This window comes from Candidatus Thermodiscus eudorianus, from assembly GCA_015521085.1.
Classification (GTDB): Archaea; Thermoproteota; Thermoprotei_A; order Sulfolobales; family Acidilobaceae; genus Thermodiscus; species Thermodiscus eudorianus.
In genome coordinates, this window is the sequence record WAOW01000006.1 from 115,344 (window position 1) to 173,014 (window position 57,671).

62 protein-coding genes and 1 tRNA gene (2 of these 63 cut by a window edge) are annotated in these 57,671 nt (G+C 55.4%); 29 read left to right on the forward strand and 34 right to left on the reverse strand.

All coding sequences use genetic code 11. The features are described 5' to 3' along the window. The 6 genes from F7C38_05990 to F7C38_06015 all read right to left on the reverse strand — a co-directional run. Positions 1–61 carry the start of a hypothetical protein gene (locus F7C38_05990; protein MCE4601099.1) on the reverse strand. 77 nt of this gene lie to the left of the window's left edge, so the window shows 61 of its 138 coding nt (coding positions 1–61); it begins with the start codon at positions 59–61; its stop codon lies off the left edge, out of view. A gap of 340 nt (positions 62–401) precedes the next feature. After that, positions 402–830 (reverse strand): PIN domain-containing protein, encoded by a 429-nt coding sequence (locus F7C38_05995; protein ID MCE4601100.1) that lies wholly within the window; start codon positions 828–830, stop codon positions 402–404. Positions 831–844: 14 nt separating this feature from the next. Next, entirely contained in the window at positions 845–1,045 is a 201-nt protein-coding gene (locus F7C38_06000) for a hypothetical protein (protein MCE4601101.1), read from the reverse strand. A gap of 36 nt (positions 1,046–1,081) precedes the next feature. Beyond that, on the reverse strand, positions 1,082–1,540 hold the full coding sequence (locus F7C38_06005) for a PIN domain-containing protein (GenBank protein MCE4601102.1): 459 nt from the start codon (positions 1,538–1,540) through the stop codon (positions 1,082–1,084). Then, positions 1,507–1,710 (reverse strand): hypothetical protein, encoded by a 204-nt coding sequence (locus F7C38_06010; GenBank protein ID MCE4601103.1) that lies wholly within the window; start codon positions 1,708–1,710, stop codon positions 1,507–1,509. Before F7C38_06010 ends, F7C38_06005 begins: the two co-directional genes overlap by 34 nt. A gap of 194 nt (positions 1,711–1,904) precedes the next feature. Beyond that, positions 1,905–1,983 (reverse strand) — tRNA-Gly (locus tag F7C38_06015). Between the two features lie 77 nt (positions 1,984–2,060). Here F7C38_06015 and F7C38_06020 point away from each other — a divergent pair. The 5 genes from F7C38_06020 (at position 2,061) to F7C38_06040 (ending at position 8,151) form a co-directional block, all read left to right on the forward strand. After that, on the forward strand, positions 2,061–4,046 hold the full coding sequence (locus F7C38_06020) for a hypothetical protein (GenBank protein ID MCE4601104.1): 1,986 nt from the start codon (positions 2,061–2,063) through the stop codon (positions 4,044–4,046). Positions 4,047–4,085: 39 nt separating this feature from the next. Beyond that, complete coding sequence (locus F7C38_06025; protein ID MCE4601105.1) at positions 4,086–5,375, forward strand: permease; 1,290 nt, start codon at positions 4,086–4,088, stop codon at positions 5,373–5,375. A 59-nt stretch (positions 5,376–5,434) separates the two neighbouring features. After that, positions 5,435–6,211, forward strand: coding sequence for a hypothetical protein (locus F7C38_06030; GenBank protein ID MCE4601106.1), 777 nt, complete (start codon positions 5,435–5,437; stop codon positions 6,209–6,211). 61 nt (positions 6,212–6,272) lie between these two features. Next, positions 6,273–6,482: a hypothetical protein gene (locus F7C38_06035; protein MCE4601107.1), complete on the forward strand. Its 210-nt coding sequence runs from the start codon at positions 6,273–6,275 to the stop codon at positions 6,480–6,482. A 73-nt stretch (positions 6,483–6,555) separates the two neighbouring features. Beyond that, the gene (locus F7C38_06040; GenBank protein ID MCE4601108.1) at positions 6,556–8,151 is read left to right on the forward strand and encodes an amino acid permease; all 1,596 of its coding nucleotides are present in this window, start codon (positions 6,556–6,558) and stop codon (positions 8,149–8,151) included. A gap of 55 nt (positions 8,152–8,206) precedes the next feature. On the opposite strand, the gene F7C38_06045 is transcribed toward F7C38_06040, so the two are convergent. The 6 genes from F7C38_06045 to F7C38_06070 all read right to left on the reverse strand — a co-directional run bounded on the left by F7C38_06045 (position 8,207) and on the right by F7C38_06070 (position 14,710). Then, on the reverse strand, positions 8,207–8,746 hold the full coding sequence (locus F7C38_06045; protein ID MCE4601109.1) for a TetR/AcrR family transcriptional regulator: 540 nt from the start codon (positions 8,744–8,746) through the stop codon (positions 8,207–8,209). A gap of 38 nt (positions 8,747–8,784) precedes the next feature. Further along, positions 8,785–9,048 carry a hypothetical protein gene (locus F7C38_06050; protein ID MCE4601110.1) on the reverse strand — a complete coding sequence of 88 codons (264 nt, stop codon included), beginning with the start codon at positions 9,046–9,048 and terminating at the stop codon, positions 8,785–8,787. Positions 9,049–9,062: 14 nt separating this feature from the next. Beyond that, on the reverse strand, positions 9,063–9,902 hold the full coding sequence (locus F7C38_06055) for a bile acid:sodium symporter (GenBank protein MCE4601111.1): 840 nt from the start codon (positions 9,900–9,902) through the stop codon (positions 9,063–9,065). A 106-nt stretch (positions 9,903–10,008) separates the two neighbouring features. Continuing rightward, entirely contained in the window at positions 10,009–11,598 is a 1,590-nt protein-coding gene (locus F7C38_06060; GenBank protein ID MCE4601112.1) for an ABC transporter permease subunit, read from the reverse strand. A 26-nt stretch (positions 11,599–11,624) separates the two neighbouring features. Further along, positions 11,625–12,752, reverse strand: a complete 1,128-nt coding sequence (locus F7C38_06065; GenBank protein MCE4601113.1) for a thiamine ABC transporter substrate-binding protein — start codon at positions 12,750–12,752, stop codon at positions 11,625–11,627. A gap of 83 nt (positions 12,753–12,835) precedes the next feature. Then, positions 12,836–14,710, reverse strand: a complete 1,875-nt coding sequence (locus F7C38_06070; protein ID MCE4601114.1) for an aldehyde ferredoxin oxidoreductase family protein — start codon at positions 14,708–14,710, stop codon at positions 12,836–12,838. Positions 14,711–14,841: 131 nt separating this feature from the next. Between F7C38_06070 and F7C38_06075 the strand changes: the two genes are divergently transcribed. Further along, complete coding sequence (locus F7C38_06075; protein ID MCE4601115.1) at positions 14,842–15,852, forward strand: ABC transporter ATP-binding protein; 1,011 nt, start codon at positions 14,842–14,844, stop codon at positions 15,850–15,852. A 39-nt stretch (positions 15,853–15,891) separates the two neighbouring features. Here F7C38_06075 and F7C38_06080 read toward each other — a convergent pair whose 3' ends face one another. The 3 genes from F7C38_06080 to F7C38_06090 form a co-directional block, all read right to left on the reverse strand. Next, complete coding sequence (locus tag F7C38_06080) at positions 15,892–17,193, reverse strand: ABC transporter permease (GenBank protein MCE4601116.1); 1,302 nt, start codon at positions 17,191–17,193, stop codon at positions 15,892–15,894. After that, the gene (locus F7C38_06085; GenBank protein MCE4601117.1) at positions 17,190–17,927 is read right to left on the reverse strand and encodes an ABC transporter ATP-binding protein; all 738 of its coding nucleotides are present in this window, start codon (positions 17,925–17,927) and stop codon (positions 17,190–17,192) included. The genes F7C38_06080 and F7C38_06085 overlap by 4 nt, the downstream gene beginning before the upstream one ends. Positions 17,928–17,996: 69 nt before the next feature. Then, positions 17,997–18,890 (reverse strand): potassium channel family protein, encoded by an 894-nt coding sequence (locus F7C38_06090; GenBank protein MCE4601118.1) that lies wholly within the window; start codon positions 18,888–18,890, stop codon positions 17,997–17,999. Positions 18,891–19,019: 129 nt separating this feature from the next. Between F7C38_06090 and F7C38_06095 the strand changes: the two genes are divergently transcribed. Both F7C38_06095 and F7C38_06100 read left to right on the forward strand, forming a co-directional pair. Next, on the forward strand, positions 19,020–19,745 hold the full coding sequence (locus F7C38_06095) for an alanyl-tRNA editing protein (GenBank protein ID MCE4601119.1): 726 nt from the start codon (positions 19,020–19,022) through the stop codon (positions 19,743–19,745). A 99-nt stretch (positions 19,746–19,844) separates the two neighbouring features. Then, on the forward strand, positions 19,845–20,117 hold the full coding sequence (locus F7C38_06100) for a MoaD family protein (protein MCE4601120.1): 273 nt from the start codon (positions 19,845–19,847) through the stop codon (positions 20,115–20,117). On the opposite strand, the gene F7C38_06105 is transcribed toward F7C38_06100, so the two are convergent. Further along, the gene (locus F7C38_06105; protein MCE4601121.1) at positions 20,114–20,560 is read right to left on the reverse strand and encodes a phosphate-starvation-inducible PsiE family protein; all 447 of its coding nucleotides are present in this window, start codon (positions 20,558–20,560) and stop codon (positions 20,114–20,116) included. The two genes, F7C38_06100 and F7C38_06105, sit on opposite strands and share 4 nt — an antisense overlap. A 142-nt stretch (positions 20,561–20,702) precedes the next feature. On the opposite strand from F7C38_06105, the gene F7C38_06110 reads away from it, so the two are divergent. Next, positions 20,703–21,089: a ferrous iron transport protein A gene (locus F7C38_06110; protein MCE4601122.1), complete on the forward strand. Its 387-nt coding sequence runs from the start codon at positions 20,703–20,705 to the stop codon at positions 21,087–21,089. Positions 21,090–21,114: 25 nt separating this feature from the next. On the opposite strand, the gene F7C38_06115 is transcribed toward F7C38_06110, so the two are convergent. From F7C38_06115 to F7C38_06125, 3 genes are all read right to left on the reverse strand, one after another. Further along, complete coding sequence (locus tag F7C38_06115) at positions 21,115–22,572, reverse strand: short-chain fatty acid transporter (protein MCE4601123.1); 1,458 nt, start codon at positions 22,570–22,572, stop codon at positions 21,115–21,117. Positions 22,573–22,665: 93 nt separating this feature from the next. After that, positions 22,666–24,009 carry an amidase gene (locus F7C38_06120; GenBank protein MCE4601124.1) on the reverse strand — a complete coding sequence of 448 codons (1,344 nt, stop codon included), beginning with the start codon at positions 24,007–24,009 and terminating at the stop codon, positions 22,666–22,668. Positions 24,010–24,072: 63 nt separating this feature from the next. Then, positions 24,073–26,031: an AMP-binding protein gene (locus F7C38_06125; GenBank protein MCE4601125.1), complete on the reverse strand. Its 1,959-nt coding sequence runs from the start codon at positions 26,029–26,031 to the stop codon at positions 24,073–24,075. An 83-nt stretch (positions 26,032–26,114) separates the two neighbouring features. Here F7C38_06125 and F7C38_06130 point away from each other — a divergent pair, with 83 nt between their 5' ends. From F7C38_06130 to F7C38_06145, 4 genes are read left to right on the forward strand one after another with little or no spacing between them, the layout of a single operon-like run. Then, positions 26,115–27,284 (forward strand): thiolase domain-containing protein, encoded by a 1,170-nt coding sequence (locus F7C38_06130; protein MCE4601126.1) that lies wholly within the window; start codon positions 26,115–26,117, stop codon positions 27,282–27,284. Between the two features lie 16 nt (positions 27,285–27,300). After that, positions 27,301–28,479, forward strand: coding sequence for a thiolase domain-containing protein (locus F7C38_06135; GenBank protein MCE4601127.1), 1,179 nt, complete (start codon positions 27,301–27,303; stop codon positions 28,477–28,479). Between the two features lie 19 nt (positions 28,480–28,498). Then, positions 28,499–29,059: a Zn-ribbon domain-containing OB-fold protein gene (locus F7C38_06140; GenBank protein ID MCE4601128.1), complete on the forward strand. Its 561-nt coding sequence runs from the start codon at positions 28,499–28,501 to the stop codon at positions 29,057–29,059. A gap of 6 nt (positions 29,060–29,065) precedes the next feature. After that, entirely contained in the window at positions 29,066–29,533 is a 468-nt protein-coding gene (locus F7C38_06145) for a Zn-ribbon domain-containing OB-fold protein (protein ID MCE4601129.1), read from the forward strand. Here F7C38_06145 and F7C38_06150 read toward each other — a convergent pair. Together F7C38_06150 and F7C38_06155 are read right to left on the reverse strand one after the other, a co-directional pair. Beyond that, on the reverse strand, positions 29,530–30,321 hold the full coding sequence (locus tag F7C38_06150; protein ID MCE4601130.1) for an SDR family oxidoreductase: 792 nt from the start codon (positions 30,319–30,321) through the stop codon (positions 29,530–29,532). The two genes, F7C38_06145 and F7C38_06150, sit on opposite strands and share 4 nt — an antisense overlap. A gap of 75 nt (positions 30,322–30,396) precedes the next feature. Next, positions 30,397–31,869: an amidohydrolase gene (locus F7C38_06155; protein MCE4601131.1), complete on the reverse strand. Its 1,473-nt coding sequence runs from the start codon at positions 31,867–31,869 to the stop codon at positions 30,397–30,399. A gap of 119 nt (positions 31,870–31,988) precedes the next feature. Here F7C38_06155 and F7C38_06160 point away from each other — a divergent pair, with 119 nt between their 5' ends. From F7C38_06160 to F7C38_06175, 4 genes are all read left to right on the forward strand, one after another. Continuing rightward, positions 31,989–32,729: a DUF432 domain-containing protein gene (locus tag F7C38_06160; GenBank protein ID MCE4601132.1), complete on the forward strand. Its 741-nt coding sequence runs from the start codon at positions 31,989–31,991 to the stop codon at positions 32,727–32,729. 14 nt (positions 32,730–32,743) lie between these two features. After that, entirely contained in the window at positions 32,744–33,601 is an 858-nt protein-coding gene (locus tag F7C38_06165; GenBank protein ID MCE4601133.1) for a mechanosensitive ion channel family protein, read from the forward strand. Between the two features lie 80 nt (positions 33,602–33,681). After that, entirely contained in the window at positions 33,682–35,856 is a 2,175-nt protein-coding gene (gene feoB, locus F7C38_06170) for a ferrous iron transport protein B (protein MCE4601134.1), read from the forward strand. Then, on the forward strand, positions 35,849–36,091 hold the full coding sequence (locus F7C38_06175) for a helix-turn-helix domain-containing protein (GenBank protein MCE4601135.1): 243 nt from the start codon (positions 35,849–35,851) through the stop codon (positions 36,089–36,091). Before feoB ends, F7C38_06175 begins: the two co-directional genes overlap by 8 nt. On the opposite strand, the gene F7C38_06180 is transcribed toward F7C38_06175, so the two are convergent. The 3 genes from F7C38_06180 to F7C38_06190 all read right to left on the reverse strand — a co-directional run bounded on the left by F7C38_06180 (position 36,060) and on the right by F7C38_06190 (position 38,904). Continuing rightward, positions 36,060–36,479 (reverse strand): SCP2 sterol-binding domain-containing protein, encoded by a 420-nt coding sequence (locus tag F7C38_06180; protein ID MCE4601136.1) that lies wholly within the window; start codon positions 36,477–36,479, stop codon positions 36,060–36,062. The genes F7C38_06175 and F7C38_06180 overlap by 32 nt on opposite strands. Before the next feature lie 71 nt (positions 36,480–36,550). Then, a complete protein-coding gene (locus F7C38_06185; GenBank protein MCE4601137.1) occupies positions 36,551–37,711 on the reverse strand; it encodes an iron-containing alcohol dehydrogenase in 1,161 nt (386 codons plus the stop codon). A gap of 32 nt (positions 37,712–37,743) precedes the next feature. Continuing rightward, entirely contained in the window at positions 37,744–38,904 is a 1,161-nt protein-coding gene (locus F7C38_06190) for an acyl-CoA dehydrogenase family protein (protein MCE4601138.1), read from the reverse strand. Between the two features lie 205 nt (positions 38,905–39,109). On the opposite strand from F7C38_06190, the gene F7C38_06195 reads away from it, so the two are divergent. Then, entirely contained in the window at positions 39,110–39,520 is a 411-nt protein-coding gene (locus F7C38_06195) for a translation initiation factor IF-5A (GenBank protein ID MCE4601139.1), read from the forward strand. Here the strand turns inward: F7C38_06195 and F7C38_06200 are convergent. After that, a complete protein-coding gene (locus F7C38_06200) occupies positions 39,517–40,020 on the reverse strand; it encodes a hypothetical protein (protein MCE4601140.1) in 504 nt (167 codons plus the stop codon). The genes F7C38_06195 and F7C38_06200 overlap by 4 nt on opposite strands. After that, a complete protein-coding gene (locus tag F7C38_06205; GenBank protein ID MCE4601141.1) occupies positions 40,017–41,342 on the reverse strand; it encodes a signal recognition particle protein Srp54 in 1,326 nt (441 codons plus the stop codon). Before F7C38_06205 ends, F7C38_06200 begins: the two co-directional genes overlap by 4 nt. A gap of 128 nt (positions 41,343–41,470) precedes the next feature. On the opposite strand from F7C38_06205, the gene F7C38_06210 reads away from it, so the two are divergent. Together F7C38_06210 and F7C38_06215 are read left to right on the forward strand one after the other, a co-directional pair. Continuing rightward, complete coding sequence (locus F7C38_06210) at positions 41,471–41,749, forward strand: hypothetical protein (GenBank protein ID MCE4601142.1); 279 nt, start codon at positions 41,471–41,473, stop codon at positions 41,747–41,749. Further along, positions 41,740–42,345 (forward strand): lysine exporter LysO family protein, encoded by a 606-nt coding sequence (locus F7C38_06215; GenBank protein ID MCE4601143.1) that lies wholly within the window; start codon positions 41,740–41,742, stop codon positions 42,343–42,345. The genes F7C38_06210 and F7C38_06215 overlap by 10 nt, the downstream gene beginning before the upstream one ends. Positions 42,346–42,379: 34 nt before the next feature. Here F7C38_06215 and F7C38_06220 read toward each other — a convergent pair whose 3' ends face one another. Genes F7C38_06220 through F7C38_06235 form a run of 4 tightly spaced genes read right to left on the reverse strand, consistent with a single transcriptional unit; the run spans position 42,380 to position 47,312 of the window. Continuing rightward, positions 42,380–43,690, reverse strand: a complete 1,311-nt coding sequence (locus F7C38_06220) for a TldD/PmbA family protein (protein MCE4601144.1) — start codon at positions 43,688–43,690, stop codon at positions 42,380–42,382. Next, positions 43,687–45,132: a TldD/PmbA family protein gene (locus F7C38_06225; protein ID MCE4601145.1), complete on the reverse strand. Its 1,446-nt coding sequence runs from the start codon at positions 45,130–45,132 to the stop codon at positions 43,687–43,689. The genes F7C38_06220 and F7C38_06225 overlap by 4 nt, the downstream gene beginning before the upstream one ends. Positions 45,133–45,187: 55 nt before the next feature. Further along, positions 45,188–46,273, reverse strand: coding sequence for a histone deacetylase family protein (locus F7C38_06230; GenBank protein ID MCE4601146.1), 1,086 nt, complete (start codon positions 46,271–46,273; stop codon positions 45,188–45,190). Between the two features lie 49 nt (positions 46,274–46,322). After that, on the reverse strand, positions 46,323–47,312 hold the full coding sequence (locus tag F7C38_06235) for an AbrB/MazE/SpoVT family DNA-binding domain-containing protein (protein ID MCE4601147.1): 990 nt from the start codon (positions 47,310–47,312) through the stop codon (positions 46,323–46,325). 225 nt (positions 47,313–47,537) lie between these two features. On the opposite strand from F7C38_06235, the gene F7C38_06240 reads away from it, so the two are divergent. Beyond that, positions 47,538–48,038, forward strand: a complete 501-nt coding sequence (locus F7C38_06240; protein MCE4601148.1) for a hypothetical protein — start codon at positions 47,538–47,540, stop codon at positions 48,036–48,038. On the opposite strand, the gene F7C38_06245 is transcribed toward F7C38_06240, so the two are convergent. Both F7C38_06245 and F7C38_06250 read right to left on the reverse strand, forming a co-directional pair. Then, positions 48,028–48,615: a hypothetical protein gene (locus tag F7C38_06245; GenBank protein ID MCE4601149.1), complete on the reverse strand. Its 588-nt coding sequence runs from the start codon at positions 48,613–48,615 to the stop codon at positions 48,028–48,030. The two genes, F7C38_06240 and F7C38_06245, sit on opposite strands and share 11 nt — an antisense overlap. Then, positions 48,612–49,535 carry a deoxyhypusine synthase gene (locus F7C38_06250; GenBank protein MCE4601150.1) on the reverse strand — a complete coding sequence of 308 codons (924 nt, stop codon included), beginning with the start codon at positions 49,533–49,535 and terminating at the stop codon, positions 48,612–48,614. Before F7C38_06250 ends, F7C38_06245 begins: the two co-directional genes overlap by 4 nt. A gap of 111 nt (positions 49,536–49,646) precedes the next feature. On the opposite strand from F7C38_06250, the gene F7C38_06255 reads away from it, so the two are divergent. From F7C38_06255 to F7C38_06265, 3 genes are read left to right on the forward strand one after another with little or no spacing between them, the layout of a single operon-like run. After that, a complete protein-coding gene (locus F7C38_06255; protein MCE4601151.1) occupies positions 49,647–50,075 on the forward strand; it encodes a hypothetical protein in 429 nt (142 codons plus the stop codon). Positions 50,076–50,085: 10 nt separating this feature from the next. Next, a complete protein-coding gene (locus F7C38_06260) occupies positions 50,086–51,516 on the forward strand; it encodes a type II/IV secretion system ATPase subunit (protein ID MCE4601152.1) in 1,431 nt (476 codons plus the stop codon). Then, a complete protein-coding gene (locus F7C38_06265; protein ID MCE4601153.1) occupies positions 51,513–52,922 on the forward strand; it encodes a hypothetical protein in 1,410 nt (469 codons plus the stop codon). Before F7C38_06260 ends, F7C38_06265 begins: the two co-directional genes overlap by 4 nt. 1 nt (position 52,923) lies before the next feature. Here F7C38_06265 and F7C38_06270 read toward each other — a convergent pair whose 3' ends face one another. Beyond that, positions 52,924–53,256 (reverse strand): hypothetical protein, encoded by a 333-nt coding sequence (locus tag F7C38_06270; GenBank protein MCE4601154.1) that lies wholly within the window; start codon positions 53,254–53,256, stop codon positions 52,924–52,926. Between the two features lie 240 nt (positions 53,257–53,496). On the opposite strand from F7C38_06270, the gene F7C38_06275 reads away from it, so the two are divergent. From F7C38_06275 to ilvA, 3 genes are all read left to right on the forward strand, one after another. Further along, positions 53,497–53,670 (forward strand): hypothetical protein, encoded by a 174-nt coding sequence (locus F7C38_06275; GenBank protein ID MCE4601155.1) that lies wholly within the window; start codon positions 53,497–53,499, stop codon positions 53,668–53,670. A gap of 96 nt (positions 53,671–53,766) precedes the next feature. After that, positions 53,767–54,162 (forward strand): RidA family protein, encoded by a 396-nt coding sequence (locus tag F7C38_06280; protein ID MCE4601156.1) that lies wholly within the window; start codon positions 53,767–53,769, stop codon positions 54,160–54,162. 12 nt (positions 54,163–54,174) lie between these two features. After that, positions 54,175–55,404, forward strand: a complete 1,230-nt coding sequence (ilvA, locus tag F7C38_06285) for a threonine ammonia-lyase (GenBank protein MCE4601157.1) — start codon at positions 54,175–54,177, stop codon at positions 55,402–55,404. Here ilvA and F7C38_06290 read toward each other — a convergent pair. Next, the gene (locus tag F7C38_06290; GenBank protein MCE4601158.1) at positions 55,401–57,056 is read right to left on the reverse strand and encodes an acyl CoA:acetate/3-ketoacid CoA transferase; all 1,656 of its coding nucleotides are present in this window, start codon (positions 57,054–57,056) and stop codon (positions 55,401–55,403) included. The genes ilvA and F7C38_06290 overlap by 4 nt on opposite strands. 192 nt (positions 57,057–57,248) lie before the next feature. Here F7C38_06290 and F7C38_06295 point away from each other — a divergent pair, with 192 nt between their 5' ends. Both F7C38_06295 and F7C38_06300 read left to right on the forward strand, forming a co-directional pair. Further along, positions 57,249–57,494, forward strand: a complete 246-nt coding sequence (locus F7C38_06295; protein ID MCE4601159.1) for a hypothetical protein — start codon at positions 57,249–57,251, stop codon at positions 57,492–57,494. A gap of 65 nt (positions 57,495–57,559) precedes the next feature. Next, a protein-coding gene (locus F7C38_06300; protein ID MCE4601160.1) for an alpha/beta hydrolase crosses the window boundary here: on the forward strand, positions 57,560–57,671 show its 5' end (the start). It continues 788 nt past the right edge of the window; the window shows 112 of its 900 coding nt (coding positions 1–112); it begins with the start codon at positions 57,560–57,562; the stop codon falls past the right edge of the window.

A 57,671-nucleotide genomic window follows, 5' to 3' on the forward strand; every position in this document is an offset into this window, starting at 1 on the left:
ATTTAGCCGCGTCTACGTAGTCTTCGTCTGTCGGGTGGATTATGGGAGTTTCCCTCCTCACCTTCTCCAGTATCTCCTTGGCCTTGTGGGGACTGTAGTCTCTTGTTATGGCGTATGCGAGTTCGAGGAGGTTGAATTCGCTCGTGATTATGGCCTTGTAGGGCTTGTAGTTTGGGTTCCCCGGAGTATTTCTATGAGGGCGTATGTGTCGGCGTAGTACACGCTACTCTTCCTCCCTCAGCTCCTCCTTGAACTTCTGGGGGTCTATCCTCCAATCCCGGAGGAGCCCATAAATGGATAGCTCCCTCTTTCCATCGGGCAGGAGCTTCCTGAGGCTCTCCGGCGAGGCCTAGATAACCAGCTTCTTCGCCTCCCCCAACACCACTCCCATGCTTGTTATTCTATGCCCGGGTGCTTATATGCTGGTTTATCTCGCCTGGTGTTATAACTGTTATACCTCTTTCCCGGAGTTCCTCGCACTTGTAGTCCTTCTTATTGTAGGTGAGAATGACTACCTCTTTGTATTTCTTGGAGAGGCTTAATGCGAGGGCGGCGAACCACTTGTCTGCTGGGTCCTTGACGAGCTTGGCTGCCGTGTCGAGGTATTGCTCGTATTGGCTTGTTGGGACGAATTTTATGGCTTGTTTTAGGAGTTTCATCCTTGCATGTAGCTCTTCGACTGGTGTGCCCTTCTTGATGGCCAGTTCTGTGAGGTGTTTGATTGTTTCCTCAAGCAGGATCTCTGGGGCGTATACCTCTGTTATTGTTAGTAGGTTTCTCACCGTACCATGGGTTGGTCCCTCTGGCTTGAGTATTGCGGCTATGAACACGTTCGTGTCTATGACTATTGGTGGGGTGATCGTAGCCCCCTCCTAACTCTTCCTATTACTTCTCTTACCTCTTCCTCGCTCGGTTTTAGGAGTTTGGAGATGTCTTGGGCTGCGACCTCGAAGAGTATTGCCCGCGCTATCCCTTCAAGCCTATCTTTTCCTATAGAGAGCTCCTCGGGAACCTCAACCTCGATAGTAACTTTCTTCGTTGCCACCATAGCTCCCATGCTTGTTATTCTATGCCCGGGTGCTTATATGTTGGTCTCTTGTAGCTCTCTTGGTGTTAGGACTGTTATACCCTCTCTTTGGAGTTCCTCGCATTTGTAGTCCTTCTTATTGTAGGTTAGTATGATTACTTGTTTGTAGTGTTCTCGTAGGTGTAGTGCGAGGGCTACGTATGGAGTGTCCTTCGGGTCCCTCACGAGGTCTTTTGCTTTTTCTAGGTGCTTCTTGTAGCTCTTCTTCTTGGCTTCTGTCGTTATTTTTAGGATTGTTTGGAGGGCTGTTTTGAGGGTCCAGGGGTCTATGCCCTTCCTTTTCGCCACATCATCTACTACCGTGTTGAACTCCTCCTTCACGTAGTCCGGGACGTATAGCTTATCTCCTCTTAGGTGGAGGGTGAGTAGAGTGGCTGCTGTATAGCCTTCGGGTTTTAGGATTGAGGCGAGTAGGACGTTTAGGTCGAGGACTGTTGCGCGTGCCTCTTCCATACCCGTTCCTCCACTCTGGAGAAGATCTCCTCCAGTTCTTCATCGCTCAGCAGCTCTCTCACCTTCCTCATAGACAGCCATACCGTGAAGGCCCTCCACAACCTCTCCAAGGCCTCCTCGCTAAAACCCTCGGGAACCTCAACCTCTATCGTAACCTTCTTCGTCGCCACTGTCACTCCCATATCGATATTCTTGTCCCCGGGTGTTTATATCTCGGTGTCTCCTGGATGTGGTAGCGAACCTTGAATGTTGTAAGGGGATCATGTTTTTGTGTCTCATCTATTTATAAGGGAGACGCCTGTTGTGGGACGCGTGGGGGGAATAGTTCTGGATCATTGTTTTTACGATGGTGTGGAGGGTGTTGTGGTGCGGCCGCCGGGATTTGAACCCGGGATCGCCGGCTTGGAAGGCCGGCGTCCTAGTCCAGGCTAGACGACGGCCGCCTCCGTTCTTGGCCTTGGTGTCTGGTGGGGGTTTATCTAGGTTACCTGGCCTCCCATTGCTAGATGGCTATAGGGGGATGGCGCTGGGTAGAAGGGAGTTCGCCTCGCTTGTCATTGCAGTGTTAGTGCTAGCCATGTATCCGGCTGTGCTTGTTCATCCCGATGGTAGTGCTGGGCCTGTGGTGTATAGTGGGAGCTATGATAGGCTTAGCGTGATCATACCGGATCCATCGACCAGGGCTTGCAGCGTGTTCGTGATGGATTCCGTTATCGGGGAGCTAGATATCATCTTCATGGTCAACGGGAATACCACCTGCAGCGATATAGAGGTCTACATCTACAACTCCAAGATCAAGCTCATAGAACTGCTTGGAAACACGGAGTACGTCGACGGGGAACTCCAGATAGTCAACACTACGAATACGGCTCTAACCTCTATCACCATCTCAACCCTAACACTCAGGAGCGTAGTCGTGTTGGATTCGCGCATCGGCCAGTGGCTAGTCTCCGCCCGCGACGTATCCATCGTGGACTCGGAGTTCCTGGCAGTGACTGTCACCGATAACGATGTACTCTTAGTCGGGGGGAGCCGTGGGGCCTCCATATACGTTGGCCAGGAGGGCGGAGGCGAGATCCACTTCGAGAACTCCAGCCTGGATAACGGGTTCCTCCCCCTCGGGACGGGCGCTAGACTGAGCGAGGCATTAGCCAATGCCCCAGTCCGGGTCGTCTCCCCCAATGGTAGCCTGACAGTCCAGGACTCGAACTTCACCTGCAGCTCGGGACCCTGTAGCTTGGAGTTTGCTGGCGTTGGCAGCGGGGTATTCGCCAACGCTATCCTGGACTTGGCCGGCGGGGTACTCAGGTGGGCCTCGGGCGGTGCGTCCTCTAGCCTCGTGTTGAATAGAACCGTTGTGCGAGGGAGTGTAGATATACGCCTCGCCACCTCTGGCTTGGGCGAGTTGGTAGTGGAGGACTCCTTCCTGGGCGTGAGGGGAGGGAACGCCACGTCCATCTCAGGGTATAGCGTTAACCTGTCCGCTGGCCGTATCAGGGTCTCCAACTCCACCCTCACGGCCGGCAGAATACTCCTGTCCTCTGGGAGCGTGGCTATAGAGGGTTCCAGGATCTCCTTCGGCTCCCTGACTATAGACGGGGCATCCGAGATCTCGATGATTGGAGATAGGATGGCTGGCGACTATATCCTGGCCGAGTCCAGGGGTCTGGACAGGGTTTCCTGTGTTGGTTGCGAGGTCTTTACAACTATCATGTTAGACTCTATACACTGTAATAATACGGTGATAAATATATCTAATACCGTCTTCTACCGAGGCGAAGGACTCGTACTCAGGGCCCTAGAGGGAGAGGTGGCGGCCAATATAACCGGGGCCCTGTTCATGGACAGGAGGATGGAGTTCATAATCTACAGCTACCCGCCAAGCAATGTAGAAGCCCATATAGTCACGAGCAAGTCATACTACTCCAGCCTCGCAGGCCCCACGGTGAAGATAAACGGGGAGACGAGGAGATACGGTGGAGCCGCAATCGACTTGAAGGGCGTAAACGCTACGGTAACCATTAGAGACTGGCTACCGGGGACCAATAGCGGCGTCGTGGAGGAGGCCGGGAGTACTCCCCCCTTCACTGTGGAGGGAGGCCATGTTATACCCGTTAGAGGGACCCTCCCCAGGCTAGACGCCAAAGAGTTCTACATAGTCGTGCTCGACACGCCCAGGAAGGAGATAGCCATAGTAACCAATGAGACCCTAAGGGTCGAGGCCTACGATGGAAACGGGAACCCCCTAGCCAACAATACCGGGACCGGTAGAGTCTTATTAGAGCTATCCTACAAGGCCAGGGAACTCGTAATTCTATACGAGCCAATAGAGACCGGGATAGCGCCGGGTGAAAGTACGGCCTCGAACACCTCTAACAAGGGCAGTGGAGCCCTCTCCACTGTTAAGCCGGGCCGGGGGTCCTCGTGGTTGAAGTGGCTCCTAGCCCTGTTGGCCATAGCGATTGTTATCCTGGTGGCGTCGTTGTTGTCTAGGAGGCTCCATTAATTAATGGAGCCTGTCACAACGGTCTTCGCATGGAGATAGATGGTGGAGGAGCTACTAGCGCTGCTGCTGTTCATCGTTGTGGTGACGGCTATCATAGCTAGGGTTGTGGAGGAGGCTGTCGCGGCCCTGGCAGGAGTAGTGCTTATGATAGTGTTGACCGGGTATACGCCTGTCGACGCGTTCAACGCCATAGACTGGAACGTCATGGGCATACTCTTCGGGATGTGGGTTATAACGGGGTACATGATGAGGGCCGGGTTCTCCCGCGTGGTCCTTTCGTGGATAGTCAAGAGGGTCAACAGCTACAGGGCCTTACTCCTCATGCTCTCCCTAGCAGCGGGCTTCATATCAATGCTAGTCGACAACGTGCTCGTCATACTCCTATTCGGGGCCCTCTCAATAGAGGCCGCAAAGAGGGCCCGCGGCAACCCCGTGCTGGCGGTGCTACTAGTCGGGTTCTCTGCTAACTTCATGGGGACGGCGCTACTAATGGGAGACCTCCCGCCGCAACTACTCCACAGCATAGCCGGGGCCGAGTTCATCGACTTCATATGGAGCCGTGGGAGGCCGAGTAGCTTCATACTGCTCACGATAACATTCCTCCTAACACTAGCAACATACTACGCGTTATACGTCAGGAGAGAGCCCCAGACGCTACCCTCCATCGAGTTCGGGGAGGATGGGGTTGATAGGGGACTGCTCTGGCTGTCGACGCTGTTCTTCGCCTTGACCGTGGCGGGGATGGCTGTCAGGCCCCTACTGGGGGTCCCCCTCGGCTTCATAACCGTCTCGGGCGCGGCCCTGCTGTCACTAGCCGTGGAGGCGTATAGGCGGTGTAACAGGGAGTGGCCTGGCTTCGACGAGATACTGGGGGAGGTTGAGTGGAGGGCCCTCCTATTCTATGCGAGCCTCTTCGCGCTCGTCGGAGGGCTAGAGTTCAACGGAGTGTTGGAGGCTATGGCCGAGAAGTTCCTCCCCTTGATTAGTAACGGCGGCTTCACGGCGTACACAAGCTCCTATTGGATCGTGGGCGCACTCTCCACCTTCGTGGAGCACGACGCCCTACTACTAACATTCCTCTACATCGCTAGGGACGCGGCCCACATAGCGGGCTTCGACCCCTGGCCCCTGTACTGGGCTATGGCCTGGAGCGCCACGCTCGCGAGCAACATGACTACTGCAGCGGCACCAGCCCTATACGTTGCCTTGACGCTGGCCGAGGAGAAGGGGTATAGGATAGGGGCCAGGGAGTTCCTCAGGTATAGCGTGCCTTTCGTGTCGATCAGCCTTGTACTGCAGTTCCTCTTAAGCGCGGTTATATGGGCCTAGAAGCCCCCAGAGACTATGGGCTCTGTGGCCGGGCTATATAGCCGCCCTCTAGGGTACACATGTATGAGGCTAGGTACGGGTTGAACGAGGAGATAGAGGCTAGGATTAGGATACTGTTGGAGTTGAATAGGTACGAGGCCAAGGCCTATCTAACGCTCGTGAAAATGGGCTCTATGAAGGCAGTCGAGCTGGCTGAGCTCTCCGGGATACCGAGGGGCCGCATATACGATGTGCTTAGGAGCCTCGAAGCGAAGGGGCTAGTGAACAGGAGAGACCACTTATACGAGGCGGTCAATCCCAGGAGGGCACTCTCTAGGATCGGGCAGAGGAAGCTCGTCGAGGCACTAGACGCTATGAGGAGGATTGAAGAGTTGGCGGAGGAGCTTGAGAACTCCTATAAGACCGGTGGGATGAGAGAGGAGGTGAGACTCGTATATGGCTTAAAGGAGAGCCTCGCGGCGGCGCTCTCCTCGATAACGCAATGCAAAGGACCAGTATACTTCGTGGCCTTCAAAGCCTCAGAGAAGAGCCTCGAATACTGGGACCTCCTAGCGCCGCTAATCGACAGGCTCCCCCCTAATGTGAGGATACTCGTCCCATCAACCCAGAGGCCGCCCAAGCAAGCCCTGGAGGCGCTCCTAGAGAAGGGGATCGAGGTCAGGAGTAGCCCGGCCGCGGTGCTTGACATGATGGCCGCCTGCGACACGGTGATAATAGGGCTGCCGAGCCTCCACCACGACGTGGTCTCGGTATTCATAAGGCATCCAGCCTTCGCATCAGGACTAGCCTCTAGGCTGGAGGAGATGTGGCATAACGCCAAGCCAGTGAAGGAATGACTGTATAGAAATCATTTTTAGCTAGGCTCGACGGAGGGAATCCTATATTGGGGTCTGGGGGATGAGCCTGCTGGGGCTCATCAACCGGGTGCTCGGAAACAGGTGGGTTGGCCTAGCCATATTCACCGGGGCCTTCTACCTAACCTTCACAACGCTACAAGACTTCCTCAAGAAGACGCCAGCGGCCTCCACGGGAGTGCACCTGCTCGAAGCCCTCTCGACCATCGTATACGTGGCAGGCGCGGTGCTAGTGGTAAGATACATTAAATAATCGCCGCGTCCACCACGAGAGCCTAGAAGCCCACAACGATGAGAGACCTAGACCGCTGTCAGAGGAGTCTAGATTGGAGAGGGGAAAGCTGGGGTACTGGGAGATCTTCAGCATCGGAGTCGGCGGTATGATTGGAGGCGGGATATTCGCCACGCTCGGCTTGAGCCTGGAGCTAGCCAGGGGGGCCGCCCCGCTTGCTTTCTTCTTCGCGGGGCTCATCGCCTTGTTGACCAGCTATAGCTACGCGAAGCTCTCAGCCCGCTACCCCAGCGTGGGTGGAACGATAGAGTTCCTTGTTAGGGCGTATGGCGATAACATTGTTACCGGCGGGTTGAACATAATGCTCCTAGCCGGCTACATAGTCATGATAGCGCTCTATGCGCACGCCTTCGGAGCCTACGGAGCCAGTATGATCCCAGGCCACTACAGCGAGGCGTACACTATACTAGTCGTGTTCGCCATAGGGAGCCTCACACTAGTCAACTTCCTTGGAGCCGTGGTGAGTGGGAGGATAGAATTGGCCCTGGTAGCGTTTAAGCTCTTCGTACTCCTTTTCGTAGCCGCGGTCGGGCTGAGGCTCGTGGATTGGTCTATGCTCTCCCCGGCGACCTGGCCGCCGCTAGTCAACATAATAGCTGGCGGCATGATAATATTCCTCGCCTACGAGGGCTTCGAGCTAATAGCCAACACCGCCGGCGATGCCGAGAACACTACCGTCCTTAGGAAGGCCCTATACTCTGCCGTCATCACGGTGATATCGGTCTACGTGCTGATATCACTGGTCTCAGCCGGTGCACTCTCCCCGGAGACCGTTGAGAGGGCCAGGGACTATGCACTGGCCATCCTAGTCAAGCCAGTACTCGGAGAAGCCGGGACCACGCTTGTCGTCGCAGCAGCCCTGGCCTCGACTAGCAGCGCAATCAACGCAACACTCTACGGGACCGCCAGGATGAGCTACCTCGTGGCGAAGTATGGAGAGGCACCGCAGATACTCGCCAGGAGGATATGGCGGGGCGCCTACGAGGGCTTAGTCATCATAAGCGTCCTCAGCCTCTTACTAGCGCTGGGGACCAGCCTGGAGGCGATAAGCACGGCGGGCAGCGGAGGGTTCCTCATAATCTTCGCCGCGGTTAACCTTGCAGCCTACAGGCTCCGGAGGACCACTGGCGCGAACCCGGTACTGGCTCTGGGCGGTGCGATGCTCAGCCTCGTGGCGCTCTCCATACTCGTATGGAGGATGTACCAGTTGGACCCGAGGCAGTTAACCGTGCTCGCGGGGATACTGGCCGGCAGTATCCTGGTAGAGGCGGTCTATAGAGGGGTTACCAGGAGGAGGCTGCCCCGCGTGGTGGATCCGAGGCTTGCGGAGAGGGAGTCGATGCTGAGGAACTGGGAGGAGATAGCAGGTAGGGTTGCATCCTCGATAAAGAAGGTGGTTAGGGATGCCGAGGTGTTCATCATAGGGAGCCACGCTAGGCTGGAGCCCCAGAAGGCCGGCGACATAGACATACTGGTCGTCACCCCCAGGAAGCTGACGAGAGAGGAGGAGGACGCGGTGAAGAGCGCGGTAGAGAGGGATCTCGGCTTACCGCCACATCACCCGGTCCACCTGCACGTGGTCTCTAAGGAGGAGGCAGGTAGGTACAGGCATAGGAAGAGGATAGAGTAGCCGCTACAGTACTAGTAGTTGAGGGGTCCCTCACTGGACGCCTTACGCCATTCTATTATTTAACAATTATATTTATTAGTCTTTCTAGGTATTCCTCCTCTGAGATGTCCGGGGGAGGCCTCAGGGTATAGCAGAGGAGGCTCCCGAAGAATGTCCTAACCCGGATCCTGTACTCTATCGACTCGCCTCCAAAGACCGCCATGGACACGCGCCTTGTGTAATCAGTGCAGATCTCCCTTAGACTCTCCTCGACCTGGGGATAGACTGTTCTGATAGACATGGTATGGAGCATGAGGTTCCTATAGACCGGGTCCTTATACTTCTCAAGGTAACCCTCCCCTATACACCTAAGCAGGCGATCCCTCTCAAACCCCTCTCCAAGGCAACGGTCGAGCACGTCTATCGGTAGGCTCCTCCTCGCCACCTCAAGGATAAGCTCATCCTTAGACCTAAAGTACCAGAAGAGGAGCCCCTTAGAGACGCCAGCCTCCCTGGCTATGGCAGAGGCTGAGGCCTTGAAGTAGCCGTTAGAAGCGAATATCTTCATCGCTGCCTCTACGATCCGCTCCTTGACCTCCTCTTTATCCCTCCCCAAGGCCAGCACCCCAGCACGCCACGGGTGTATCCAGATATTTACCGGGCGCTGGTTCCAACGCCGAGCCACCCCTTAACTCTGGGCAGGCTCCAGAGGTATAACACGGCTACCACAGGCTGGATCGCCGGTATCAACGCGGCTGGGACAGCGGCGGTTGCACTGATCGCCATAACGCTTACTGCAGCCGCTACGCTTTCGTTCTTGGTCAGGGATATGAATGCCATTGCAGAGTGGTCCTCGTATGATAGGTGTAGTGCTCTAGTCGCTGCGATCAAGGATGCTATTATTGTAGCGTATATCAATGCCTGGAGCCCTATTATTTCCCCGCCAGTGCGGGTTTCGAGACTAGTAGCTGGGCCTTCGCGGAGATTAGAGTTGCTATGAGTGTCAGCATTGCTATTATCGTCCATATGCTTAGGTATGGCTTTATCCGCTTCCCAAGCCTTCTCTCGATGCATTCGAGTGCATCCTCTATGTGTGAAAGCGCCTCTTCCAGACTCGTATACCCTTTACTTCTCTTACAGGGCATGTCCTCGCTGGAGTCCCTTAGTATCGCCTTCGCACGGTGCTTGACCAGGTAGTATCTAGCCAGTTGTCCCAGTATGAATGGTGTTAGCAGGGCAATGCCCACCGACTCGCCTAGTAGGCCTAGGGGGATGCTCACAGATAGGGTCTTTGCGTATAGCCCTATGCATGCTGGGACCGCGGCTAGCGCGCCGAATATGCTGATTATGGCTAGTAGTGTAGCAAATTCTATATTCCCCTCGGCGAGTAGGACGTAGGCTATCGATGCACTAGAAGCGGGCACGCTGTTCGCGGCCACGAACCCGATTGATATTGGCTTCGAGGGGAGGAGTCCCGCTAGGATCATGGCCGCGATGGGGCCGACGCCGAATATTATGGCTAGGGCTACTAGTGTCTCCAGCTTCTTCCCGGCGAGTTCAGCACCGAATCTCTCTGCTCTTAGCTGGATCATCGACGGGAGTAGCGTTAGTACTGCTAGCGTTATTATAATGTCTTTTATTAGTTGTTTATGGGTTTTGATGTAGGGGCCTGCATGGTAGCCTATGGGTAGAGCGGCTATGATTACTATGATGATGTAGGCTAGGAGGTACTTCCTCAGGTGTTCCGAGAGCCTTAGGGCAGCTCCCTCCACTTATTGACCACCAAGTCAATCTAACCAGTCAGTCAATAGTATTTATCCTTGACACAAGACGACGATAAAGGAACCACAGCGAAGCCGACTTATAGACGGGGAACGACTAGAACCACTCCCTAACCCTGCGAGACACGACAAAAGCACTAAACAATGTCAACGACAACAACACCGAAGCACACGCGCTAGCCGGGCCAAGCAACCTACCACCCCCATACAGCTGATAAGTCAAGACACCAAGACTCCACGTAGAAGGCTCCGTCAACACGAGAACAGCCCCAAACTCGCCCAGACTAGCCGCCACAGCCAGGAGAGCCGCCGACGATAAGCCCGGGCCAGCGACCCTAGCCAGCTGATAGAGAAGCCTATACCCCCTCAAGCCAATCGACAACATGTACTCGACCGCCTCCCGGGGTATCCTGGAGAGGCCCGAGTCGACGGCCCTCGAAGCCAGCGGCAGTGACATCGAGACGTGGGCGAGGCCGATCAACAAAACTATAGTCAACGTGTGCCCTAGGACACTCCTTAATGCGAGGTAGAGAGTGAGGTATAGGGCGACGCCGACAGTCACCGGAGAGAAGAGTATCGGAGCCAGCCCCGCTAGGCGGCCGAACACTCTATCCCTCTCCACGACCAGGGGTATGGAGAGCGTGACGGCTCCAGCCATGGCTATGACGGCGTATAGGAGGCTGTTGAGAAGGGCCCTGGAGAAGCTTGCCCCCGGCGGGACTGGCAGGGGACCGGCTACGAGGCGCCTGTAGTTCTCCAGGGTTAGGTGGCCGTGGATTGTTAGAGATTCCAGGAACACTCCGAGGAGGGGGAGGTACAGGTATCCCAGTAGGAGGATAGAGTAGGCCTCCAAGGCCAGGGAGGCGGGGTCCCTCCTGGGCCTACGGATCCTCTCGCCCAGCTCGCCCCTGGGAGTCCTCGCCTGGACCCGTAGTAGTATGAGGGCCGTCACCGCTAGGAGGGATGCCTGGAGTAGTGCTAGTAGGGCTGAGAGGGATCGGTAGGCGGGGAATCCCTTGAATATCGTGTAGATCCAGGCCTCCAGAGTGTAGTACTTGTACGCGGCGCCCTCTACCATGAGCGGGGCCGCCAGCCCCGTGAAGCTGTATATGAATGTGAGTAGCCACGCGGAGAGTATGCCTGGCATCGAGGCGGGGAGTATCAGGTGGCGCCACAGCCTGTACCCCCTTATCCCCGCTGTCTCGACATAGTCGTAGACTTCTGCCGGTATGCCGGCCAGGCTGGAGTATACTAGTACGGCGGCTAGCGGTATGTTGAACCATGAGTGTATTATTATGATCCCGTGGGGTGCCCGGGCGAGCCACTCCGGCGTATGGGGTAGCTGGGCGAGCCACCTGAAGCCTAGTACCACCGCGACCGATGGAGCCATGAATACTGGGAGCCCGAGCACGCGGTATAGCCGGGCTATCCTCGACCCGTAGTATCCGCTGGCGACGCCGACGGGGGCTCCTACAGCTACTGCTATGGTGGCGGAGGCAGTCGCCTGCATTATAGTCCATTCGAGTATCCATGGCAGGTTGAGCTGGCCGAGCAGGCCTAGGCTTGACCGGGGGAGGAGGTATAGGAGGAGTATTGGGGGTAGGGTGAAGGCTAGCAGCGTCGCTAGGGCTAGTGCCTTCACGGGCCAGGGTAGTAGCTTGCCGGCTAGCCTCCAGGCCTTTGCCAAGTCTTATGCATCCGGTCTTGTATTGGTTAGCCTTGGCCCATTAATTGTGTCCACTGGAGGAGCCACTTCTCGTAGTTGGCCTGTATCTCGTCGGGCGTTAGTAGGTTGTTCGCTATCACGTCCACATCGTCTAGGGTTAGGGCGTACTTGTAGTAGTCTGGCAGTGGCGCCTGGCTGTTGGCTGGAAGCATCCACTGGTTGCTTGGGAATAGCGACTGTATGTCCCGTGAGAGGAGCCAGTCCACGAACTCCTTAGCAAGCTCTGTCCCGGGCTGGCCCTTGACTACCAGCGCCCCCTCGACCTGCAGCCACGCCGTGGATTCTCCCTCGTGGTAGATTAGGGCGGCGTGTATCGTAGGCTCTCCCTTGTTGTACCACGCGCTGTAGGCGGGGTCTGTGCCGTAGCTCACTACTATCCCCCTAGTCCCGCCTTCTCTGAGGAACTCGTCGTAGGCGTCGCCCCAGCTGGGGGCCACGTAGACGTAGTCCCTCACGCTATTCCACCAGTCCCGCCAGTCCGCTCCCATTAGCTTCTCCGAGACCGCTATCTCCCAGTAGAGGAATGAGAGGCCTGGACTGCTCTTCGTCGGGTCCTCAACTATCAGCTTGCTAGCGATCTCTGGCTTGGCCAGGTCTTCTAGCGTCGGCCCCTTCTCTAGGATTTGCAGTGTCTCGTCGTCGAGCTTGGAGGGGTCGTAGACGAGTGTTATCAGCCCGTAGTCTATTGGCGTCACGCAGTGGCTGGGGTCTAGGACGTTGGCTATGTCCTTGGGCACCGTTTCCTCTGCTACTGGGCTGTAGTAGCACTCAATTATCCCAGCCTTCTTGGCCTCGTAGACGAGGAGGTTGTCGACTCCTATTACGAGGTCTGCTGTTCTAACACCCCTCTGGTACTCGTCTATAACTGCGAGGAGCGCTGTCCTGGCGTCGTCGAAGGTCCTGACAGTCACCTTGACGCCGTGCTTCTCCCCGAAGGAGTCGAAGACCTGCTTCCAGACCTGCTCCGGGTTCTCGCCCCATGCCAGGAAGTCGCTGTAGGTGTATATCACTAGCTCGCGTGGCTTTGTCTTGGCCGTCATCGTGTAGTAGGCGAGGCCTCCTATGACGATTGCGACTATGATTAGGCCGAGTATGGCTGCGAGGGTCCTGGACACGGTCTTCCACCGTTGGGTTTGGAGGGACCCCCTCTGGGGCTTAAATGGGATATCTATACTATGATAACCTAGTTATCGGGATTCTAGCCGGACACCACGCTACGCGCCAACCCCAGCAAGACCCCGGGCACTACGCCAGCCAAATCAAGGCGTACTAGAGTACTAGCCAGAGGGACCCCGTCCGGAGACCAGCCCCTGGCGGCATAATACTCCCGCCTAAGCACCTCCATAACCCTCCTATCAACGGCCTCGCCGCTACTCGGCCCATCCGATATAGGCTCCCTATAATAACGGGGAGGCAGCTCGTCGTGGACCTCTGGCTCTAGCCCGAGCCAGAGGTTGACCAGCCTCTCCAACGTAACAGTCCTCTCGCCTGAGAGGAGCAAGTCGCCCGGAGTATAGGAGTACCCTGTTAGAGCCGAGATTAGACCAGCCGTGTTCTCGGGGTATATAGTCCCCCTGGAGAACTTACATATGCCCGTGTTATCGTAGAACGCCATCAAGTCTTCCCCGTCCTTGACAAGCTGCGCTTTACCCTCATAGACTAGCCTGTCAACGCTGGAGTACCTCCAGAGCCTCCCATACAGCTCGAAGGCATAGGCCCCGCTAGTCAAGTGGTCGGCGCCCCTGCTCGAAACCATGTATCCCAGGGCCATGCCCTTCAACCCCCTAGCATCATAGGCCGGGGGCTCAAGGCCCTTCACATCGACTAGCAGGTCATGGCCCGCTCCAAGCCTGTCAGCGGCCCTACGGGACCCGTCGGCAAGCAGGGCTCCAAGCCTGCCCCTCCTATAAGCCATGTCCTCGACCAGCCTCGCCACCTCCTCCGCATCACCCCACGCCAGGGCCCCATCCAGGTACCCCTTCTCGCCGGCATGCATCGCCCAGGCGATAGTGGCGCCGAGGCTTATGGTGTCGAATCCGAGCTCGTCAGCTAAATGGTTGAGGTAGGCCACGTCCCTGATGTTGCAGATCCCTATATCGGAGCCCAGCGCGTAGACGGTCTCGTACTCGGGGCCGTCCACGCTGGGCGAATCCCCGACCCTTATCACCTGTGTACAGGGCCTTCCGCAGCCGATGCAGGGATTGCGGCCAACCCTGTATCTAGGGGCGAACCGTGATAGCTCCTCGTGAGCTCTCTCGGGGTCTGGGCACCAGGATAGCGTGCTCCTCTTCCAGTTGAGCGATGGCAGGACGCCGTAGGCCTTGTTTGTATAGTCTAGCATAAGCGGCGTGCCATACTCCACTAGCGCCTTGGAGGCTCTGGCTTCGTGGGTAGCCTTGTTGAGCCTCCCCGCCTCCTCCAACACCCTGGACCTGTCGGCCGCCTTTGGCGGGGTGTTGCCTTTCACTAGTATCGCCTTGAGCTTCTTAGAGCCCATGACTGCTCCGAGCCCCGTCCTGCCAGCCTGCCTGCCGCCAGCGTCTATCATGGAGATGGCCGATAGGTTCTCGCCGGCAGGGCCTATGATGGCGTCGGCGTAGCCAGGGTGTCTCTCCTTTAGAGCCCCCCTAGCCTCTCCTATCCTCTTACCCCATAGGCTCCCAGCCTCCTCTATCCTCACGCCATCATTATCAACGACTAGGATTCCGGGGTCGTCGAGGGCTCCCTTGACGACTATAAGGTCGTAGCCAGTCCTCCTGATCTCCCACCCTATCCTGCCCCCCGCCATAGATCTGCCGAGTAGGCCTGTTAGTGGGCTCCTCGCGACGAACGCTGTTTTACTGGCTGTCGAGAGCCCGCTCCCAACCAGGGCCCCGGGAGATATAACTAGCGGGTTGTCGGGGGATAGGGGCTCGGGAGGGGTCTTGCCTGCGTGGAGGCTCCAGACTAGCACTCCGAGGCCCCTTCCACCCAGCAGTAGCCTGTAGGCTTCCCAGGGTATCTCGAAACCGGTATACTCTGCGTTATCCCCCTTCAGCTCCACTAGGAGGCCCTTGCCCCAGAACCAGTGCATCCCGGACCAGCCCCCAAGACACCGTGTGTGCCGGGGACGTTAATGTAGTGATGGGAGGGTCCCTCTGCTACGGTCTGTAGTCTGGATTTAAGGGGGCGCCGGGGCCACAGGATAGGGATCGGTTGAAGGTTGTGAAGGACTCTAGGGGTCCGCTGGTCGAGGCCAGGGGCATATGGAAGAGATACGAAGGAGTAGTAGCCCTGAGGGATGTGAGCCTAAGGGCAGCGCCGGGCGAGGTCACTGTTATAGCGGGGCCGAGTGGTAGTGGCAAGTCAACCCTCCTCAGGATTCTGGCCGGGTTAGAGGACCCCGATAGTGGAGATGTTTTATTCAACGGTGTGAGCGTCGCGAGGGACCCTCCCTGGGCTAGGAACACGGTGATGCTGAGCCAGAGGCCCATACTACTACCCCACCTGACGGTCAGGGAGAACCTGGTGCTAGCAGCCGAGGCACGGGGGGCTCCGAGGGGCGAAGCCAGGGAGCTGGCCGAGGAGGTGGCTAGACGGCTTGGCATAACGGGCTTGCTCGACAGGAAGCCTGGCACCCTGAGCGGGGGCCAGTTGCAGAGGGCTAGCCTAGCGACGGTGCTGGCGGCCAGGCCCAGGGTGTTATTGTTGGACGAGCCATTCGCCCACTTGGACTTGCCTCTTAGGGAGTCTTTTAGGAGGCTTGTACGCGGGCTCGCGCATAGCGAATCCATCACAGTCATACAGGTGACCCATGACCAGGATGAGGCCCTGGAGGTGGCTGATTCGCTTGCCATACTCGTGAATGGCAGGGTTCTTGAGGAGAGGGACCCTCAATCCACCTACTACGACCCAGGGAGTATTGAGACCGCCGTGTTCCTGGGGCATAATGTAGCGTGCAGTCCCCCCCTATCGCCCCGCAAGGGGGTCCCAGTAACGTTTCCCCCGGAGGCTGTGAGCCTAGGCGAGGGACCCCTCGATGGCGTCGTGACTTATGTGGCGGCCAGGAAACACCACACCCTCGTGTATATAGACTTGGATGGAGTTGAGGTAAAGGCTGTCCTCGCCGGGGTGAGGGGTGTCAGAGTGGGGGCTAGGGTCAAGTTCGCTGTGGATCGCGGCATGGTTAAGGAGTGGCCTGGCGTGTCCGAGTGTGGGGTCAGCCTCTACGAGTAAGTGCCCGGGCCCATGGGCTTTTGAGAGGGCCACGGGTGTTTAGGTGGATAGGAGGCTCCTTCTACGCCTCTCGGCCATGTACCTGGAGATCCTCTTGAGGAGTGGGTGGCCTACTATCATGGTCTCCGGGCTTAGTAGCCTGGCCGCTATCAGGGTCCAGGCTATGCCGTGGATGACTAGTCCGATGCCCGATAGCGCTATTATGGTCTGCTTCCCCGTTATCCCTGCTGACACGAACATGGCTAGTAGGGCGTATGGGTCTATCGAGATGGCGGCTTTGAGTGTTGCTGGGAGTTGTGTGAGGTCGAGGCCCATGAACATGGGGAAGAGGGGTATGGCTAGGATGAAGCTTATGTAGCTGGCCGCCATCTGGCTGCTCCTCACGTCTCCGGCCTGTGAGCCGATTATGAAGCCGATCACTATGTTGGTGTAGAGTGTGAGGGCGAGGCCGAGCGCGAGGAGGCCCAGGACGTAGCCCGGTAACACTATGCTAGTAGGCGCCTCTCCCCCTCCAGCGGCGGCCACGTTCATGACCATCCTCATGTAGATGTATAGGCCGAGCATGTAACTGATAACGCCTCCAATAGCTAGGACCGTGACAGCTATGAGCTTGCCCAGGAGTAGGGAGCGCCTCGATACGGGTAGCGTGAACAGCTTCTCAAGGGTCTTAGCCTCCTTCTCCAAGCCAAAGCTTATAGCGGCCACCTGAGTTGACGCGATCGCCGTCATGAGCACCGCCAGGGGGAGCGCGATGCTGACCCCCATCACGAGCCCCATCAATTGCTGCGGCGAAACCGTTTCCCCCTTATAGTAGAATTGCGTGTTGAAGCGTACGGGGCTAGATAGGAACTCCGGGGTTATGCCGGGCATGTACCTCTTCAGGTTCTCAGCCACGATAGACTTCACTATAGAATCCACTATACCCGTTATCTGGTCCGGCTTGCTGAGCTCAGCGTAGCTCAGAGTCCGGGGCTTGTAGATGAGGCTGACACTAGCCTGTACCCCCTTCAACAGGTCCTCGTCGAATCCAGGCGGTATCACTAGGACCGCGTCATACCCCTTCCCAAGCAGGGTCTCCGGGTCTACGGTCGTGTATATGGGGGAGCCGAGGGCTTCCGCTAGGGCCCTTGTTATGTTTCCGGGCTTCCAGGTGTCGCTCGTAAGGACCGCTATCCTGGGCTTGTAAGCGGCCTGCTGGCTTACCTGGGAGAACGAGGCCGAGGCTACGCCTCCCATCACAGCATACATGAGCAGGGGGCCTAGGAGGAGGCCGAATAAGACTATCCTCTCCCTTAACAGCTCCCTGATCTCCTTCCTTACAAGCACCCAGACCTTGCTCATTCTAGCCCCGCCTCCCCCTCGACTGCCTTGATGAATGCCTCTTCGAGGTTCTTTGCGTCGTAGGTTCTCTTGAGCTCCTCTGGTTTCCCGGAGGCGATTATGCGTCCCCTGTTTATGAAGGCCACCCGGTCGCAGAGGTATTCTACTTCAAGCATGTTATGGCTTGATAATAGTATGGCGGCCCTCGACTCCCTGACGTAGTCCTTTATGGTGTTCCTCATGACGACGCTGTGGTACACGTCTAGGCCGCTGGTCGGCTCATCTAGTATCGCTAGCCTGGGCCTGGTCATTAGCGTTGTAGCTAGTAGGAGCCTCCTCTTCATCCCCTTGCTGTAGGTGTTCATGGGATCGTATAGCCTGGTGCCTAGGCCCGAGGTCTTGACCGCGTAGTCCACCATGTCCCTCACGAGGCTCTTATCCTCAGCGTATACCTCGGCGATGAACTCTATGAAGTCTATCCCCCTGAGGTGCCTATAGACGCCGGCATCCTCGGGCAGGTAGCTGATAATCCTCTTCACCTTGACCTCGTCCTGGAACGGGTCCAATCCATAAATTGATACTCGGCCGGCGTCGGGCTTCAATAGGCCAGCCACTATACGGAGGGTAGTGGTCTTGCCAGCCCCGTTGGGCCCGATTAACCCGAATATCTCCCCTTCGTTCACCGTAAAGCTTACGCCGCGTAGTGCCTCGATGCCGTCGAAGGACTTCCGCAGGCCTCTCACGTCTAATGGCATAGTCGACAACCGGTACAACCACCGGCGTCTATGATTAATCAGCATCCATATTAAGTCTATATCTGCATCCTAAGCCTCTTGCCCGCCCTCTTCCAGGGTCGAGACGAGGTTCGAGGGCACACCCAGGGTCTCCGGGGACAAGTCGATCTTTATCACGGCCCTCCTATCGGCGGTGGCTATAGTGTATAGGACGTCTAGGTGCTTCTTCAGCACCTCGTACTCGTCATCGTCGAGCTCCTCTATCCTCTTTATCAGCTCTATCAACAGCCTCTTCCTACCCTCCAGAGGCGAGACCTCGCCCTCGACCATGACAATCCTCACCAGGCCCGCCGCTAGGGTCGATAGGAAGAACGTGAACATGCCGATCCCGACCAGCATGAGCATACTGGCCACCATCCGGCCCTCGGGCGTGACCGGGACCATGTCACCATAGCCAACCGTGGTTATCGTGACTAGCGTAAGCCACAACGCATCCGTCAGGGAGTGTACGTGACTGCCGGGGGCCCCGTACTCTACTATGTAGATGGTTAGGCTCCCTCCGAGCACGGTTATCATAGCGAGCAGGCCGGCCTGGATTATGACAGAATCGAGCAGCCGGCCGAGCCTCCCCATCCCCGATAAAATCTCCCTTACGTCATAGACGAGCCTCAACCCCCGGACACCCATAACCGTTATCCCGGCAATGAGGGCATAGTCCGGGTTTAGGGGCGTACTGGAGACTAGGAGTATGGGGAGGCTCGACGGGATCACGAGGGCCAGGGGGGTCCTAGAGAGTATCCCGATTACGAGGAGGAGCCCAGCGAACACGAGGTCCGCTAGTAGGGCGACCTGATGGCCTGGATTAACTAGGAGGGCGTAGGCTATACCTATGCCTATGGCTGTCGTGAACGCGTCCATTAGCCTCCTGAAACCGTGGGTCATAACCCTGTCGGCATACACCATGGCTCTGTTGGATTCAATCAATTCCCGAGGCCCTAGGGAGTGATAGGGCTGGGCGTCGTGTATTGGTGGACGACCCCGGTAATACCCTTCCGGGGGGGGCGTTGCTTTAAGAGCCGCCCCCGGGCCTAGTGTATCCCGGTGTATAGTGCTTTGGAGGGCACCCGTCTCCTCTTCCAAGAGGACAGCTACCTGAGGGAGTTCGAGGCCAGAGTCGTCTCCGTCGAGGGGGACCGCGTAGTATTGGATAGGACGGCCTTCCACCCCAGACCCAGCGGAGGGCTAGACGCGGATAGAGGAGTGCTTGAGGGACCCCTAGGCATTTACAAGGTCGTCGACACCGTAGCGGAGGGAGACGTTGTAGTCCACATAGTGCCGGGCCACAGGCTCAAGCCGGGAGACCGGGTTGTGGGTAGGATAGACTGGGAGAGGAGGTATCGTATGATGAAGCTACACACGGCGAGCCATATACTCGCGGCGATCCTCTACAAGAGGTATGGAGCGTTGGTGACGGGCGGCCATATTTCGCCAGAGCAGGCTAGGGATGACTTTGATCTATCAATGGTTGAGGGCGACTGGAAGGAGGTCCTCCGGAGGGCGTTGGAGGAGGCCGAGGAGATAGCGGGTAGATGCCTCGAAGTCAAGATTTACTGGCTGCCCCGGGAGGAGGCTCTAAAGATACCGGGCCTGGTGAAGCTTGCCGAGAAGATGCCTCCAGGCGCCAATAGGCTGCGGATAGTCGAGATACCTGGAGTCGACGTCCAGGCTGATGGGGGCCCACACGTGAGGAACACCTGTGAGATCGGCGGGTTGAAGCTATTGAGGCTTGAGAGTAAGGGTAGGAAGAGGAGGAGAATCTACTACACGCTAAACCAGTAGGTGAGTCGGGCTAGCGTATGAGCGACGAGTAAACCCTGGGTGGCTATATCCCGTGATATAATCCTCTCATCCCATAGTGTATTTCTAGGTGGGTCGGGCTTGGAGGCTATTAGCGTTAAACTAAGAGTCTATGCCACTTTGATTGAGGCGGTCGGTAGACGCGCTATGGATGTTAGTATGCCTCGGGGCTCTAGGGTGATCGACCTGCTCCTCAGGACAGGGCTTGCCGGGGTTGTGTTGGAGGATGGGAGGGTTAGGGAGATGTATAAGGTCCTGGTTAATGGGAGGGATATAGAGTTCCTCGATGGCTTGGATACCGTCTTGAGGGATGGCGATGTTGTCGACGTGTTCCCCCCGGTGGCTGGCGGCTAGGTGGCCATGGCCTCCCTCAGCTTCCCCTGGGTTTCCAGCCTGCCTATGATGATCCACATGAACGATAATATGAGGAATACCACGCCGAGCGAGACCAGCATCGACCAGTCCAGGTGCCGTATCTCTACGCTGATTATCTCTCTGAGGACCGCTAGCATCGCGGCCTCTATGACTATCCTTATCGGGAAGCGCCTCCTGACCACGGCGGTTAGGAGGGTCCTGAGTATGTCTATTGCTAGGAGGAGTAGCAGTATCATGTCTAGTATCTCTAGCACCTTCGTCTTGTTCAGCTCGGACTCTACTAGGTCGATGTACATCAGCTTGATTAGCTTGGCCGATGCTATGAGGATCGCGGCAGCTAGTATCGTGGCTAGGATTACTTCAAGGGTATCTATTATACCCCGCATTAACCGGTATCCTCTCTCCTCGCATTCACTCTCCAATCTGCATCCAGGTCACATGTAGGGCCCCCGGTTTAATAATGATGGGGGATGACCAGGTGGTATACAGTTGACGCCTCAGGACGAGAGCCTATACCATAGAGTGATATAGCCTCGCCAACCCATGTATTCATGGGGAAGGGTATTGACTTGGAACTGGTGGGGTAGAGGACGTGGAAGAGGCAGGATGGGATGGGGCCCAGGATGGGGGCCGCTTCCTCCCCAGGTACTGCAGCCTCCGGAGCTGGAGCCAGGCCTTACGCCGCTTAGCCTAGCCCCTCAGGGGGCTCGTGTGGTTGTGAGGGCTATAGTAGCCGGTCAGGGGGCCTATTATCGTATACTGAGTCTCGGCATCGCTCCTGGCACCGAGCTTGAGGTTGTCGAGAACTTGATGACTTACCCCTGGAGCCCGGTGATTGTTAGGGTGCGGGGCGTGGAGGTGGCTCTTGGCAGGGGTATGGCTGATAAGGTTTTGGTGAAGATCGTCTCCGCACCAACCACTAGCGGCATAGAAAACAAGAATGAAAAATAAATATAAAATATTTATTGTTTCTTGCCTAGTAGGGGATTAGCAATAGTCCGAGGGCTATCACCGGGGCTATCAATAGCATTAGTGTCAGCGTGTAGCCGAAGACGTCTCTAGCCCTAGTATTGGTTATGTGGAGCAGTGGGATGGCCCAGAAGGGCTGGAGCAGGTTGGTCCAGGCGTCTCCTACGGAGTAGGCTATTATTGTCTTCCCTATCGGTACTCCTAGGGCGTGGCCGGCTCTGATCAGTATCTCGCCTATCGCGGCCCACTCTCCTCCTCCGCTGGGGACGAATATGTTGACTAGACCGGCTATCAGCCAAGCTACTATCGGCCATGTCGTCGGGGTTGCTACGGAGGCTATCTTGTTGGCTATGATCATCGCGGCGCTAACGCCGGTTGCTGGCAGCTTCGTGTTGAATAGCCCGAATATACCGGCGTAGAAGTGGAACTGGAGTATGACGCCCGCCGCCGAGCGTACGCTGTTGTAGAATACCCTGGCGTATCTTATCGGGTTGCCGTAGAGTAGGAGTCCGAATATCAGGAAGATGAAGTTCATCGTGTTGAGGTTTAGGGCCCTGCTTATTCCCTTCGTGCCTAGGTCGTAGCCTATGGCTATGAGGCCGAGTAGTACGGTTATGTAGGCTAGCGTCCTGGAGTTCTCTAGCTTGTCTGCTAGGGTCTTTGCCTCAACCTTCTCGAAGCGGGGTACTTCCTCCTCTCTCTCCACGGCTTTGGGGTCGTATTCCTCGATGCCCTTGACGTTCTCGTGGCTTGGGGAGATGAACCAGAAGATTATCATGGCGAATATGGTGACTAGTATGAAGTTTGCTATGGTGTAGGGGTGGAATATCGTCTCGCTCAACGGTATAGTCTCCCTGCCGTATAGCTCCTTGACCACCTTCCCCAGGAAGTAGCCTGGCGTGTTCATTAGCAGGGACGCGCTAGCCGTCAGACCCCAGTGCCATGTGAGGCCGAGGCCAGCGTATGCCGCTGCCACCACTGCGGGGTAGTGGATTTTGCGTTTCTTGAAGTAGGCTTGTCTCCCTATCTCCCTCGCCAGCACTGCACCGCCTATTAGGCTTAGGCCCCAGCTTATGTAGGAGAGCAGTATTGATACCAGTGCGGCGAGTACTGCTGCCTGTTTGGTGTTTTTGGGCCATCCGGCTAGCTTCGATAGCCCCCTGTAGATGTAGGGGTGGTATGCTATGACGTAGCCGGTTACGAGTATTAGTGTCATTTGCATGCTGAACTTTAGCAGCTTCCAGAAGCCTCCGTACCATGCGCTGTACACTAGGAATTTTACTGTTCCTCCCCATCCCAGGTGTTTTGGCGTGTCTAGTACCCATACTACTATTATCATTCCTATTATTGTTAGTATTATTGCGAATATGAATGGGTCGGGCATCCAGCTCCGGACCCAGGCTTCTGCCTTTTCTCCGAATACTTCCAGCCAAGGACGCTTTGAGGACTCCTTACCCTGGGGCAAGGAGTTCACCGGACTCCTAACCATTGATCCATCCCACTATTAATCCATTAGGCTATAGAATGTATGTACCACATATATACAAAAATCATATATTTATTTATTTAAGAATTTATAAAGTAATATCGAGTAGCCCACCAGGGCCCCCGTAGACGAGGCAGAAGCCAACTGCAAGGGGAAGGGGATACCGCTCGGGAGCCTGACACTCCAGATAGGAACACTAGCCGCTGGCAAGTCTAGCACATTGAAGGGACCCGTAAGCCACGTAAACGTTGATGACGCCGAAAGCTCCGGGGTCACCTCGTCTAGCTTAGGCGCATCTCTTGGAACCGTTGGAAGCAACACCAGGTCATACTCACCCAGCAACAGCCTCGCCAAGCGTCTAACCCTCCCAAGCATACCCCGGGCCTCCATGTAGAGCGCGTGGTCAATGCGAGAACCCAGATCAAGTATCAGCCTAATATCATCTCCCATAACATCGCTGAAGACCCTGTACTCGCGGTATAGGCTCAAATACGCTTCTCTAAGGGCTATTATCGCTCTAAGCCTCTCCGCAGCCATAAACCAGGCTAGCCTACCCTCCGGTATAACACGATACGTGAGCCCGGCCTCGTCTAGGAGCGCCAGGACCCGATGGTAGGCCTCAGAGACCTCCTCGGAGATCCTCCGGGTGAACTTGAATACTCCAATCGTGGCCTTCCTAGTGGCGAGTTTCTTGTAGGCTTGGAGGACCTCCTCTAATTCGATCAGTCCAGCCAGGTATAGTGGAGGTACCACGTGTAGGGGCGTCTTTGCCAGGAAACCAGCGGTTTCAAGGCTAGGCATGACTGTGTAGAAGTCGGCATCACTGGTCTCGTCCATAACGGGTTTAACGCCATAGACTCCCGTGAATGCCGCTGGCACGCGTATGCTCCCAGCGGCATCGGTTCCCACGCCAAGGTATACCTCTCCCGTGGCTACGGCTGCCGCCGGGCCGCCGCTACTGCCCCCAGTTATCCTACCCGGCGCCACAGGGTTTACCGGCGTTCCCGTGTGCGGGTTGACGTTGGTGGTGCCTAGGCCTAGCTCGTGCATGTTGCCTCTCCCAAGGAGCTTGAACCCTGCGCTGGCGAGTTTCTCAAGGAGCCATGAGGTTGTCTGGGGGTGTAGGGTGAGGTAGCCTGTGCCTAGGCTTGCAGGTTCCCCGGATCTCATGAAGTTGTCCTTGTAGACTATCAATGGACCGCATGTCTCGCCGCTCACCGGGGGGTGTACTAGTATTCTCTGCTCTAGTAGCCTACGGACTAAGCCTTCGTGGCATTTTCCTACCTCGCTCGATATTATATCGCTGACATCTTCCACCACGCCCTTGAAGTCTCCTAGCCCACTCCATATCGAGTCTACCAGCATCTTCTCCAGTTCAAGCCCCTTGGCTAGTTTACCAGCTATGCCGCCTGACAACGTCATAACACCTCTATGCAACCAAATAATATTAATTTATATATTAAAAAAGGCTGTATAGCTTTATCCGCTCTTCATAAGCTCTTTGAAGACCCTCCTCACATACTCCAGGCTCTCGGGGTTCTCCATCACGGGGCTCGCTTGAACCTCCATTCCACGGGCTATGGCCCGTATGATCCTCCTCATTATCTTCCCGCTCCTCGTCCTAGGCAGGTCGTCGACGGGGAATATCCTGCTGGGAGTGAAGGGCTTGCCCAGCTCCCGGGCCACGAGCCCCTTTATCTCGGCCTCGTCACTGCTCGTGATCTCCTCGCCGGGCTTCGGCGTTACGAGGCAGACTATCGCCTCGCCCTTAACGGGGTCTGGTACTCCAACGCAGGCGGTCTCCTTGACCTTGGGGTACCTGTTTATTATAGCCTCTATCTCGGCAGGCCCTATCCTCTTACCAGCGACCTTTATCACGTCATCAGCCCTACCCAGTATGAACCAGTAGCCGTCCTCGTCGATCAGGGCTAGGTCGCCATGGTACCACATGCCGGGGAACCTGGACCAATACGTCTCGATATACCTCTGGGGGTCCCTCCAGAGACCCCTGGTCATGCTCGGGGCAGGCTTCTTAGCCACTAGATACCCGGGCGTGCCCCTGACCGGCTTGCCCTCGTCGTTGACGACATCGACGTCCATACCGAGACCTGGGCCCCACAGGGTCGACGGCTTAAGCGGTACCACGGGGCTTGGTAGGACGAAGCAGCCGAATATCTCCGTCCCGCCCGACAGGTTTATCATGGGGCGCTTCTCCTGGCCCACGTCCCTCACTATCCAGAGCCACGTCTGCGGATCTATGGGCTCGCCCGTGTTCCCGAAGGCCCTCAGGCTCGATACATCGTGTTTCTCGACTTCCTCTGTACCATAGCTCCTGAGCATCCTGGCCACGGTTGCGGCGAAGCCGAAGTGGGTGACCTTGTACTTCTCGATCAGCATCCAGACCCTGTCCCTGCTAGGGTAGTCGATCCCGCCCTCGACTATTAGGTGGCTCACCCCGTGGAACTGCGCCCCGAAGACTTGCCAGGGACCCATCATCCAGCCTAGATCGGTTATCCACCACAACCTATCGCTACTGCCAGGCTTCATGTCGAGGTTGAAGTAGTGCTCCTTCGAGGGCTGGAGCAGGGTCCCTGCATGGCTTATCACTGCCCCCTTAGGCTTCCCCGTGGTTCCACTGGTGTAGAGTAGGAGCGCCGGGTCCTCGGCTTCCATCTCCTCGGGCTCCGCTACAGGCCTCTTCCCAGATAATGCATCATCCCACCACTCGTCTACGTCGTCGTCCCAGGGTATGTCCACGCCGAGCCTCTTGATCACGACGACCTTTGAGGGGTAGCCTGCAAGCTTCCTGGCCTCGTCGGCGTTGTGTTTTAAGACTATCTTGCGGCCCTTCCTATAGTAGCCGTCGACTGTGACCATAACCTTGGCCTCCGAGTCGGCTAGCCTCTGCGCCACGGCTGAGGGAGCGAAGCCCGAGAAGATCGGGCTGGCTATCGCCCCGATCTCTAGAGCCGCCAGCATAGCCGTTATCGACTCTGGGATCATTGGGGCGTATATGGCTACGACGTCGCCCTTCCCCACCCCGATCTCCTTGAGGTACGCCGCGAACCTCCATACAGTGTCGCGTAGCTCGCCGTAGGTTACACGTTTCTCGGCGCCGTCTTCGCCCACCCAGGTGAACGCCTCCTTGCTGGCTCCGTAGCGTTTAACGGGGAGGTCTACCGTGTTGTAGGCGGCGTTCAGCTTGCCTCCGATGTACCACTTCGCCCATTCCGGCCCCTTCGAGAGGTCCACGACCTCCTGCGGCTCCTTGAACCATTCAACGCCTATCCACTCGGGTAGATTGCCCCAGAACCATTTGATGTCTCGTGTAGACGCCTCCACTAGCTCCTTGTAGCTCTTGAAGCCGTGCTTCTCCATGAAGCTAGTAACGTTCGCGTTGGATACAACCTCCCTTGGGGGGCGCCATATGTATCCCACTATTTGCACCCCATGTATTTACTGTCCGAGACCTAACTGTTAAATCTAAAATCCGCTATGTATAGATTGGTGAGGAGTCTCCTATGGAGCGTGCCGCAATCATAGGGGTTGGTTGGTACGGGTTCAAGCCAACAACCCCCGAGGTCTCGTTCCGGGAAATGATGTTTGAGGCGGCGACGAGAGCCTATCAGGACGCAGGCATAGACCCCAGAAGGGACGTAGACGCGTTCCTAAGCGCGCAGGAAGACTTCTGGGAGGGAATAGCGATAGCAGACGAGTTCGCCCCCGAGCCGATAGGCGGGGTCCTGAGGCCCACAGTGACCGTAGCGGGAGACGGAATGCAAGCTCTAGCCAACGCCGTGATGCTAGTACAGACCGGGTACTTCGACATCGTAGCCGTTGAGGCCCATGGGAAGCCGAGCGACATAGCGTCTCTAGGGGAGATCTATGATCTAGCCCTCGACCCCATACACCACAGACCGGTCAAGCCAGCCCACCCATTCTTCATGATGGCGTTCGACGCGCAAGCCTACATGATGAGGGCCGGGGCAGAGCCAGCCCACCTGGCACTGGTCGCGGCTAGCAACCGTAACGCTGGCCTAAGGAATCCCAGGGCCAGCTACGCGGCGAGAATCGGGGTCGACGAGGTGCTCGACGCGGAGCCCGTTATAGACCCCCTGACCAGGTACGACATAGCTGGCTTCTCGGACGCGGCGATAGTGATGGTAGTGGCCAGGGAGAGCGTCGCGAAGACCCTGACCGACAAGCCCGTCTACATAGACGGTATTGGATATGCGACCGAGACCGGGACTGGTACCCTGGAGTGGCACTCCTGGGGTAGGATGCCTAGCATGAGGATAGCGGCGATGATAGCCTACAGGCAGGCCGGGATAAGTGACCCCTCGACGGCAACGGACTTCGCCGAGGTGGAGGATAGAGCCAGCCACTACCAGTTAATCGCCTTGGAAGAGCTTGGGCTGGCCCCGGAGGACCAGGCCCATAAACTCTTCGAGAAAGGCGAGTACAGCCCGGACAGCAGCTACCCCGTCAACCCGAGCGGAGGGACCCTCTCCTTGGGTGTATCGCTTGAAGCCACGGGACTGGCCAGGGTCTTGGAGGCCGTGCTACAGCTTAGGGGGGAGGCTGGAAGCCACCAGCTGAGCGGTGTAGAGAGGGCTATCGTCGCCTCCTGGCGTGGACCGCCCACCACTACGTCCATGGTGGCTGTTTTGAGCGGCCCAGAGTTCGGTTAGATGGAGGTGTGTTGGTGTGAGGGCTAACTTGCATGTGAAGGATCGCGTGGCTATTGTAGGGGCTGGGATGACCCTCTTCAGGAGGAGATTCCTTGAGACTCCAAGGGAGCTGGCTTGGGATGCCGTGAAGCAGGCCCTCGACAACGCAGGGCTAACATTGAATGACATAGACTGTGTGGTGATCGGTACCGCCCCGGACGCCTTCGATGGAGTACACTTCAACGGGGAGTATCTAGCCGATGGAGCTGGAGGCTTCGGGAAGCCGGTTGACAGGATATACATCGGCGGCGGGACCGGCGTCATGGTGCCAATCTCCGCCTGGTGGCACGCCGCTAGCGGGCACTGCAACACGGTGCTGGCCGTTGCGGAGGAGAAGATGAGCCCTGCCATGCCACACCCACAGTATGTGTTCGCGTACATCTGGGACCCTATACTTGAGAGGCCGCTTGGGCCAAACCTGATATGGATATTCGCCATGGAGATGAGGAGGTACATGCACAAGTGCGGGGCGAAGAAGGAGGACATAGCCCTCGTGAGCGTTAAGAACAAGAGGAACGCCCTAGACCATCCAGCCGCCCAGGCCGCGGCTAAGATCACGGTCGAGGACGTGCTCAACAGCGAGCTACTAGTGTGGCCCGTTAACAGGCTAGATATAAGCCCGGTCAGCGACGGGGCCGTGGCGCTGGTCATAGCCAGGGAGAAGGAGGCTCGCAGGATCACGGACTCCCCCGTATGGATAGAGGGGGTTGGGTGGACGCTTGACAACACCCACTGGTACAACAGGGAGCTGGCATACCCCAGGTACGTGGAGTACGCCGCCAGGATGGCCTATAGGATGGCTGGGATAGAGAGGCCGTGGAAGGAGATAGACGTTGCAGAGCCCTACGACCCCTTCGACTACAAGGAGCTACACCACATAGAAGGGCTACAGCTGGCCAGGAGATGCGAGGCCTGGAAGCTTGTCAAGGAGGGATACTTCGACAGGGACGGAGAGCTGCCTACGAGTCCAAGCGGGGGCCTGCTAGGAGTAGGCAACCCGATAGCCGCTGCCGGCTTGATGAAGGTCGCAGAGCTATTCTGGCAGCTGCGCTATGAGGCCGGGAAGAGGCAGGTAAAGAAGCCGGTGCACAAGGGCGTCGCCCAGGCCTGGGGCGATCTAATGCAGGCTGGCACCGTGATTGTTTTAGGGAATTAGAGGATGGAGGTGGTGTGTGATGAGTGAAGGCGGGAAGAGTGGAATGCCCAGGGAACCCCTACCGGGTGTCTACCTGAAGAGGAAGGATCTGGAGGAGCTACCGGGCCTTATACGATACAAGCCTGTGGCCAAGTACATGTTCTCGGCGGGACAGGCCCAGTCCAGGTTCCTCAAGGGATTGAAGGCTGGCAAGATACTAGGGGTCAAGTGCCCGGTCTGCGGTAGAGTCTACGTGCCTCCAAGGGCGTACTGCGAGTACTGCCATGCGCCCACCTCAGAGTGGGTGGAGCTGCCTGGCACTGGCGAGATACATACCGCCGTGGTGAGTTATATAGCGACTGATAGGAGCCGGCTTGAAGAGCCCGAGATCGTGGGCGTAATAAAACTAGACGCGCCCGGCTACAGAGACGGCCAATACGAGTTCGCGGGAATGTTCCACAGGATATGCGGTGTCACGCCGGAGCAGGTGATGGATGGATCAGCGATAGGATTGAGGGTGAAGCCTAGGTGGAAGCCCCCGGAGGAGAGGACTGGCTCGGTTAACGACATCGAGTGCTTCGAGCCCGTGGAGGAGGGGTGATGGGCTGTGAGCTGGGATAAGAGGGCTCTGCCGGGAGACGTTATACACTATCCCGGCAAGCAGGAGACCGAGTACTACCTCTACACGCCCGGCATACACGGGAGGGAGATGGCCGAGTTCCTGAAGCGGGGCAAGGTGCCAGGCATGCTGTGCGGCGATCAACTCCTCCTACCGCCTAAGACCTTCTGCCCCGACGCGGAGCTGAGCAAGGGCGATGTAATAGAGGTTACCGGTCCCTTCACTGTAGCCCTGGTAACGGTGGTCTACGAGGACTTCTACGGGAACAAGCTTGAAGAGCCACAGGTGCTGGGCTTGATAACGGTTCCAGGCGCGGTCGGAGGCTATCTTGGCGTGATCAACGCTGACCCCGACAGCGTGTACCCTGGCATGAAGGTCAGGCCGGTCTTCAAGAAAGAAGAGGAGAGGACCGGGGCCATCACAGACATCATGTACTGGGAGCCAGTTGAAGACTAGTGAATACTAGAGTGGAGGCCGCCGCTCACCGGGACCAACGCGCCTGTAATGTAGGACGCCCTGCGCGAAGCCAGGAAGGCCACCGCCCATCCAATATCCAAGGGGTCCCCAAGCCTCCCGAGAGGGACCCCCCTAGCCATTTTTGCTAGCTCTTCCTCAACCGAGGAGCCCAGCTCCCTGGACCTCATGCCAGCTACAGCCCGTAGCCTGTCAGTCTCTATATAACCCGGGACTATGGCGTTTACCCTGATCCCTGAGGGGCCTAGCTCTCTAGCCAGGAGTATCGTCATCGCGTGTAGGCCGGGGCGGAGCACGCTACTAGTAGCTATCTCGGGTAGGGGCTCCCAAGCCGCTATACTAGTTACGAATGTTATGGAGGGGTTCTCGGATTTTTCAAGGTAGGGGTAGGCGGTGGAAACTGCCTCGATAGCGGCCTCTATCAGCAGCCTGTAGCTGAGTCTCCAAGCCTTCATCTCCACGGCGAGGAATCTGCCTCCTGGCACGGGTGGCGGGACGTAGACGAGCGAGTCCAGGCCCCCGAGGAGCCCTGCCGCCTCCTCGACGAACCTTGCAGCCTCTCCCTCCTTCGACAGGTCAGCCGCTACCCCGTAAACCTCCCCCTTATCCTTCAAGGACTCCAGAGCCTTTTCAACCCCCTCAGGCTCTCTACCGTTTATAACCACCTTGGCCCCACAGGAGGCCAGTGCAGTGGCTATACCCCTGCCTATACCCTTGGTAGACGCCGTTACTGCCGCTCTCAAGCCTGTAAGCGATAAATCACAGTCCAAGGACTCCACCCTATTCTACCTCATCGAGGTATTCGCGGTTAGTGTAGATTGCCGAGTACGGTTCTTTAAGGTTAACTATAGCCCGCTTACCGGGGGTTGAGCTGTTGGAGGGACCCTCACCCAGTAGACCCGGCTTATCCTGGAGGAGGCCGGATCAGTGCTTGTCCATATGAGGCTCGCTGGAGCGCCAGCCTCCACTTTTCCAAGCATCGCCACCGGACCCCCGGAGGCCTGGGCGCTGCCGATTGTATAGTAGCGTATGGAGTCCCTTTGGCTTAGGGCCTCCTCGGGCCTGCAAGCCCTCTGCCTGCACTCTGACATTGCAGCCTTTATGGTGGCTAGAGGGTCTATAGGCTCGATAGGGGCGTCGGTTGAGAATGCAAGGTTGACTCCGGCTCCGGCCATAGTCTTGAACGGGTATGCCCATTCCATCCTATCGCCTCCTATTCTATCCTCTATCCACCAGTCGGAGACCCTGAAGTGGGGTTGAACCACGACGTGGACCCCTAGCCCAGCGAGCTCGTGGATCTGGCTTCTCCTCGCTATGCTTGCATGCTCGACTCTACCCGAGGCTCCGGGCTGTAGCTCGCTGTAGGCTTCTATCACCTCGTCGAGTGCCGCGTCTCCTATGGCGTGGACTGCTATCCTGAGACCCCTCTCTAGAACTCTCCCCCCTATATCGACTATCTCCCTGCTGGTCAGCAGCCTTATGCCCCGGTTCCCGGGGTCGTCGCTGTAGTCCCTGGAGAGGTATGCGGTTCTAGCACCTAGGCTCCCGTCTGCAAACTCCTTCACGCCAGCCACCGCTGCCTGCAGCGAGCCCTTTAGGACTGCTATCGAGTCTGCGAGGTCCCGGGTCCTGGGATAGCATGCTACCCTAAGTGGTGGCATTTCTCCCCTGTCCTCTAGGGCCTTTAGAGCTCTCGCCTCGGAGAGCGGGCATGACATGCTGGATACTCCGCCTATCCCGTGGGAGTATGCCTCTTCTAGCCCAGTCTTGACTAGGTCGACTACGTCTACTAGGTTGAGGAGCTGGTTTACCACATGCTCGACGGCATCCTCATATACTATGCCTCGCTCCCTATCGACCAGGTCCGGATACTTCTCGTGGACTCGCGTCATTTCTAGAGCCCTGGTGTTGACTACCGCCAGGTGGCCGCATACTCTAACGGCGACGGCCGGCCTGTCATCGATGTACTGGTCTAGGATCCTCCTGGTTGGTAGGGTCCCTCTATCGGTGAAGGATTCCTGGTCCCAGCCCCTCCCATAGGCCAGGGGGCCCTGGGCTCTTGCCAGCTGTCTCGCCACGTCCTCAGGGCTCCTGGCATTCGAGAGGTCCACCCCATTCTTCAACAATCCTATCCAGGTCAAGTGGAGGTGGGCGTCTACGAACGAGGGAAGCACGTAGCCCTCTACCACGATATCTCTCGCGTAGGAGGCCCTTCTATTTACTCCCCTGATGTACCCGTCCTCGACTAGTAGCACGTCTCCAACATAGTCCATGCTTCCATCGTATACGCCGAGGGACACGATATTATACGCCGGCAAGAGCAGCACACCATGCTTAACGTGACTATACACCTGTAATTTAGGCTAGCACCTAGAGGGTCCACCACCATATTTTACTCTCCAACACACAACGCCTTCAACTAAACGGGGCTAGCGGCGTGGAGAAGGGGCTAATGCTGAAGGTGCCGTGGCGGATAATGGCGGGAGAAGAGATCCGCCTCGGCGATATCAAGATCAAGCGAAGCAGTGACGGCGACCTCGAGGCTTGCGACAGGTATGGATGCGTATCGGCGAGGGTCCCTCCGGAGCGGCCTGTGCACGCGGTCCCGATACCAGCAATCTATAGGGTGCTCTCGGCGACCCCCTACATCTACGTCGACTTCGATAAGAGGATACTGATCGAGGAGGGCGAGGACTACTGGACGCTAGCACCCATAGAGATAGAAGTGTATGCAGGGGAGCTAGCCCTGGTCAGGCTCGCGCCCTCTAAAGTGAAGCACACACTGATAGGCGATGTGGTAGAGGGGACCCTCGCCCGCTACTACAAGGCAAGCGCAGTATTCGACGAGGAAGACCTTGAGTACCAGGAGGGCACCGCGATCGTCCGCTTCATAGTGAGGGGGTCGAGCGTGCTATTGCCTGGAGTGGGCTTCAACGCTTCTGGAGCAGACTTCTACGTCGACGACGAGGGGAGACTCTATTATCCACAGCTAGAGGTGGCAGTCCAGGGTAATGTGGCGGTGACCAGGAGGTTCGAGGTGCCCCCCAAGAACGGGCTTAGACCCGTCCGCTTCGAGCCCTACCGCATAAGGAGGATGCATATACCGGTCGGCTTCACCTACACGCTACCCTTCACGATGAAGGTCGACGTCGTCAAGAGGTATCTACCGCAGCCCTAGGAGGTGTATGGTCAATGGCTAGCAGCGCCCTAGCGTCCCTGGAGTCGCTTGAGCAGACTATCGTGACGAACGCGGGCAAGGTGCTGGTGGCGCTAGCGATACTGGTGGCCGGGATCCTCTTCGCGGTGCTGGTCAAGCTGGTGATAAAGAGGAGCCTCTACCAGAGGCTACCAGCACACGTCTATAAGCCCCTGGAATCCGCGGTCTACTACTCGCTCCTGATACTCGCTGGGGTGGCCGCCCTCACGCCTTTCGGCATAAGCCTTAGCTCCCTGGTTATAGCGGGTGGCTTCGCCGGCATCGTGGTCGGCCTCGCCACCCAGAGCACTCTCAGCAACCTCGTCAGCGGTATCATGATACTTATAGAGCAGCCATTGAAGATAGGGGATCCCGTCACGATATCGAATTATTCCGGGATCATAACAGGGATCAACGTCTTCTCCACCCTCCTGAGAACCTGGGACGGGCCGATCGTCAGGATACCTAACAACGAGGTATTCAACAGTATAATCACGAACTACTCGCGCATGAAGGCTAGGAGGGTCGAGTTCGCCATAGGAGTACACTATGAGTCCGATATAGACCACGTCGTCAGCACCCTGAAGAAGTTCATGGAAGAACACCCACTATGCCTAGTTAACCCGGGGCCGGAAGTCTTCGTAGACAAATACGGCGACAGCAGTATAGTATTCAAGATGAGATGCTGGACTCCAACCCAGGCCTGGTTCGCAACCAAGATAGAGCTACAGACCAGGCTGAAGAAAGTACTGGAAGAGGCTGGGATAAAGATACCCTACCCACAGCTAGACGTGCACTTCATAGACGAGCTACGCGTTAGGCTAGGTGAGCCGCGAAGAGAAGGGAAAGACTAGAAGGAACTTCTAACAAGCACTCTTTCACGAAGTATATAGCCCCACACCTATAGCCTCCACGCCGTCATACTAGATGGTGGATGAAGGAAGTGCACAGCCACCACGCGGCGACAAGAGAGTCGGGAGCTATAAGCGAGTTAAAGGACTGCGACAGGATAGTAGTCCTAGTCGGAGCTCCCAACGCCGGTAAAAGCGTCCTGTTCAACACGCTCACGGGAAGATCATCCACCGTAGCAAACTGGCCTGGAGTAACAGTTGACCTACATATAGGCAGGCTAGAGGCAGACGGGAAGCGTATATGTATCGTGGACGCCCCAGGGGCATATGGCCTGGTGCCGACAAGCCCCGAGGAGAACGTTACACTCGAAGCCCTACTCAAGCTTAAACCCGACGTCATAATAGCACTGCTAGACTCCACGAATCCGGAGGGGAGCCTTAACCTTATAGTCCAGCTCATCGAAATGGCTCCCCACAAGACGATTATCGCTTTAACCAAGCACGCGCTCAGCCACACGCTAGGCATACACATTGACGTCGAGCAACTGAGTAAAGCCCTTGGCGTGCCTATTGTAGTCACGTCGGCTCTGGAGGGAGAGGGTCTAAACCTACTATACGACTACATCACCGGCGAGTCTGGGTGGAGCTCGAAGCCTCTCCTCATAGACTATGGATTACTAGAGGATGAGATAGGAAGGCTGGCTTCCAACCCGGGAGTAAGAGAGGTGGCCGCTCGGTTCGACGTCTCTCCCAGATGGATCGCCGTGCAACTTCTAAATAGAAACGAGGCGCTCGCATACATAATAGAAGAGTTCGGCTATAACGATGTGCTCGAAGAAGCGGGCAGAATCTACGAGAGTGCTGAGAAGAAGGTCTCCCTGCAACCGGAGCTCTACCTAGCAGAGAGGAGGCTTAAGTTCGTAGAGGATCTAGCCTCTAGTGTCATCGTTAAGAGAAAGCCAGCGGGCGGCTACTGGCAGAAGCTCGCCGACGTACTACTGCACCCTCTCTATGGGCCTATTGCCAGCTTCCTTGGGCTCTTCGCGACCTTTGGGGCGGTATTCTCTCTAAACACGGGCTTTCCCCTAAACATGATCTTCAGGTACATGGGGTGGGAGGGTGCTGCTAGAGCTCTGGAGGAGTACAACCTCTCTAGCCTGCTGGAGTCCCTGTTCGCGCGTCTATCCGGTGTTGTTGGAGAGCACCTATCCCAGCCTTGGGCGGGCCTCATCGGAGACGGTATAATAGGTGGAGTCGGGTTCGTGTTGAGCTTCCTCCCGCTAGTTATGCTTGTCTACCTCTCACTGGGTATATTGGAGGATTCCGGTATAGCTACTCGAATGGCGATAAGCTTCCATCCCCTATTCTATAGGTTTGGGCTCTCCGGTCGCAGCGTTTTCCCGCTCCTACTGGGCATGGGTTGCAACGTCCCAGCCGAGTACGCTACCAGGGGGTTGCCCGAGGATGAACGGTTCCGAGCAGCTTTCGCCGTCCCCTTCATACCGTGCCAGGCCAGGCTTGCGGTCATAATAGCGATAACCAGCGTTTTGATACACAGCGTTCTCATCCAGACTATAGCTGTCTCTATTGTATACGTTGAGGCATTAATCGCGGCACTGATGACGGCCTGGATAGCCTCCAGATTCATCCAGAAACGCATCTATATGAAGAAGAGAATACCCTACGAAGCAAAGCCCGAACTCATAATGGAGCTACCCCCCGTTCATAGACCCCACTGGAAAGTCATATGGTGGTATGTCCGCGACAACACAGCCCACTTCATAAAGAAGGCCGGAACCATAATCTTCCTATTGGCAATCGTGACCTGGGGACTACTCTCCTACGGTCCAACCGGCTACACTGAGGACCCTGCGCTCAGCTATGGCGGGATAATAGGAGAGAGAGTGGGCGACCTCATGAGGCTAATCGGCGTGGGCGAGGACAGAGACCAGGTGCTCGGACTAGCACTGGTGGATGGGCTTATAGCTAAGGAGGGTGTTTTGACCGCTATCGCCATCACTCTGGGCTATAGCGAGGAGACTAGTCAAGTCGCTGTTGAGAAACTCGGCCTCTCAGTACCCCAGGCGGTGGGCTTCCTGGTAATGATAACACTGTACTTCCCCTGCATAGCGACCCTGGCGGCCATGAGGAGCATTGTGAAATCGTGGAGACTAGTGGCACTCTACGCTATCTACTCTATACTAATAGCTATCCTATTCGCTACTATAACGTATCACGTGGTGGAGATGCTTGTCTAGCACGATAGTAGAGTTCCTGGAAAAGGCTAGAGCTGGAAAAAGCGTTGAGCAGATAGCCCGGGAACTCGGCATCCCCCTCTCCAGGGCTAGGCTACTGGCTTCAACACTAGCCGGGAGCGGCCTCATCAAGCCCCTCGGAGATACCGGTGCTAGCTCCACCTGTGGGGACTGCTCCGTGTGCCCGCTTCGACGCTTCTGCGGGTTCACTCCACTCCGACGCGCTGAGCGGTCTTAACCATCTCAAGCGCAGCTATAGGGTACCTCATGATCACCGAGTAGTTACCCTTCTCGACCACTAGCTTCCTCCTCAGTATGGCGGTTAGCGGGTTGATCTTCCCGGATATAATGTCTAGCCAGTCGTTGTACGTGGCTGACAGGATGAAGGGCGCGTCCGCCTGGCTAGCGTCATCGTACCACTCTACTCCCTCGCACTTGCCATTGTTCAGCTTAAGTATGAAGCCTGGCTTCTTCCCTTCGAACTCCTTATCGAGTTCCTCGGGGAGCTTTGATATCTTGAAGAGTATCGGCCACACCCATCCTTTGCCGCTCCTCTCGTAGTTCGGGTTGTTGTTGAGCTCGCGGCAGTAGGCTTCTGCCCACTCCTTGCTAGGAAAACGGGGCATGGCTCTGCACCGTTACCCTTTATGTGTTGAGAGGCGATATATTTCGGTTTGCCCGGATGGATTAATGCAGCCTAGTAGAGCGACTCCAGTAGCTCCCTGAGCTCCTCGGGCGCCGGTATTAGTCTTGCGTACGCGATAGATGGATCGTGATAGGCTTCCTCCACGACCAGGTCTATCACCTCCTCGAACCTGGACCTTTCCACGCCATAGTCTCTTATCCTGTGCTTGAACCCGACCTCCTTGTAGAACGCTAGTATGTGATCATATAGTGTATCTCGCGGCTCTAGGCCGTAGACGGATTCCAGGATTGTCTTAACCATTTCATACTTCCTCTTCGAATATTCATCTTTATAGTTGTACTTGACTACCGCAGGGATCACTATACCAACCATAGTCCCGTGGTGTATCCTTAGCTTAGCGCCCAAGGGATGCGCTATGGCGTGGATCAAGCCTAGACCCCCATTCGTAAATGCCATCCCAGCCATTGTAGCCGCCATGTGTATCTCAGCCATGCGGTCTATCTCGCCCTCCAGCGCCTCCTTTAGTCCAGTCATTATAACCGGGACCACTTTCTCAGCCAACGCGTCTGTGAAGGGATTAGCCTGGTTAGCCACTAGGGCTTCCAGCGCGTGTCCCAGCGCGTCGAGCGCCGCCCCTACTATAATGCTCCTCGGCGCTGATTGAGGCAGTCTTGGGTCTAGGATAGTGGCGTAGGGTATTATATCGTAGCTGGCTACATCTATCTTCTCTCTACCCCGTTCCCCCACCTTAGTCAACACTATGCCGAAACTCGCATCGCTCCCCGTGCCAGCGGTCGTAGGCATCGCGACAAGTATGGGCTTCTCAAACTCTATCCGGAGCGGGTTAAAGGGAGCGATATCCTCTATACTGGTATCGGGCCGGAGAAACCTTATCTTCCCGGCCTTCGCCGCGTCTATGACGCTCCCGCCCCCAACGGCTAATAGGAGGTCTGGATCAACCCTTCGGATAGCATTAGCCACCTCGTCTGCCACATCCAGACTGGGCTCTGGATCGACCTCGACGTAGACCTCGACCTCTAAGCCGTTTGAAGCCAGTGTGTTCATCATCGCGTCGAACCAGTCTAGACTCCTTATGACCTTGTCGGTAACCACTAGTATCTTGGAGGCGTCCAGGTCGCTTGCGAGGGCTACTAGGGCCTCGGCCGAGCCCTCGTTCCAGATTATCCTCCTCGGGAGTACTATCACTGCCATCTAGGCACCGCCCGGGTTCCCTGACTCCGGGGCTATGCTTTGGGTGCACGGACCTTTCCAAGCAACGCCTTTACGATGACCATTCTCTGGACTTCATTGGTGCCGTCGCCTATCTCGATCATCTTTATATCCCTGTAGTGTCTCTCGATCGTGCTCTCCTTGCTGTAGCCTATACCCCCCATGACCTGCATGGCCATCCGGACCAGGTCTACGCCCCATTTCGCCGCTGCTAGCTTGGCCATGCTACTCCACATGGGATAGTCCGGCTCGTTTCGATCGACTTTAACCGCTGCCGTGTATATGAGCTGGCGAGAAGCCTCTAGTAGTACCTTCATCTCCGCTATCATGTGCTGGACCATCTGGTGCTCTATCAATGCCTTCCCCATGGATGTCCTCTGCTTGCTGTACTCCAGTGCCTCCTCGAAGGCTGCTTGCATTATGCCTAGCCCTGTTGAGGCCGTGATTATCCTGCCCTCGTTGAGCCCGTCCATGATTATCTTAAAGCCCTTGTTAACCTCTCCGACCATGTTCTCCTTCGGGACGCGGCAATCCTCGAAGACCACCTCGCTAGTCCCGCTCCCCCTGTAACCCATCATCTCAAGCTTCGAGACCTCGATACAGTCGCTCTTGTCAACAACAAACACAGACACGCCCCTGTGCCTGTCCTCGGGCTTCCCAGTACGGGCGGCCACCAGGAAGAATGTCGCATATGGAGCATTCGTGATGAAGACCTTCCTGCCGTTTATAACCCATTCATCCCCGTCCAGGACGGCCCTCGTCGTTATCGAGGCTGCATCGGTGCCGCAGCACGGCTCTGTCAGCGCGAAGGCACCTAGCTCCCCATTCGCCAGGCGGGTTAGGTATCTTTCCTTTATCTCGTCGCTTGCATAGTGAACTAGCGGATACGCCACCATCGTGCCGGAGACTGTAGCCATTATAGCTACGGCGCTAGAGTATCTTGCCAGCTCCTCTACGACCACAGCGCTCTCCAGCGTAGAGAGGCCAGGCCCCCCATACTCCTCCGGCACACGTAGCGCGAAGTAGCCCATCTCGGCGACAGCCTTAATAATATCGTCGGGGACCACGTTGGACTCGTCAATCTTCTTAGCGATTCCCGCCAGGTACTTCTCCCCGAACTCCCTCACACTACTGCGTAGAAGCCTGATCTCCTCCGAGTCAAATAGACTTGTCAAGGCCCTCTAACACCTCTAGAATAACCATATAAGCCGTTAGCCTAGGCAAGATAAAAACTTGAAGTAGGCTAAGCGTACTAATAGGGCTATGAGGGGGAACCCGGGAACCGACTAGACGGATGGAGACTGCTCAAGAGCGCCGAGCCCCAACCCTGTGATTGCTTATAAGTGAAAGCACGTCTACTCCGATATGCGGGTGTAGTGTATGAGCGTGAACTACGCTAGCCTAGGTGAGTTGAAGAAGGGTAGCTACATAGTGATCGACGGTGAGCCCTGCAGGATAGTCGAGATCACGAGGGCCAAGACCGGGAAACACGGAAGCGCCAAGGCCCACGTAGTGGCTATAGGAGTCTTCTCAGGCCAGAAGAAAACCCTTGTTGCCCCAGTCGATACAAGAGTCCAGGTGCCTGTTATAGAGAAGAGGATTGGACAGGTAATTGCCGACATGGGAGACATGATCCAGGTCATGGATATGGAGACTTTCGATACCTTCGAAGTAGAGAAGCCAGGCGAGGACTCGAACCTAGCTGGTAGACTAGAGCCAGGCGTGACTGTCGAGTATTGGCTGATAATGGGTAGGCCGAAGATAATACGCATCAGGGAGAAGCAGGCCTAACAGGGACCCAGGCCGGATTCGATGCGATCCAAGATAATATTCACGAGGACAGCAGACCTCCAAACACCCCATGCCGGAACACTATAAACACTACGCGCCCTAACAGGGCATTCCACCGCCTCATCCTCGCCCTCCAAGTAGCAGAAGATCCTCTCTCCGGCTAATCCATCGCGGCGTAGACTTTCTCCACCCGCCCCTACTCTATGGACTATAAGAGCCGCTTCTCCCGGAACCTGTATATTATCTAGCAGTATCGCGCCGAGCTTCTTGCCCTTCAATACAGCTCTGACCCAGCCCTCGCTTGTATCGGCATCAGGTCTTAGGTGGCGTAGCTTGTCGCCGGATGCAATTATCCATTTACCATCTAGCCTGGTCACCGAGACCGTGTTCTTTCTTATGCCGTTGCTTATGAGGAGCGACATCGCTAGGAACCTGGATGCTTCCCTAATGTTACGCGGTTTAGGGTATATGTGTACCCGGCTGTAGCCTTCCCAGTTCATGTTAGCCCCAGCCTTCTCAGGAGCCTTCTGTCCCGTTTCAGCTTCTTCATCATTAGCTTGAGGTTCTTATAGTATACGAGTAGCTCCTTGACATCGTCCATTGTGGTCCCTGATCCAAATGCGATACGCCTCATGCGGCTCCTATCTATTATCTCAGGTTTATCGAGCTCTTCATAGGTCATACTCTCAATTATGGCCAGCCACTTCTTTATCTTCTCCTCCCCAAGCCTAGCCGTCTCCTCGTTTAGCTGGGCCATCAAGCCGAATCCGGGGAGCATCTGTAGGACCTTCGATAGAGGCCCCATCTTCCTCATGCTCTTCAACTGCCTATAGACTACGCGCATGTTAATCCTGCCCTTGAAGATGTCCTCCATGGCCTCTTCAAGCTCCTTGGCCTCCTCCAGTCCCCTCAACTTCTCCAATAGCGCCTCAAGGTCTCCTAGGCCGAGGACTCTCCCAACAAACATCGCCGGCCTAAAGGGTTCCAGTTCATCGATCTTCTCGCCAGTCCCGATGAACTTTACCGTGGCCCCGGTAGCGGCCGCGGCGGACAATACGCCGCCTCCCCTCGCGGTCCCATCGAGCTTCGTAACGATCAATGAGCCTATGGGAGTTGATTCGTGAAACCTCCTTGCCAGGTCATACGCCTTCTGGCCTATAGCCGCGTCGAGGACGAGTATCACCTCGTCCGGCTTAATAGCCTCGGCTATCTCTCTCATCTCCCGGAGAAGCCCTTCTTCATCGCCGAAACCATGCCTCCCAGCCGTATCTACTATAATTATCTCAGCCCCCCGCTCCAGGGCATGCTCGATTCCCCTCTTCGCTATCTCGGCCGGGTCGCCTCTATCCTCTCCATAGAATATGGCTCCGGCCTGGTCCGCCAGCGTCTTTAGCTGGTCCAAGGCGCCGGGCCTGTAGGTGTCCGTGGATACTAATGCGACACGGTATCCGCGCCTGGTATAGTAGTAGGCTAGCTTCCCAGCTGTGGTTGTTTTTCCACTACCCTGGACTCCGACGAGTAGTATGATCCAGGGGGTTTTTGGTGGAGTCACCTTTGGCTGCTTGTCGCCTCCGAAGAGCTTGGCTAGCTCTTCGTAGACTATCTTGATGAACCATTCCCTCCTGCTTGCTCCGGGCGGGGGCTTCTCCTTTGAAGCCCTCTCTTTGATCTTCTTCGTGAGCTGGAAGACTAGCTTCACGTTGACATCGGCCTTTATCAGCTCCTTCTGTAAATCCTTTATGAACTCCTGGACAGCCTTCTCATAAGTCCCCCCGCCTTTAAGGAACTTGGCGACAGCCTTCCTTACACCATCAAGCACCAATCCCTACATCCCCGCCGGAGTAGAGGGTCCTTCCACGAGGCACCCACGCATTTACTATCTCGTAGGACGTTTATAGGTTAAGCTGGTAGCAGGTTCTGAAGGATGGACGATGGAGGTCGGCTAGGAAGATGATGCTAGTCGTACTACTGATTGCTGGAATCGTGAGCGGCTACCTGCTATCTACCCTGGGGTATAGGGACCTGGCTGGTAGAGCTGAGAAGGCGATGTCCGTGACAGTATATGGGATAGTACTCCTCGTCGGGCTAGAGGCAGGCCGTCTAGTAACTAGTATGGGTTTCCTTCTACCCAGGCTTGCCATAGAGACCCTAGTATACCTTATGTTGCCAGCCGCGGCTAGCCTCCTCGCGGCGACTATCCTCTGGAAGGCTGGTCTGCTATGCAAGTAAAACACTCCCATTACCTAGTAGGTGTCGTATTCTCGCTAGTGGCGGGTCTCGTACTGGGAGCAACGAGTATAGTAGAGCCTAGCGAATACCTTGTAAAGCTCCTACTCTATATCCTCGTACTCTCAGCCGGCTTCGCTATTGGAGGAATGTGGAGCGAGAAGGGCCTGCCAAGCGGTAGAGAGGCTCTATCCGGCATAGCGCTCGGCTTGAGCGTCATGGCGGCTGGAGGGTTTGCAGGCTATGCGACATCGCTGGCGTTGAACGAGGACCCGAGGCTTGCCACGGTTATAGGCTTGGTTTCAGGCTGGTACAGTCTTGCCGGGCCGCTGATAGCGTTGCATGACCCTGTCCTCGGACTCGTCGCCTTCCTAGCAAACCTTCTCCGCGAGATACTCCATATATCGATATACCCGGTCTTAGCGGCGCGTGGATGGTCCTGCCGGGGGGTTTCAATAGGGGGAGCGACAACCATGGACACGGGGCTGCCAGTCGTGGTTAAGTTCGGCGGGCCCAGCGCCGCGTTGCTTGCACTCGGCCAGGGAGCCGTTATAACTATGCTAGCCCCCATGGCGTCATCATTCCTGGTCAATGGCTAGGGTGGACCACGGCCTGCTGGAGCCCGGGAGGCCCTTATTCACTCGTTATGCCTGCCTTGGATACTAGTATATGTGGTAGTAGACTTGGCGTTGCAACCTCCCACCATTCGATGGGCCATCTCGTCGTGCCTACACCCTCAATGTTTAATAGTAACTCTCTCATCGAGCCGGTTATCCTAACCCTATTGCTGCATCCAACGGGCTTACCCCTTTTCACCACGAACAATGCGTCCCTTGTCACAGTCGAGAAGAGGCCTTCAGTATAGTTTTGGAACCTGGTGTACCAGTTGTTGGTAGCATACACACCGTCTCCGAGGACTTCTAGCATCTCCGCATCCTTCATGTCGCCCGGCTCGATCTCTAAGTTAAAGGGCCTAGGCCATAGTAGGCCCGCGTTACCGGTAGTCTCGCCTCCCAATAGCTTTGCCGTCTTGGAATTATGTAGCAACGTCTTCAAGACGCCGCGCTCAATGATGTACTTGTCCCTAGTCTCTACGGCCTCCTCGTCGAACAACGTGTACCCGGGTAGATCCTTGTTGAGGGGCCTATCCAGGAGCGACAGCTTCTCGCTTGCAACACCACCGCCCACCTCGTCATTGCGGAAGAAGCTCATGCCAAATATCACTGCGGCCCCGGAAGCCGCCCTCACTGTAGCCTCCATGAGGTTGCCGACCACCATTGGAGACAGTAGGACGCGGTGAACCCCGGTCTCTAGCTTCACTTTGGGGAGCTTGCCGCACTCCTTGGCGAGGTTCTCTGCGGTGGATATAGCCTTCTTGGCTAGATTCGGGTCGTAGCGTGTCGAAGTCCAGCTCCACTGTCCACTCGTGTCGTCCGCTACGAAGACCCTCATATAGCCGTTGAAGTGGGTCCTCTCTCCCTCCAGCATGCCCCCGTTACTCGTCTCAAGCGCTGTCCTCTCCAGGCTTACTGTGATCATGCCAGCGGCATTGCCTAGGGCTTCCAGCTCTAGGTCCTCTATGAGCGTGGATAGATCGCTGGACCCTGCCATTTCGATTATTTTCTCGTCGACGTTGCTGAATGGTTTACCGGTGGGTTCTGGTAGTGGGGCGTAGAGTGGGGATGGCTGTAGTTTATCTATTATATCGATAGACCTCTTGACAGCCTCTTCTGGAGCCGTGAATTTGAAGCTGGAGATTAGGATCTTGTTGTTCTTAGCGGCGTATAGCGATACCGTGTATTCCCTCCACGACTGGATGATGCTGGGCTCTCCGTTGGCTAGTTTCAGCATTGAGGAGGTGTTCTCGTTTACGATTACTATGTACTCGGGCACTCTGCCTTTTACGACTCTGACTATATCCTCGACTATTTCGACCGGGTTCATATTATCCTCACCCCCCTAAGCCTTACATGGGGACCCCCAAACCATACCGGGACCCCTTGTCCAGGCTCTCCCTTGCCACATGTTCCAGCCTGGAACTCCAGGTCCCTGCCAGCGGCATCTACACCGGAGTAGAACTCCTTGCTGTTTACCTCCAGGGCTGGATTCTTAACGGGCCTCCCTATCCTTCCATCTACTATCTCGTAGGCCTCAAACCCCACGTACCTGGCGATCCACCTGTAGTCGTCTATGTTCCACTCCATGTACTTCTTTATGTAGACGCCATGCTTGACATCCTCCACCAGCTCCTCGAACGAATAGTCCCCGGGGGCAAAGTACGTGTTAGCCATCCTCACTATGGGTTCAGCCCACCATTCCTTGGCCCTCGCAGCAGCGTTGCTCTTCGTATCCATGGCATAGGCCGTCTCGCGGTTGTGGAGATACTCTTCTAGAACCCCGTTTCTAATAAGGTACCTTGGCCTGGCTGGGACTCCCTCGTCGTCGTAGAGGTAGAATCCATAGCTACCCGGGATAGTAGGGTCGTCAATGACCGTTGCATACTCGCTACCTATAACCTCGCCCGGCTTCATCCTCCTCCTGTAACTCAGCCCCGCTTGGGCGGCTTCCCTCCCCATCACCCTGTCAGCTTCGCTGGGATGGCCCGCTGACTCGTGGACCGCGAGGCCCACGACTTCCGGGCCCAGTACCACGTCCATCCTGCCCTTTGGAGGCTTGCCGGCCTTGGTCAAGTAGAGTTTGAGACTTGCCAGGTCATCCTCTATGGATTCCTTCAGTTTCAGGTCCCTCACTAGCTCTAACCCGCCTACTCCGCCGAGCTGGTTCCATCTATTAGCCCTCTCGCCAGAGTATTGCGTAGTTAGCGAGTAGAACATGCCCACCCTTGGTATACGCGACTCGACAAGCGCCCCATCGCTAGTTACCAGGATCTTATCCTCGAACTCATAGCTGAACCCGATGAGCACGTTCTTGACCTCAACCCCGATGTCCAGGTTTATCGACTTGTATATCTCCTGTATGACGCTTATCTTGTCCCAGTCCTCAATGCCATCCAGCGGCTTTACCTGAGACGCCTCATACCTAGCCCTTCCAAGCCTCTCTTCAGATAATCCTATCCTGCTACCACCCATCGCCGCGGCAGACCTGGCGCCCTTAACCGCTTTAGCAGCAGCCTCTAGTACGTGATCCCGCCGGAGGGAGTCGGTGGACGAGAACCCGAGGCCCCCATTGTATAATGCCCTAACCGCCACGCCTGTAGAGTCAGTGTAGCTTGTCCCGATCAGCATGCCATTCATTAAGACGAAGGAGAACCCCCTTATACTATGATAGCGGGCCTCTGCATAGCTTGCTCCATCAGCCAGGGCCCTGTCAACTGCTTCATAGAGCAGTGATCTATCAAACGAGCCAATCGAGGTCGGGTGTGCCAAGATCGAACACCACTCGGTTTACAATATATCGGTACAGGTTACTTAAAAGTTAGTATTACCCACGCCGACCCTCCAGTTCCTCCCTCAACCTCTCCATCCAATACCGGAATCGTTCCCACTGCCATTTTCCGGAGGCTGTTACCGGCTCCCCAAGACTATGGCCTCTGGTCACCCCGGCGACGAAGGCAGGCAGACCCTCCCTCAACCCGGCCTCATACCCACCCTCCAGGACTATCGCCACAGAGGCGTCGAGGCGCCCCACGAGGCCCCCGATTAGACTGTATGTGTATCTCGTTGCCTTCATACCAGCGTAGTCCCCCTGGTAGGCGTCGAACCCGGCTGAGACCACTAGGTAGTCGGGATCATAATCCCGGATTAGATCGAACGCGTAGGTTACCGCCTCCTGGTAGATGTCGTCCCCTGATCCGGGTGGCACGATTAAATTGATCTTCGTGCCCCTGACGCCACCGCTCTGCCATGGGAATCCGGTTCCAGGGTATATGGTTGACGGATCCTGATGTATGTCTATGTGGACGATGCCATCATTCCATAGGATGTCTTGAGTCCCGTTACCATGGTGTAGGTCAAAGTCCAGTACGGCAACCCGCCCCTTCTCGCTGAGCATCTTGGAGACCAGTGCGGACGTGTTGAAAATGCAGAATCCGAGGGTAGGGGCGCCTAGGGCCCTCCCCCTTCTACCTGCATGGTGGCCTGGCGGCCTTCCCAGGATAAACGCGTCTCGGCCAGCTAGGAGGAGTTCTACGGTCTCTGTGGCAGCGCCGGCTAGTCTCTCTAGAGCGGTTATGGTTCCCTTGACAACGTATGTATCGGCGTCGATCCATGCCGGCTCGAAGGCTCTTTCAGCAGCGTCGTACACCAGGTTTATGTAGTGTTCGTCGTGGACCATCGAGTACCTCTCTTTTGCATCCTCTGGCTCCGGCTCTCTCCATGTAATGCCTCCTACGGCTTTCAGGGAAGCGGTGGCTAGTGCTAGCCTCTCAGGGTTTTCGGGGTGGTATATGGGGGTTGGGTCGTGTAGGAGGAAGTCCTGGTGGTATAGTATTATTAGAGGGCGGCCTCCGCGATGCGGAGTGCCTTCATAGCCCCCTGTGCGGGCTCCTTTATCGGGGTTCCACTGCATTGCCGCCCTCCTGTCTAAAGATACTATTCATGTGGGGATTTAGATGTGGCTAGGCTTCGTTGAACTTTGTTATGAGTGCGTGGCATAGTATTACGTTCTCGGCTATATCGATTATCCTGGCTATATCGATTATTTTTGCTAGTAGGTATGCGAAGGCTGGGCTGTCTTCCTCGATCACCTCCTTGAGGTTCCCCTCCAAGTCTAGTATGCTCCGGACCTTCCAGTAGGATTCCTCTGCTTTCTTGACGCTTGGGGGTTCGAGGCTGAGGACCACTGTTGAGACTGCGACTTCTAGTACCTGGAGTAGGAACGCTAGCCTCTCCTTTTCGTTCTTGCTGAGATGGTCTATCATGTACAGGAGGTCTACTCCGAACTTGTACACGGACTCGTTCACGATGCCTATTAGGTTGGTTGCGCTTACCATGTATCTTGCCTGCTTGTCTTCGAGGATGTCTATCGACTTCAAACTATTTGCGGTACGTAGGAGTAGGTAGTTGGTGCTTAGGAGGTTACTGTACTCGATGTCCAGGTCCTCCTTGGTTAGGTCTACCTTGCCCTGTAGGAAGCCTGAGAGCCTGTTTAGTACACGGCTTATACTTCTGCCGTACTCCATTAGTAGGTTTAAGAGGTCGTGGTCCTTCTCGCCGAGGTCTATGTCTATTAGATGTTTCTCTACCAGTGATATCCTCGTTCCAGGTAGTAGATCCTCCATTTTGCTTAGACGCTCTATTATGTGCTCCTTTATATTTTTACTTGACTTGAATTTTATACTGTCGAAGCCGAAGACGTACGTGCATAGGGTTATACGGGAGGAGTGTTTCTCCACGCTGAAGTGGGACAGGTTGAATTCCAGGCTGATTTTCACGGAGGCGTTCTCGGGGGTTATGATGAGTTTATCTCCACTATCATAGATATGGAGCATGTCCCCTACCTTTACCTTGTTCCTCCTGGCCCATTCCTTGGGTAGGGTAACTATTAGGGATGAGGCTCCGAGCCTCTGGATCTTTCGCTTGAGCGACCCGCCATTTTGGCCTGGCAAGATGCTTGCACCTATATTTCCATATAACAACTTGTTTAGCCTCCCTTATAACTGTACTAGGCTACTTAAGGATAGCGTTGGTTTATGTATGTACGTATTACCCCCATAAATAAATATATAATGTTATATTTTGGTTTTTGCTCCCGCCACGATAACCGAGACATATATAAACCCTTGATCTCACGATAATATAATAGTGAGGCTCAACCAAGAGGTGAATGAGTAATGTTTGAGAACAGGAGCTGGAAGCTAGTCCTAAGGAGAACAGCCAGGGGACCGGTAATACAGTTCAGAAGCAGCACCCCGCAGACACGCGAGTCAACAATGATACGCATGGGCGGGCGGATGGCTGAAGAGATATTCAAAACCATGGTAGAAGTACTGAAGAAGTACGAGTACACGACCGAGGAGGGAGGAGACGAGAAGAGATACAAGTACTATAGGCTGAAACCCGAGATAGGCCCCGTCGTAGGCGGGTTCATCGTACTGATAAGGAGGAGTAGGAAGCCGCAGGAGTGGATCCCCTACTTCGAGGGATTCATAAAGCAGGACCCATACAAGGGGGCTCATAAGCTCCTCACACACGCCCTAGCAACAGCACTAGACCTGAGCCAGGACTACCCGCCGCCAGAGAGGGTTAGAATGCAGCTACATCCAAAGGTGTTAGATAGCGTCAGTGCCGGGTTCAAGGTAATAATCAAGAAGCTCTGGGGCATCAAAAAGTAGTATCAAAACATCTTTTAAACAACTCCACGAACACTCTCCTACAATCTTTTCTAGGGAAAACCATGACTCCATCTACACCTGTAATGACTATAGAGTTACTATTGGCTAGGCAGTAGCCCGTCACGGCAGCTATAAACGCGTCATTAGTATCAGATTTAGGGATCTCAAGGGACAAGTCGAGTATTAATCGCGTCGACCCCGGGTGGGTCTCTATCGGCAGAGAGGCGGATTCCTCGTGAAGCCATAGGAGAGAGAGGCCGAGCCTCGTAAGAGCTCTCATCCCCTTTAAGGATCCAGGGAGTAGCCGCACTCCCAGGGTTTTGATTGCTTTACGCTCGACCCTTCTAAATCCCTTGTAGGGGAGGGCTAGGGGTGCGTCAATTACTACTAGTGTAGGAGGGCCGGGGCCTGATAACACATCGTATAGCTGGCCTACTCCATGCGTGCATCGCACAATTCTACTATCCTCTAACTCTAGGCGGAAGTATCCGGTTGTACCGCTTGGCGATGGGTCGAGTCCTAGTATCGTTGCCTTCTCCTTCCGTGTGTATGAGGGGAGTAGCTTGCTGATATTCATGTAGACTCTATCAAGGCCGAGGCTAGTATCGGGAGTACTATCGTCGCATCCGCATATACCACTGTCTTCTTGGCATCCGGTTTCAGCTTTCCCCAAGATACTGCCTCCCTCGGCCGGGCACCGCTCAGGCTCCCATCGTATTCCGGGGCAGTTGTGATATAGACTACGTAGTCTAAGCCTCCCCTGAATTGACTCCACCATATAGCGTGGTGTTTACTGATTCCCCCACCTATTATCAGTGCTGTAGCCTTTCCTTTACCCGGAAAGAATAGGTCCGAGAGCGTCTTCATGTCTAGCATATAATCCACTTGAATCCCCCTGCCCGCTTGCTTCTCCATGAATAATGCCGTGCCGAAGGCACCATCTGGCCAGCCGGGCACGAATACCTTGGCCTTGCTCTCATGGGCTGCTTTCAAGATACTATTATCGTCATCTATCATCTGGCCGGCCAGATCAAGTAGCTCGTAGAGACTCCATTGTTCCCTTAGGCTTCTAGCTCTCGCAACTAGCTCTCTGACGAATTCCTCTACCACGGGTCCATAGTTCTCTACAGGTATGAAGATGTTTCCAAGCCTGTGCACCCCCTTCTTTGCTAAGAGGGAGTCGTCGGCCTCGAAATAGCCCTTGTAATAGTCTCTTCTACTCCTAGCTATGTCGTGGTCTAGGGTTCCTGCAGTGGTGAAAACAACATTGAAGATTCCGTTTCTAATTAACTGGGCGAATATACCGCGTAGCCCTGTCGAGACCAGGTTCGCCGTAAACGTGAGTATACGTAGACCGGAATTCTCTAAACCCTCCTTTAGTATGTTGACAGCCTCCACTATGTGACCAGCCATAAATCCGTGTATGCGAGAGTACCATTCTAAGAGGTCCCTGACGCTAGCCCCTGGCTCGACCTTGACATCCTCGATGGGCTCCATCGGGCTGGCACCCCTGCAGAGTCTATGGGTTTATAAATAATTAAATGATCAAACACCAATCACCCCCTCAAGCCATTCTAGACTAATCGATGAAGCGCCATGAGAAGGGGCATGAGTAGGAAGAGGAGGGGACTCTCACCCCTGATAGCGTCTGTGTTGCTGATAAGTGCCACCGTACTAGGAGGAGTGCTAGTCTACCAATACTTCCAGAGCAGTCTATCCAACGTGAAGACACTCTCACAAGACGTCATGGTGACCGCTAACGCCATCGTGCTCAACGAGAACGCGACGATTGTGAAAGTCTCAGTCACAAACCAGTACAGTTACCCGATAACCCTTACAGGCGTGTTCCTATTAGACTCGGACGGGAACAGTATCCCGGCGACACCACTAGGATCGACCACCATAAACATACCCATTGAGCCCGGCGACAAGACCACTGTGCTCATGAAGACCACCAAGAACCCGGCTTTCGTATACGTTATCTACAAGGCCGACGGCGAAACTCATCGCTCAGAGCCGGTTCCCATAAACAAGTAGGGGGTAGCAATTGAACCCCCTCCAAAAATTTTTTCAAAAAATAAGTAGAAGCCAGGTTTCCTCGAAACATTCACCGCCACGTGAACCCCTAGGAGAGGATGCAATCGCGATCCCCCCTTCCAGCCTCAGAATACACTACCGCCACGGCCCCGTAGAGTACTATGTATATAGCGATGACGAGGGTTTTCCACGCCTCAAAATAGTTGAGCCTAAAGAACCCCCTGCTGATAGAATAGCCGAGATAATAGCTGGCTTGGAGGAGCCAGCAAACGAGGTGGAAACCTACTATGCTAGGAAGAAGACCAGTGGCTACGGGAAGCTATATCCGCTGGTAATCGACGATAACATAGAGGAGATAGCAGTCGATGGTCCTGGAAGACATGTCAGCGTAATCCATAGACTTATACCGGGTTACTGGATTGACGTCGACCTAACGCTGGGCGAGGCAGACCTTGACTCTATAGCAATACAATTAGCTAGGAAAGCGGGGAGAATCGTAAGCCTAGCAACACCATACGCGGAAGGCATAACCACAGACGGGCATAGGATCGCTGTTACCATAGGCAGGGAAATAACGAGGCACGGCACAACCATAGTGCTGAGGAAGTATCCCGACAAGCCCCTAACAATAGTCGACCTATTAGCCACGCGAGTCATAACCCCACTAGCCGCAGCCTACCTCTGGATCCTAATAGAAGCGCACAGCTTCATAATGATAATAGGAGGCATGGGGGCTGGCAAGACGACGTTGCTACAGGCACTATCCGGGCTGATACCACCACATCATAGAATTGTGACTATCGAGGATACACCCGAGATACGACTCTACCACAGACACTGGGATTCTCTTGTGACGAGGCCCCGGATACCAGGTGAAGAGATCGAAGATATCGGCTTAGAGGATCTGCTTAGATTCGCCCTGCGGAGGAGAGCGGATCACGTCATAGTGGGTGAGGTCAGAGGGCGGGAGGCAAGGCTACTGGCTCAGGCAGCCGCTAGCGGCCACGGTAGTATAACGACATTCCACGCCGATTCAGCGGAGGCTGCGATATTGAGACTTAGACTGGATCCAATTAATCTGCCGCCCTTGTTCCTTAAGATAATAACGTCGTTCGTCCATGTACGTAGAATCCCAGTCTTAGGGGGAGGCTTCCTGAGACGTGTAACTAGTATAGTCGAGATCCAAGACGACGAACTAACCCCTGTGTTCGAGTGGAATCCCAGTATCGATAAGATACTGCCCGATAAGGCCTCTGAGGTGGTGGAGAGGAGTGAAGCTCTGAGGAACGCGTGGATCAACCTAGGCCTACCTTCTGGTTCTCTAGAGGCGGAGCTCGATGAAAGGGCTAGATTCCTTGAGGAACGCATTAACCTGCCCCGGGAAACCTTCATGGCGAGCTTGGCCAAGTTCTATGCGGAGAAGTATGGTGTTACCTCTTGATAGCTGGTATAATTAATATTATCAAGAGAGGTATCGAAAGTGTTGCGAGAGACCGTGTAAGTGTCGAGGAGTTCGGCCCGACTATGACTACTAGGCTACGCTATACTACCAGGTATCTACTAGTAGCGTCGATGGCGATATCGGCTGCGTCGCCTATATCTTTCGTGGTCAGCTATCCTTTCAACCTCATACTACCACTAGTACCTATATTATTAATAATTTTTATATATACAATGCCTAGGCTGTGGAAGCTCGCTCTAGCTACAGGCATAGACAGAGAGATACCATCGCTTCTAGCATACGCATTACCCTACTCGGCAGGACCAAAGTATTTGGCTGATGTACTGGCCAATGCACCGCCAAGATATTTTCCATGGTTCCGTTGGGAGGCCGAACGCTTGAGATTCTTCAACAACTCGGGCCTAGATCCTATATCCTCTCTGAAGAGGCTCTCTGAAACCACGCCCTCCAGGAGCCTCCGCGATATAATAACCGACTATATACACTCTCACGAGCTCGGCTCTCCGAGGAGTCAAGCTACATTAAAACTCCTGGAAAAAGCCGTGTCTGAAACCCGGAGCCAGTGGAGATCCTATGTCGAGCTTGGGAGAGGGATTATAGAAGCACTTGTGGCGTTTGTAATAGCGATTGTAGCTATAGCCCCCTTAAGCATATTGTCCTCAGGCGTGACCCCGGGAGTAGTCCTCATACCAGCGATCCTCTCTCCACTAGCCACCATAATACTGACCCTCATGAGGCCTGGAATAGGAGACCTAGAGCTCGGTCTCCAATACATCACCCTAGCCCTTACCACAGCACTAGCATCAGGCCTATCATACTACCTCGCGGGAGCCATACCAGCCCTCGTAATACTCCTAGCAGGCTTAACCCTACTCGAACTAGTGTACACTAGATACAAGGAGGTGGAAAGGACGGCTATAAACGTGCTCAGAGAAGTCGCGGTTAGCGCTAGATACGGTAGATTCATAGAGGAAGACCTAGCCAAGGCCAAACCCGTGGCTACGAGGGCTATAGGAGCCCTGTTATCCGCGCTTGCATATGCCGGCAAGCTAGGCATCGGCGAAGCTGTTTCCAACATTTTAAGGATAATAGAGGAAGCGAGAGAAGCGGTAGCGTCTGTACGCGGTCAAGGCCTCGTGATGGCCGCTATAGCGACTGTGGTTTCCGCCGTGGCAGTCTATATTGTAAAGGCTATAGGGGGGCTGGCGTCGGGCGCACAGCAGTTTGGCGTTGATGCCAGCCTAGTTGAGGTCTTGGAGAAGAGTATAGTGGCCCTATCGCCACTAACGCCAATACCGGCAACAATACTGTGGAGAGGTAGGATTCCCTCGCTAATACCATCAGCTATATCATTTATATTATGTATAATAGTATCTAGAATGTAGTTTATGTTAGCGTAGATACACTCCTAGCCTCGTAATAAGCCACAATCCCATAGCCGTCAACGATCGCCACAACAGGAATAAACCCGTCTCTAACAGACAACCGGCTCCACTCGGACAAATAACCGAAGGACGTCGGGGTCCCCTCGCTCAACACCAGCACCTCATAGTCTCTAGCCCCGCCCCGCGAGACTATCAACGTCCTCGGCCTAACTCCCTGGCGAACCCTCCTACCTCGACGCCTCAAATCATAATAAACAATGAAGTAATCAATATCCCCTATAAGATCCGAGACAAGCCTAAGACCACCAAGCCAACCCTGCCCATAACCCTGCACCTCTAGCCTACCACGCACCAACTGATACGCTGCTTCAAGAACATTAACCTCGTTATCACCGCGTAAGGCGCCAGCACTCCTCAATTGATTACAGAAACGCGTACTGACACACTCCGATATAACCACCCTCCCCTGCTCGACACGAGCTAACGCGTCCACGACTCCACTCCGATCCTACCTGGAGTTCCTAAGAGATTTATTTTAGGAAGCCGCCAAGACGAGCAGGGGGTGGATAAAGGAATGGAGCTCCCGAAGGAGGTATTGGATAAGCTGAGCCAGAAGCTAGCTGCAGAGTCGAAGAAGACCCTAGAAAGAGCCGAGGAGAAGCTTGAGAAGAAGTACAATGAATTCGTGAATGAGATAAAGAAGAAGGGTGATGATTTAGTCAGAGAGTTCTCCTCGAAACTCGCATAAACACCTAGTATTCAGGGATAATTAGGAAACAGGCCTTCAACCATAGGGTTTATGACCTATAAACACCAATAGTAGACATCATAGGTGGCATCCTCCTTGGAGGAGAACAGTAGAATAGAGGGTATCTTCACCGACAAGGCTCCCAGGCCCGTTGGACCTTATAGCCAAGCGGTGAAAGCCGGGTGCTTCATATTCATATCTGGCCAGATCCCCATCGACCCCTCGACGGGAGAGTTGATCAAGGAAGACTTCCAGAGAGCCGTGCATAGGGTTCTAGATAACCTTAAGGCGATAGTAGAGGCTTCCGGGGCCTCGCTAGATAACGTGGTAAAGGTCACCGTATATCTCCGCGACATTACGAGATTCCCCGAGTTCAACAAGATATACTCCGAGTACTTTACAGGGGTGAAACCCGCTAGGGTAGTCGTAGGAGTGAAGGACCTACCCCTGGACTCCGACCTAGAGATAGAAGCCATAGCATACGTCTGCTGAGGTAGGCGAGAATTGGGAGACGCTACCGGGCTAATACACGATATCGCCAGGCGCAGTAGAGAGGCCAGCGAGGTAATAAGAGAGTATATACACGTGACCCCCCTCGAAGAATCGACCACATTCTCTAAAATGGCCGAAGCAAGGGTACTCTTGAAATACGAGAACCTACAGAAGACTGGCGCTTTCAAAGCAAGAGGAGCACTCTACAAGGTTTACAAGATAAAAGACGAGTACAACGGAGTTGTAGCGGCTAGCGCCGGCAACCATGCACAGGGAGTCGCATACGCGGGGCGCATATTCAACCTCAAAACCATAATTGTCATGCCAGAGGGGGCGAGTATATCCAAGATAGAGGCAACCAAGAACTATGGAGCGGAGGTAATACTAGCTGGGCGCGTCTATGACGAGACGCTTAAGGTCGCCAAGAAGATAGCCGAAGAGAAGGGATACGCCCTAATCCATGCATTCGACGATCCCGACATAATAGCGGGCCAAGGGACCATAGCCCTCGAACTCCTAGAACAGATGGACGATTTCGAAGCCGTGGTAGCTCCTATAGGGGGAGGCGGACTAATCTCAGGGCTCGCATCCGTCCTAAAGACATACAAGCGCGATATCAGCGTTTACGGAGTCGAGCCGTCCGCGGCGCCTAAAACCCTCTACTCGCTAAAGGAGGGCAGGCCAGTCACCATAGAGCCCAAGCCTACGATAGCCGACGGTTTGGTAGTGAAGAGGCTCGGGACAATAACCTTCCAGATTATACGGGAGGCCGTGGACGGGGTGACCCTAGTCGAGGAGGACGAGCTAGCCCACACCATATACCTTCTCCTGGAGCGGGGCAAGGTCCTAGCAGAGGGTGCTGGAGCCGCCGCTCTAGCAGCGATGATACATGGGAAGATCCCCGCTGTGAGGAATAGGAAGTCAATAGCAGTTGTGAGCGGTGGTAACATCGACTTGACCCACATATACAGGATAACCCTGAGGGGCTTGGCCAAGGCTGGCAGGCTAGCCAAGATAACTGGTTTCGTGCCAGACGCTCCGGGCCAGTTGAAGACAGTCCTCGAAGTCATTGCATCGCATCGCGGGAACGTTATAGGGATCTTCCATGATAGGACGAGCCAGAATATACCGGCTTGGTCTGCCCTAGTCTCTATAACAGTCGAGGTCCCAGGCAGGGACGCTATTAAGCTGATAATCGACGAGTTAAGGAGGAGTGGCTATGAGTTCTGGTTGAGCGACTAGGCCTTGAGGCTCTCCCTGACCTCCCTTTCTATGCCCATTCTACCCTTGCTGAATATCCTTCTATCCATATACCTCAAATCCTTTGATATGACTGGCTCGAACTCCATTCTCCCAATTACATCCCTCTCCAAGTCGACTCCTGGGGCTACCTCTACAAGCTCCAGTCCCTTGTGGGTTAGCTTGAACACCGCTCTCTCCGTAATGTAGAGGTGTTCCCTGCCCTGTTCGACGGCCTCACAGGGACAGTAGAGGGTCTTGTAGAGTTTTTTGACGAATTTGCTAATGGGGCCGTCCTCTATTATCTTCAAACCGTCCTCTCCGACTTGTATATTCTGCTTGCCAGCGGTAAAGCGCCCCGCGAAGTATATTCTGGGGGCGCCCATGCTTATGCATGGGAACCCGCCTGGACCGGTTAGCCTACCCGGCAATATGCTTGCATTTACGTGTCCCTGTTGGTTCACCTGTAGGAATCCTAGGCTGGCTGCATCTATGATTCCTCCCTCGTAGAAGACGAATTGCTCGCTTAACGGGATTATCGCCCTGGGGCTAATGGCCACTCCGAAGTCCTGGCCGTGTAGCGGTATACCGCCCCAGGGCCCGGACTCGACCGTCGGGATGATTAGGTCGGATATATTCTCCTCGGCGGCTAGCGTGCTAACCAGGCTCGGAATCCCCACCCCTAGATTCACAACTATGTACGAGCCGCGTTTCTTCACGAGTTCGACCATCTCCAGGAGTACTCGCCTGGCTATGACCTTCTTGGCGGAGAGGGGTTCGGGCCTGACGTCCAGGTACTCCATGGGAACTGATACCTGGCCGCTTATCCTGGGATCGTACGGGATAGAGGCGCTCTGCCAGTGCCTCTCGGGGGGAGCCCGGACTATATAGTCGACTATGGGTCCTGGGACCACGACTTTCTTCGGCTCTATGGTGCCGCTCCTAACCGGGTATAGTATCTGTGCGATGACTATGCCCCGGCGGCCCTTGGCCTTGGCAGACTGGGCTATCTGCAGTACTGGGCCCACCACTCCCTCCTCGTCTAGGCTGATATTCCCTTGCTCGTCAGCCCTACTACCCCGGATTAATGCTACCGTGGGTAGCGGCGCCTTGTACATAAGATATTCCTCGTCGTCAACGACTATGACTTCGGTCCTAGCGGTCATCCTCTCTTTGGCCAAGTCGTTGAGGGCCCCGCCATCAAACCGGGGGTCAATGAAGGTTCCAAGGCCAACCCTGGATATGGTGCCTGGCTTTCCCGAGGCCACATCCCTGAACCAACTGGCTAGAACACATATAGGCCATGTATAGGCTTCGAAGAGATTCTTCTCTGCCATAAGCTGTAGCCACTTGCTCCATCCATAGTATGCGACTAGCATGCCTCTAATGAACTCCTGGTGCTCTCCCTCATCCCTGTACAGCTTCTCCGCGACCCAGTCTAGACCCCTCCCAGGCGTGCCCGGAAAGGTGTCGGACACAATGAATAGGTTCCTAGGATGGCCAGTGGTCCTGTAGAGATGATAGAGCCCCTGGATAAGGTACTCCGGGGTTAACGGCATGTTGAAACCGGATATAGCCACGACACTGTCGTCCCGGATATGGCCAAGGGCGTACCAGGCCTCGACGAACTTCACCGTAGCCTTTGGAAGCGTCAAACCCCTCTAAACCCCCATACCAGACCCATGTACCCGGGGAAGAGGTACTTAATCTAATCTACGCAAAACAACATTAACAGACACACATTATCACCGGTAGGAAGCCATTGCAAGAACAGTGAACAGGCTCCCCGGGAAAGAGCCCCAAGATAAATCCTCTGGAAGCCATGAGAATAAATGGGGTGCTAGGACATGGCTTGGCGAGCTTGGAGAAGGCCCTGGCCCCGTGGCTTCTGTAGATACTGGTACATGTGGATGCTCTCCTCCCTGTGGGCCAGCAAAGCTATAGCTCCCCCACCAACGGTGATACCGGCCTACCCACCGATCCCCAGGGAAACCGAGATACAGGCATTGGAGAGCTACAAGAGATTCCTAGAGGAAGAGCTCGAACGCGTAGAGGAGAGGCTGAGACGGCTAAAGGAGCGGGTGGAGCCCTAGAGGCCCCTGGAGACATAGGATTTTATCCCACATAAAACACACTATCCACCAAACAGTGAAGGCCCTTGACCGGTTATGAGAAGCTTGAGGTATGGTTCCCGTGTAGTGGCGTGGACTGCCATGGGATCCTCTACAAGCCCGCCGGGGAGGGACCCTTTCCGGGCCTGGTAATGGGTA

Coding starts and splice junctions, on each gene's coding strand:
- F7C38_06035 (MCE4601107.1), top strand. CDS start 6,273: ATGAGCCTGCTGGGGCTCATCAACCGGGTGCTCGGAAACAGGTGGGTT.
- F7C38_06295 (MCE4601159.1), top strand. CDS start 57,249: ATGGCTTGGCGAGCTTGGAGAAGGCCCTGGCCCCGTGGCTTCTGTAGA.
- F7C38_06210 (MCE4601142.1), top strand. CDS start 41,471: ATGATGCTAGTCGTACTACTGATTGCTGGAATCGTGAGCGGCTACCTG.
- F7C38_06195 (MCE4601139.1), top strand. CDS start 39,110: ATGAGCGTGAACTACGCTAGCCTAGGTGAGTTGAAGAAGGGTAGCTAC.
- F7C38_06070 (MCE4601114.1), bottom strand. CDS start 14,710: ATGCACTGGTTCTGGGGCAAGGGCCTCCTAGTGGAGCTGAAGGGGGAT.
- F7C38_06215 (MCE4601143.1), top strand. CDS start 41,740: ATGCAAGTAAAACACTCCCATTACCTAGTAGGTGTCGTATTCTCGCTA.
- F7C38_06085 (MCE4601117.1), bottom strand. CDS start 17,927: ATGCCATTAGACGTGAGAGGCCTGCGGAAGTCCTTCGACGGCATCGAG.
- F7C38_06140 (MCE4601128.1), top strand. CDS start 28,499: ATGAGTGAAGGCGGGAAGAGTGGAATGCCCAGGGAACCCCTACCGGGT.
- F7C38_06240 (MCE4601148.1), top strand. CDS start 47,538: ATGTTTGAGAACAGGAGCTGGAAGCTAGTCCTAAGGAGAACAGCCAGG.
- F7C38_06245 (MCE4601149.1), bottom strand. CDS start 48,615: ATGAATATCAGCAAGCTACTCCCCTCATACACACGGAAGGAGAAGGCA.
- F7C38_06025 (MCE4601105.1), top strand. CDS start 4,086: ATGGTGGAGGAGCTACTAGCGCTGCTGCTGTTCATCGTTGTGGTGACG.
- F7C38_06080 (MCE4601116.1), bottom strand. CDS start 17,193: ATGAGCAAGGTCTGGGTGCTTGTAAGGAAGGAGATCAGGGAGCTGTTA.
- F7C38_06250 (MCE4601150.1), bottom strand. CDS start 49,535: ATGGAGCCCATCGAGGATGTCAAGGTCGAGCCAGGGGCTAGCGTCAGG.
- F7C38_06005 (MCE4601102.1), bottom strand. CDS start 1,540: ATGGAAGAGGCACGCGCAACAGTCCTCGACCTAAACGTCCTACTCGCC.
- F7C38_06165 (MCE4601133.1), top strand. CDS start 32,744: ATGGCTAGCAGCGCCCTAGCGTCCCTGGAGTCGCTTGAGCAGACTATC.
- F7C38_06275 (MCE4601155.1), top strand. CDS start 53,497: ATGGAGCTCCCGAAGGAGGTATTGGATAAGCTGAGCCAGAAGCTAGCT.
- F7C38_06030 (MCE4601106.1), top strand. CDS start 5,435: ATGTATGAGGCTAGGTACGGGTTGAACGAGGAGATAGAGGCTAGGATT.
- F7C38_06020 (MCE4601104.1), top strand. CDS start 2,061: ATGGCGCTGGGTAGAAGGGAGTTCGCCTCGCTTGTCATTGCAGTGTTA.
- feoB (MCE4601134.1), top strand. CDS start 33,682: ATGAAGGAAGTGCACAGCCACCACGCGGCGACAAGAGAGTCGGGAGCT.
- F7C38_06220 (MCE4601144.1), bottom strand. CDS start 43,690: ATGAACCCGGTCGAAATAGTCGAGGATATAGTCAGAGTCGTAAAAGGC.
- F7C38_06255 (MCE4601151.1), top strand. CDS start 49,647: ATGAGTAGGAAGAGGAGGGGACTCTCACCCCTGATAGCGTCTGTGTTG.
- F7C38_06130 (MCE4601126.1), top strand. CDS start 26,115: ATGGAGCGTGCCGCAATCATAGGGGTTGGTTGGTACGGGTTCAAGCCA.
- F7C38_06230 (MCE4601146.1), bottom strand. CDS start 46,273: ATGCAGTGGAACCCCGATAAAGGAGCCCGCACAGGGGGCTATGAAGGC.
- F7C38_06180 (MCE4601136.1), bottom strand. CDS start 36,479: ATGCCCCGTTTTCCTAGCAAGGAGTGGGCAGAAGCCTACTGCCGCGAG.
- F7C38_06200 (MCE4601140.1), bottom strand. CDS start 40,020: ATGAACTGGGAAGGCTACAGCCGGGTACACATATACCCTAAACCGCGT.
- F7C38_06185 (MCE4601137.1), bottom strand. CDS start 37,711: ATGGCAGTGATAGTACTCCCGAGGAGGATAATCTGGAACGAGGGCTCG.